The organism is Clostridiales bacterium FE2011 (assembly GCA_017569305.1).
Lineage (GTDB): Bacteria > Bacillota > Clostridia > Christensenellales > Aristaeellaceae > Aristaeella.
This window is the reverse complement of the sequence record CP069418.1, coordinates 2304508-2362178: the sequence shown is the minus strand read 5'-3', so window position 1 is coordinate 2362178 and position 57671 is coordinate 2304508. Positions and strand designations below refer to the sequence as shown.

The following is a 57671-nucleotide window of genomic DNA, read 5'->3' as shown; positions in this document are numbered from 1 at the left end:
GCTCTGCTCTTTTTTTGATTAACGACACGATCATGACCCCCTGATATAGTTTTTTACAATTCACCCAGACTACACTTGCATTTTACCTTGTCACCGTGGTAGTGTCAATGTAGAAAAAAGCCGGAAAAATTTACGGAACTTTTTGATGAGTGCATACGTCATACTTAGTGAAACCACTTTGAAGGAGGATTTCTTTTATGCGTAAACTGACTGCAATCATCCTGGCCCTTGTGCTGGCCCTGTCCCTGTCCGCCGCCCTGGCGGATTCCACCATCTCCGTCTCCGGCACCGGCGAGGTGCTGGTCCCCGCCGACGTGGCGGTTGTGTCCCTGGGCGTGAATGCCCGGAACGCCGAGGCGCCCCGTGCCCAGGCGGAAGCCAACGAGATCATCGCCCGGATCCGGGAAGCCCTGACGGCTGCCGGTTTTGCCGAGGATGATATCAACACCGGGTATATCAACCTCTACGGTATATACGACTACAGCAGCTACGGTGGCAGCGAAAAAATCACCGGCTACAACGCCTCTTCCAGCCTGGCTGTCCGGGTCACGGACATGAGCCGCGTGGGCGAGGTGATTGACCTGGCCTTCGGTGCCGGCGCCAACATGCTGGACGGCGTTTCCTTCTCCGTGCAGGATGAAACCGCTGCCCGGGCGGACGCCCTGAGGATGGCTGTGGAAGACGCAAAGGCCAAGGCCGCCGTGCTGGCGGAAGCCGCCGGATTCACCAACCTGGAAATTGAAAACATCCAGGAAAACGGCGTGTACGCCTATGACAGCGGCGCCAACAACTTTGCCGTAAAGGCCGCCGGAATGGCAGAGTCCGCCGCCGACGCCGCCACCATCATCCACGCGGCGAAGATCAGCGTGAATGCGAACATCATTATTACGTTTGAAGTGAAGTAACTGATAATTCTCTTTACTGAAGAAGTTCCTTACACGTTGAAGGTTAACATCCCCGGAGGAGATTCTTCGACGCGGCCGATGAACGGCCTTGCTCAGAATGACAATGTGAGCCTTTGGAATTATTCAAAGCGTAATGGAATAGCGGCAGGAGCGTGACTGAGGGACTGACTGTCTGTCACTGTTTTCGAAGAAAATGTGACTGAAAGTCTGTCCCTTCTGTCACTGTTCCTGCCGCTGTTTGCTTTCTGCTCACAAACAGGTAGAATTCTGCCTGTTTTTCTAGTATCATGGTGCCAATCCCAATTCTTGTTTCATCTCAAGGAGTACTATGTCCATTAATTTTGATCTTTTGATTGCCGGGTGCAATACCCGCTGCAGGCACTGCTATGTGAACGGCGGCCCGGGACCCATGATGCCCGCGGAGCTGGCGCTTTTGTGCATTGAAAAGCTGGACACCCTGGCAGCCCTCCTGCCCTGTGAAACCAGCTTCACCATGGACAATGAACCCATGAACCATCCGGAGATTGAAACCATCATCCGGAGCGCTGCTTCGACCCAGCACATTCCCCACTACCACCACGGCATGACCAGCGGCATTGCCCTGCTGAACCGGAAAGACCGGGACGCCGTGCTGCAGGCTTATATGGACTGCGGCTACCGTGACTTCGGCATCACCATCCACGGAAACGCCGCGCACCATGATGAGATCGTCCGGCGGGACGGCGCTTACCAGGCCTCGGTTGACGTTGCGGAATATATCAAGTCCCGCGGAGCAACAGTCGGCCTGTCCCTGATGTTCAACCGGTTCTTCCCGGAGGATGCGGATGGGATCGACAGCCTGATCACCAGGCTTCAGCCAAGCTGGATCTTTTTCGCCGTTCCCAATTTCACGCCCCATGTGCACATGGCGGAGTTTGAACCTTACCGCGGCACCCTGGAGATGCTCAATCAGCTTCGCCCGCAGCTGGATCGCTGGCGCTGGCCGGAAGAAATGCGGCAGGAAGTCTGCACCCCCGGCATGCTCCGGGAGCGGATCGAAGGCGGGCTTGAGATCGCGGAGCTGTTCCGGCAGCCCCAGGACGAACTGTACCTGACCGTGCATCCGGACGGAAACCTGTATGTGGGAAACACCGGTGCGGAAACGGAATGCCTGGGTAATATGCGGACGCTGGATATCCGGGAGACGGCCCTGCGCATCAGTGAGCTGCCGGGAAACCGGGACTATACCGCGTTCTATGACATTGACCGCCTGCCCGGCCGGGAGGAACTGCTCCGGGCGCTGGAGCAGCTGCCTCAGGACCTGGCGTACAGTGATACCGCCAGCGCCATTTACAGAATTCTGGCAGCGATGGACGTTCCGACAAAGATCATCCGTTAATTAATTGAAAGTGGACACTGGGGACTGTCCCGGGTGTCCAAAATAAAGTGGACACTGGGGACTGTCCCGGGTGTCCATGCAGTGCTTCCGCAACCTCAGTCAGATTCATGTCCTGATAATAGTAAAGGAGAATCACGTCTTTATACCGGACAGGCAGCTTCAGCAGCGCCTGGCCAAGTTCTTCCGCCTCTTCATCCTTTTCGCTTTCTTCAGCGGCCAGCTGGAGGTCGTCCGGGTTCACGCTCATTTTCCTGTGGCGAAGCCAGGCGGAACGAAGCATGTCACGGCAGGTGTTGACCCCGATCTTCATGATCCAGGTTTTCATGCTGCAGCCTTCCCTGAACTGATCCATGTTCTTGTATACCTTCAGGAATGTATCCTGCACGGCATCCTCAGCCAGGGTCATGTCACGCAGATACATAAAGCACAGGCGCTTCAGCGGCATCTGGTATTCCAGTACCAGGTTGTCAAACAATTCTTCCGTGTTGCAGGACGGGCCCTTTTCCGCAATCATCCGGTGACCAACCTCCTTTCACATATACTGACGATGCCGGTTCGTGTTTTTTGCATCATTTCTGAAAAAGTTTTGTGTTGGATACAATCATAGCAAAAAAGAGCCAAGACGGCTACAAAAAAACGGCAGAAGCAGTGACAGAGGGACAGACTTTCAGTCACATTCTTTTCAAGAACAGTGACAGACAGTCAGTCCCTGCAGTCACACTTCTGCCGCCTGGACACTGTACGTCATGGTGTTCCGGTAAAAATGGACACTGACTGTCCCAGTGTCCATCCATTTGCCGCAGACTATTAATTCTGAATTCTGCATTCTGAATTCTGCATTGCAGAAAAATGATTAATCATTTTTCTGCAGGTCCCCCATTACTTTTTTCTCATCATACGCCGCAAGGAGCACCGCGCCCAGGACGCAGAAGCATACAGCCACCACCGCGACAATCCGCAATCCCACGGGAGACGCGGTCAGGTCGTTGCTGGTCAGGTCCTGTGTGGTGCCCAGCACCGCCAGGGAGGTGAATACCAGCATGGCCACGGACTGGCCGAACTTCATGGCGAAGGTCCGGGCAGCGAAGAACATGCCTTCCCGCTTTTCCCCGGTCAGCAGCGCGTCCTGCTCCGCCACATCCGCCACGATGGCCTGGGGAATGATGCCCAGCAGCGCCATGGGGAAAGCGGCGATGATCACGATAAGCGCGCCGGGAACAATGCCCGTCAGACCCGGCACCACGCCGATCAGAGCCGTGATGACGTAAGCCACCGCCAGGCCGAGGAAGCCGATGATGACCAGCTTCTTCTTGCCCTGCTTGGCTACCAGCTTGGAAACAAAGGGATAGAAGCAGGCGGAGAGCACCGTCATGGCGCCCAGGAATACGGTCGTGTAGAACTCATCCAGCTGCATGGATACCTTCACAAAGAAGGGCAGGCCGGTCTGGAACAGCGTCAGGCCGATCCAGTAGGCCACGTCCGACGCGGCAAAGCGGCGGAAGTTCCTGTTCCGGAAGGTTTTCGCCAGGCTCTTCATGGCGTTGCTGTCGCTGGGCTCCGCGTCCACGAAGTCCTTTTCCTTCAGCTTGAAGCAGGGCACCAGCATGCAGGCCAGCGCCACCGCCGCCAGCACGATGAACAGGATGCGGTAGCTCCAGGCATAGCTGACAGCGGACTGGAGGAAGGATGCGAACACAAAGGGCAGGTAAGCAATCAGGGTACCGAAGAAGAAGGTCAGGGAAATGGCCGTGGATATGTACATCCGGTCTTCCTGGGTTTTGCCGAATTCGGAAATCAGCGCGTTATACGGCGTACAGTACATGGTCATGAACAGATAGAAGAGAATCAGGAAAACAAAGATCCAGACGATGTTCACCGTGCTGATCGCTTCCACAGGGGCGAAGAACACAAGGATTGTAATCACGGCAAAGGGAATGGCCGCTTTCTGCATAAAGGGAATGCGCCGGCCCTTCGGGTTCCGGCTCCGGTCGGAGAGCGACGCGATCCAGGGATCCGTCACCGCGTCAAAGATCCGGCAAAAAAAGGTGATCAGGCCGAGCACCGTCAGCACGCCGAAGATCACCAGGCCCGTCGGCACATAGAACTTCGCGCCCGCGTCCACCGAGCTCTGCGTCGGCAGGTAGAAGGTCACAAGCCAGGTGTTGATGATGCCGCTGAGGATGGACCAGCCCAGCTGGCCAACCGCAAAAATCCACATTTCCTTTTTTGTCAGACGTCTGGTTTTCATACTGTCTTCCTGCTTTCTATATGGTTTTGAACTGTTGATAACAGTATAGCATAAAGACAGGATGACAGGACGGAAGCGGCACGAAAAATACTGGATACAGGGAGAACCGCAAAAGTGGACACTGGGGACAGTCCCCAGTGTCCGTTGTTCACTATATAAATACCTTCCTGAAACCAAGATCGCCGAAATCATTCTGGTGATCAACAATCAGCCAGGTCGCGTCTGATGCTTTTACTGTATCGATAAGATATGCGATGGCGTCCGCATCCAGATTGGATGTGGCTTCATCAAAAATGAACATGTCCCTGTTGAGCAGCAAAGCCCTGGCAATACAGATTTTCTGGATTTCTCCTCCGGAAAGGCGGGAGCCGTTTTCTCCAATGCGTTCATCGCCTTCCGAAGCCAGGCGGTCTATGACTGTGTCGAGCCCCAGCCCCTCTATGATCTGACGGTAACGGGAATCTGTGCGCGGTGCTTCCACGCCATAGAAAATGTTCTTCTCCACACTTTCGTTGAAAACATAACTATGCTGGGAAACATACGAAACGCAGCTGATGAGGGAAGAATGCTCGATATCATCCAGTGAAACGCCGTTGATCGACACCGTGCCTTCATTTGGCTTAACCAGCTGAAGCAGCATCCTGATCAGGGTGCTTTTCCCTGAGCCGTTGCGCCCGACAAGCTGAACCCGCTCTCCTTTCCCTATCCGCATATTAAAACCATGAATCAGATCCGTCTGATCGCTGTATGAAAAAGCAATATTGCTGTACTCTATCTGCTGAATACTGCCCAGGTTTTTCTTTACACCCGCCGCCGGATGTTTCGAATCGCTGAAGAAGAAATCGGAAACACGCTTTAAGGCTGTGATTGCCGGCTGAAGGATAACCGCGGTGCCTGCATAGGACAGGATCGGCGCATACAGTTTGCCCGCATAGTTCGAGAGCGCGACAAATGAACCCATTGTCACCTCTCCTTTTATAAAATAGATGCCGCCGATGAGATAAATGATCACCGTAAGAATGGAACTGACAGATCCCATCCCCACCGAGAAACCGTTGATGGTATTGGACTGCTTTTTCTGGCTGTCCAGGGCGGTTCGGTTATAATTGTCGATCTTTTCTTTCTCAACATCCTCAAGGCCCTGGGATTTTACGGTTTCCATTCCCCGAAGCGTATCCTGCACCTTGCCTGCGTATTCCGCAGAATGATTCAGGGCCTCCTTAACCTGCTTGTTGAGTTTGCCGGAAACAAGAACCACTGCAAAAATAAGGATCGGGACAGGAATCAGCAGCATCAGCAGAATCTTCCAGCTGAGCGACAGCAGGATCACCAGGGCAAAAATGAATTCCAGCAGCGCTGACACAAGGGAAAGGCTTTGCGTGGAAAAGAGTGCGTCAATGGCACTCACTTCTTCCACACGGGCATTGATGTATCCCACGTCGTTCCCGGTATAGAAGGAAAGGTCCATCGTCATCAGCTGGTCATAGATGCCCGCTTTCACTTCCTTAAGAAGGCCATTCCCCAGGTAAATAAGGAGTTTGTTTGAAAAGTACGTAAATGCGTATTTGAAAAGATAGGTAAACGCCAATGCCAGGATCAGTTTGATGAGCATCGGCATATCTTTCTTCAGGAAGCCATCGTCAATAATCAGCTGGATCAGCTTTGCGGGAAGCATTGCAAGCAGCGCGGCAAAGACGCAAAGAAAGATGGAACCGGTGAACGAAAACAGGTTCCTTCGCAAATAGCTTTTAACAATCCTTCGGAAATGTTTCATAGTCCCCATCCTTTTATCGCAGGCACCGGGAACTGTCCCCGGTGTCTCCCCGGTATCCATGCTCACTGCAGGAACTTCAGATACCGGCTCATGACATAACCGGTCTTTTTGTTATGGCGGATCATCGTCCAGCATTCCCCGCGCAAAAGCACTTCCACCCTGGCGCCCTTGGGGAGACTCTGAATCTTCTTGCCGTTCTTGTTCGGCTTTTCCCTGAAGATCAGCTCTGTGGTTATCTTTGCCTGATACCCGGCCGGATCGAGAGGCTCCAGGATTCCATTCTCGTTGTACAACGCAAACAGTTCACCGGCTTCGGTCATCACCAGGAGCTGGTCTACAATCCCTGCTGTAGGAGGCACTTCGCACCCAACCACCGTCAGAACAGTACCGGCGGAGTTCGCATAGTCACCCCAGTTATCCGCATAATTCTCCGTCAGGGCAACCCTGGTGCAGCCGTTTTTTACTTTCTCCCCGTCCTCTCCAAAGGCGAGGTATTTCTTCTGGACCGTTCCGGTAACGCGTTCGCTTTTATTGGCTCCTTTCAGGCTGATCAGCGCATTCTGACCGTTTATCTCCAGCACCTCCACCCGCACGCCGGAGCAAAGCTTCTTTTCCCAGTCATTGATATAGAGTGATTTTACCCGCAGGCGGTTGAGCGGACTGTCCGTCTTCACCACGGCATAAACATTGTTTGTGCTGTGATCTCCTTCCGGATCCAGGAACCGGCCTTCAATAAAACCGTAATCCAGCAGCTGGACCTGTCCGTTTCCGGTATATGCCCTGACGCGGACCTTATCGCCGTTTTCCAGAAAGTATCCATCGCCGATATGGATATGCCCGCCGTCAGTGATTACTGTCTTCTCCTCAAAGCGTTCCTCGTATCCGTCCTTATACGGCGCTTTGTTCGCGTCCCAGAAGCTGAGATCCGCGATCTTTGACAGGTGCTTTTTGTCAATAAACCCGGTGATTCCATAGTCATCCACAAAATACCGGCCGCCGAATTCTCCCCAGACGACCGTGCGGGTTCCCCTGTAACAGGTCATGGAGGTCTTCTTCCCCTCCGGCTTCAGGTACAGCGGCGTTTTCTCCACGCATACTTCCGCCTCAAAGGCGTTGCACAGCATGGATTTATAGACTTCTTCGTAACCATCTCCGCCAAAAGGATTATAGATTTCCGGAATCAGTTCCTCCGCCTGCTCAAAAACGAGATACGCTTCGTATTCGCCGTTCAGGCTGAATGCGCTCCGGTTGTTTTTATAATTGGGATAGGTTGTGGACATATAGCCGTTATACAGAATTCCTGACGGTTTCTTTGCGGTGTAAGAAGAATAAACCTCCACCCCTTTCCCCGGCGCCTGAACGGTTACCGTCTCCTCGCCCGCATAGGCAGCGGGCACACAGAGCACCAGCGTCAGCAGCATGCAGGCCGCAAGCCCGCTCAGCAGCCTTTTCACATTCATCCTGCGCATCTCCTTTTTCTGTTTTCCTTTTCCGGTCTCCATTTATCAGAACGAAAGAGGCCGGAGGACTGTTCCTTCTGCCTGAAAATGGACACCGGGGACTGTCCCCGGTGTCCGTTTTGATCATGGACGCAGTTGCCCCAGACGTAGAGGCTGTTTTTCCAATAGCCTTCCCAGTCCCCTTCAGGGTTGCAGGCAGTCGGAATCCCGGGCAGGGCGACCGTCACGTTGCCGATCCGCGTCTGCCAGCTTTCAAAGGACGCAAGGCGCTCATCCTCTTCCGCCGCGTCCGCCATAGCCTCCGCCGCAGCTTCCGCCGCGCCTGTTCCAGCATCCGCGTCCGCCGCCTCTCCCAGGCAGACGGAACAAACCATGATCAGCGCCATGAAAAGTATCAGCATTCTGCGCATCATTCTCCTGTCCCCCTTTTATTTGCTCAGCAGGCTCCGGATGTTTTTCCGGAGTTCTCCGATCTTTTCCGTTTCCCCGTTCATCATCTCCAGGGTTCTGTGCTTGCGGATATACTCGTCCGCATTCCTGTATTTATCGCTCAGCTTATACTTCCGCCAGAGGATCCAGATGCTCACGGCGTTCTTTTCCTTTTCCATTTCCTCCAGGAAGGAACGGACAGACTCCCATCGCTCGTCATCCGGATCCTCCGTGGCCGCAAAGGCCTTCTCCTGGGCGGCAGCCAACGGATTCAGGTCCGCGCAGATTTCCTTCACGCCCGCCTCAACGCTCGTCAGCCGGTCCGACAGATCCCCGAAGACATACAGGAGCAGGCCCGTGATCCAGCTGAAAACCGGGCCCATTATGAGAGCCGCAACGCCCCAAATAATCGCACTGTACCCGGTGGCCTGGGTTTCGTAATAATCTGTCATCTCAATTCCCTTGATAATCATATAGACCCCATAGATGATCGAGAGAATAATCCCGGCCCAGCAGACGAACCTGGCCGTCTTTTTCAGTTTGGTGCCGATGTTTGCAAACATATCCAACCTACCCCTTTTTTCAGTTATACCGGTTCCTCCCGGACAAAAAGCTTCTCTGCTTATACAAACGTTTCAAGGCGGCCAAATGCCGTAGTTTGAAATGTTTTTGCTGTGTTTTTCGCGCGCAGAACAGAAAAAAGCAGAACTGAGAAACGATTTCTTCTGCAAGCAGGATACAAAATTATCCGTACATTTGCAACCTTTTCTCACTTTTGTTATAGTATTGTTAAATATGCAACGGCAGGAAACAACAACCTAAAGCCATAACCCCGGAGGCATAACCATGAAAAACACAAACCCTAAAAATGAAAAAATCGGCAGACTCATCGTGGCCGGTTTCGGCGTCCTCTGGACCACGGCTGCTTTCAGTATTACGGCAGATTCCCCCTGGCCGGTAGCCAGGATCGTGTTACCGGCCTTTGGCATACTGTTTACCATCGGTGCTTTGCTGGGGCATAGTTCCGAAAGCAGCAACCCCGGCGATGAAGAAGAAAACACCACCATGGAGTCTCCGGTGGAACAGTTTAATCCCAAAGAGATGGACGCCCCCGGACAAACAGGCAGGAAAGAGTCTCCGATTCAGGCGCCGGCTCCGCAGCCCCGGCAGAAGAAATATGTGTTCTGCCCCTACTGCGGCACCGCACAGGAAGAGGATTACAAAATCTGCGAAAGCTGCGGCGCGGGAAGAAAAGAAAAGTAAAATGAATGCGGACACTGAAGACATCTTTCGGCGTCCGCTTTGCTTATCACATTTTTTGTGACTTTCAGGCGTGTTTTTATGTCATTTTTTGTGACTGTTTGCTATACTTCTATGCCGTTTTTCCCGTTCATCTGTAACTCTTTCTCCCCGCTTCATTAAAGTGAAGTACGGAGAAAGAACGAAAGCAAATGAATGCAATCCTTTTCAGTTGCACGGTTGTATGGTATATTATACACAATTAAACCGGTACATAAAGGACCGGCGTTCTGCAACTGTCTTTTGTGGAGGATCGTCAGCATGACCATGTTGAGAGATTATTTCGTCCAGAACTGGGCTCTCATCCTGGTTTCGCTTGCCTTTTTGGTGTCCCTGCGATCCACGGCCTTCATGGATAAAACCTTTGCCAAACGCATGACCCTGCTGATCTTCGAAGTGGTGTTCCTTTCCATTTCCGTGTATATCGAGTTCGCACTGGATGACCGGGGCATTGTCTGGAAAGGCCGGCCGTACCTGATGTTTATCCGGTACAGCGCCACCCCGTTTATCGACGCGCAGGTGCTCTATACCCTGGTGAAAAAGCTCCGGAAAACCATCTTTATTCCCGCCATTGTCACAATGGCGATCTGCTTCATTTCCATCTTCACCGGCACCATCACCCGGATACTGCCGGACGGCACGATCCAGTACGGTCCCCTGAGGCTGCTGCCCTACGTTATCCCGGGAATCTACGGCTCGCTCATCATTTATATCCTGTACAAGCGCAGCAGCAAGCAGTTCAATGATCTGATCCCCGTCTTCTTCTTCGCCTTCGCGATGGGCAGCGGGGTTTTCCTGCCCTTCATTTTCGGTCCCATCTTCTCCCATGTCTTCTGTGAGACCATCGCGATTGCGCTGTTTACCTACTATCTTTTTTCCATCCAAGGCCTGACAATCAACGATTCGCTGACCAAAGTGCTGAACCGCCAGGCCTGCTATGCTGACATGGAGACCGAGCCGGAGAAAATAACGGGCATTGTTTCCATCGACATGAACGGCCTGAAGGTCATCAACGACACCCATGGCCATGCCGCCGGGGATGAAGCATTGGCCACCCTCGCGCTGTGTTTCACCCAGGCAGCCAAAGTCCACCAGTCCGTCTATCGTATCGGCGGAGACGAGTTCCTGATCATCTGCCGGAAATGTACCTTGGATGACGTTCTCCAGCTGGTCAGGCGCATCCGGAAGAACGTCTCCGAAACAAAATACAGCTGCGCAATCGGATACAGCTGCACAGAGGGCAGCCGGAAGTCCGTCAACGAAATGATGAAGGAATCCGACGAAATGATGTACGTGGAAAAAGCCAGCTATTACAAAGTATTCGGCAAGGACAGGAGAAGAAACTGAGAACCGCAAAGCGGTGCTCAGTTTCAATTCAGAATTAAGAATTCAGAATTCAGAATTATAGATACTGTTTACTTCTCCGCAGCGCTGTGGAGAATGTGACAGCCTTATACCTCCTACCTCCTACATCCTACCTCCTACCTGATTAAATCCACTTCGGAGAAAGAATGAAAGCAGATATTTGCAAACCTTTTCTGTTCCAGGGTTGTGTGATATAATCCACGCAGCTGAGAGGAATATGAAAAGCATCTTTTGCGGGGGATCGTCAACGTGTTAATGCTAAGGGATTATTTAGTCCAGAACTGGGCCCTGATCCTGGTGTCTCTGGCTTTTTTGATATCTCTCCGCACAACAGCCTTCCTGGATAAATCCTTTGCCCGCCGCATGTTTTTGCTGATCTTTGAAGTCCTGATCCTTTCCATTATTGTGTTTATCGAATTTGAGCAGAAAGACCTGGGGATCATATGGAAAGGCAGGCCTTACCTGATATTCATCCGGTACAGCGCAGGGGCTCTTCTTGAGGCACAGGTTCTTTATTCCCTGGTAAAGAAGTATCCGCGGATCATCTTTATCCCCGCTATCATTACAGCGGTGATCTGCTTCATCAGCATTTACACCGGCATCATCACCCGGGTGCTGCCGGACGGCTCGATCCAGAACGGCCCACTGAGGCTGCTCCCTTTCATTGTTCCGGGAATCTATGGCTGTTTCATCGTTTATTTCCTGTACAAGCGCACCAACAAGCAGATCAACGATCTTTTTCCGGTTGCCTTCTTCTCCCTCGCGCTGGGCAGCATGGTGATCCTTCCCTTCTTCATCAGGCAGGCCTACTCCCAGATTTTCTGCAAGACCATCTCGATCGCACTGTTTGCCTACTACCTGTTTTCCATCCAGAACCTGACCAGAATAGATTCGCTGACCGGCGTCCTGAACCGCCAGGCCTGCTACGCTGAGCTGGAAACCGATCCGGAAGGAATTACCGCCCTTGTTTCCATCGACATGAACGGCCTGAAGGAAATCAACGACACCCACGGCCATGCTGCAGGAGATGAAGCGCTGACCACCCTGGCGCTGTGCTTCACCCAGTCAGCCAAAGCCCACCAGTCCGTCTACCGCATCGGCGGGGACGAGTTCCTGGTCATCTGCCGGCAGGGCAGCCCGGAAGAGGTTCTCCAGCTGGTTGAGCGGATCCGGAAGAACGTTTCCGCAACGAAATACAGCTGCGCAATCGGCTACAGCTGTGCCGGGGAAAGCCGGAAATCCGTCAGCGAGATGATGAAGGAATCCGATGAGATGATGTACGCCGAAAAAGCCAGCTACTACCAGGAGATTGGTGTAGACAGGAGAAGGAACTGAGGACCGCAAAGCGGTTCTCAGTTCCAATTCATAATTCACAATTCATAATTCATAATTGGTGTGGATTCTTTGCTGAAGATGTTCCGTATATGCTGAAGGTTTACATCCCCGGAGGAGATCCTTCCACGCGGCCTTCGGCCTTGGTCAGGATGACAACGTGAGCGCATCGATTTTATCCATACGTCCTGAATTTCCAGTATATATAATTATGAATTATGAATTGTGAATTATGAATTTCAAAAGGCATAACGCTTTTGCGTTATGCCTTTTGATTTCTCGCTTGTACTGCTTTCTTAACCTGATCCAGAATATACCTTCCGCCGACTTCTCCACTCTTTCCGAAGTTGGCGATGGTCTTTTCCCGGATCTCCCGGATCCGGTCGCTGTAGCTTTCGTCCTCCAACAAGTTACGGATCTTATCCGCCAGGCCTTCCAGTGCCTCCGGTTTCACCCGGATGCCCACCTGGTCCCGCAGGGTCATTTCCAGCGGCGGCACGGTGATCTTTTCATAGTCCGGGTTATTGATCTTCGGCGGCGTGTCCACAAACACGCAGGGCCGTTCGGTCACCATCACAAACTCATAGGCTGTGCCGGACCAGTCGCTGATCACGATATCCGAATCGAAGATCGAGGTGTTCCCGGTAAAGTCCAGCTCGAAGAACAGGTCTCCGCCCTGGTAGTCCTCATACCGCTTCACAATGGCGTTCATCCGGTCGCCGTAGCGCTTCACATACTCCGGATGGGGCCGCACCGTCACGTCAAAGCCCTTGCCCAGCAGTTCCGACAGCAGATCGTCAATGCAGCTGTCCAGGATATTGTCCGCCTGCCAGGAGGGGGCAATCAGCACCTTCGGCCGCTCCCGCTTTGTCCGGGGCGTGGCCTGGTACGCGTCATACAGTTTCTCCAGCTGGCCGTAGCCGCAGGCGACCAGCTCCTGCTCCGGATCGCCGAAGAGCTTCTCCGTCTGGCGGATCTCCTCAAACTGGAAATCGCCCACGCAGAGGATCGAGTCATAATGCCGCAGAGCGCCGGTGTGCAGCACCATATGGGTGCTCAGCGGGTAATGGAACACATAGACGTATTTAATGTCCTTGCTGTAGTAGCTCCGCTTGTACTGGTAGTTGCCCAGGTCGGACATGGTCATGACCATCACATCCGCTTCCAGCTTCATAAACAGCGTGATCAGCTTTTTCTGCCCGATGTAGTAGGGCGCAATCCGGGGCTGGCTCTTCGCGATCTCAAAGATCTGGTCGTTGGGATCGCTGGTCACATAGTGGATGGTCAGCTTGCTGTTTTCCAGGATCCAGTTCATGATCCGCTCAAAATACTTATAGAAGCCGCTGCCCTCGGAGTAGAACACCAGGTGCTTGTTGCCCACGGAGAAGAAGCGCTTGTAGTCTTCCTTCTCCCGATGCTTTTCCTCCCGGCTGCGCACGGTTTCGCTGCCGGTATCGGCGTAGGCTGCCAGCTCCTTCCGGGAGGCCTCCAGCTCCGCCCAGTCAATCTCCTTTTCCGGCGGCCGAAGCTTGTTCAGCAGCAGCTGCTGGGCAATGGTGAACAGGTTGCTCCAGATCCAGTAAAAGCCCACTCCCGCGGGTACTGTAAAGCCCAGCACCAGGCTGATGCCCACGGAAACCGCCATGGAGGAGAACTGGGCCGCCTTTCCCTGGCTGGCCTGCAGCGGGTTCAGCTTGTTCTGGCACAGGCTCAGGATCAGGGCCGCAAGACCTGCCAGCAGCGGAATCAGCAGGTGAATGCCGCCTGCGGCGGTGGGCGTCGCGGACAGGTCAAAGCCTAAAAAGCGGGTATTCAGATCCGGCTGCCGGAGCCATACGTCCGGATGGTAGATGATCTGAACCAGGCCGATCAGCAGCAGCACCTGAACCGCCACCGGAATCACGGTGGCGAAAGGGCTGTAATGTGCTTTTTTATACAGCAGTGCCTGTTCATCGGCCACCTTGTCCGGGTCGCCGAAATACTTAACCTTCAGCCGGTTCACGGCCGGCTCCAGCCGGACCATCTTGATGCCGTTTGCATGCACCCAGAGGCTGACGGGCAGCAGGACCAGCTTCGTCATGAGGGTGAACACAATCACAGCCAGGCCGTAATTGCCGGTCAGGCTGTAAGCCACCCGCATCAGCCACCCCAGCGGTGCGCAGATTATTTGCATACTTCTTCTCTCTTATCCGATATCAAAGATCTTCCAGGTCGTCACTCTCATCCTTCGTGACCTCTTCCCGTCCGACCGCCTTGTTGATCTTTTTCTTGGCCTTTCTCCAGTAGATGGAGAAGCCAGCAGCAATCGCCACCACCAGGCCGACAGCCGCCTGAATGATGAAGGTGGTCGTGCTCGGATCAATGTACGCGCTGGCCTGGGTGGGCGTCATCACCATGCAGAACACGCAGTACAGCGTCAGCAGGAATAAAGGAAGGCCTTTTTTCATCGTCAATTTCTCCTTCGGGTTCATCTCGGAAACAATAACCTTATATATTTTACACGTTTTTTCTGCTGATGACCATGTTTTTCTGTTTTTTGTTTTCACCCTGCCAGACTTTGGCACTATCGTTCCAGGGAGGAGGTAGGAAGTAGGAGGGAGGAGGTACTGCCATTCCCGGACATGCTTGTTCCGATTGCGTTCCCGAACGTGTGCGGGCTGGGAGATCTTTCGACGCGTTCGCCTCGCTCACTTGCTCAAGATGACAACGTAGGCGCTACGGATCATTCATTCAAAGGATGACGGAGTCATCCCTCCACCATTTTTAAGTTTTAAGTTTTAAGTTTTAAGTATTCATTAATTCAAAAATCTTTGCCAGTTTCTTTCAGGGTATTCTGCCTTTTCCTCCCTTACGCTGTCACTGTAAAGGAGGAATCGCCATGGATTACTACAACGCTGAACACTATCCCGACCGCACAGCCGCCGAGGCCATGCAGCATGTGATGTCCCACCGGGAGGAGGAAGTCTTCGTCCTCAGCGAGGAGGGCTGCCTCCAGCTGATCGAAGCCCTGGTCCGCCTGGCGGTGGAGGATTATCTCCGTGCCCACCGGTGCCTGCCCTGCCGCTCTGCCCGGCAGCGGCTGCTGGAGATCGAAGCCTTTTTCCTGTCAGATCACTTCCACAGCCTCACCGGCCTGGACGGAAGCGCCATCCTGCGGATTGTCCGAAGGGAGGCGAAGAAGGAATGATCGCACCGGACATTCTCCTGAAGCCCCGGCAAATCCGGCGGGAAATCGAACGCAAACAAATGCGGATTGAAACCCTGCGCCGCTTCGCGGAGCACCTGACCTCCCCGCTCCGGGAGGTCAGGGTCAAAAGCACACCCGATCCCACCCGCATGCAGGCACTCCTCGCGGAAGCCGCGGACGAGGAAAAACAGCTGCCCCTGCTGGAAGCAGAGCTGGAGCAGGCGCTGGCGGCAGCCGCCATCATGGTTTCCACCCTGCCGGATGAGCGGCTGGTTCACCTGATGGAACTCCGCTACCTGGAAAGCTACAGCTGGGAGGAGGTCGCCGCTGCGCTTGGCTACAGTCCCAGCCAAACGTTTAAGCTTCATCGCGCAGCGATGCAGCAATTCACAATTCATAATTCATAATTCATAATTAGTTTTATCTTTTTACTAAAGAAGTTCCGTATAGGTCGAAGGTTTACATCTCCGGAGGAGATTCCTCGACTTTGCTCGGAATGATAACGTAAACGCATTGAATTATCCGTAACGCAACGAAACCGAAGCCGCAGCAGGAGCGTGACAGCATTCTTCCGTTCCCTTCCCGCGCATTTTCGGTTATAATGAGGTGACTGATAAAGCAATAACTGACAAGATACAGAAAGGATTTGCCTATGACAGAGCCATTCAGACCCAATCCGCTTCGCCTGGCTTTCGGCCTGATGCGGCTGCCGAAGAATCCGGACGGCAGTATTGATATCCCCCAGGTCTGCGAAATGACAGATCATTTCATCGCCGCGGGCGGAACCTATTTCGACACCGCCTTTGTGTATGACGGCGGTGACAGTGAGAAAGCCTTCAAGGCCGCCGTGGCAGACCGCTATCCCCGGGACGCCTATACCGTGGCCACCAAGCTCCACGCGGCCATCGGCGCTGTGGACGAGGCAAGCGCCAAGGCGGAGTTTGCCACCAGCCTGGAGCGCACCGGCGCCGGGTATTTCGATTACTACCTGCTCCATGCTCTGCAGCGTTCCATGTACAAAAAGTATGACGAGTACGGCCTGTGGGATTTCGTGAAGGAGCAGAAGGCCAAGGGGCTTATCCGCCACTGGGGCTTCTCCTTCCACGCGGATCCGGACCTGCTGGAGGAACTGCTGGAGGCCCATCCGGACGCGGAATTCGTCCAGCTGCAGATCAACTACGCCGACTGGGAAAACCCGGGCGTCGCCTCCCGCAAAAACTGGGAGATCTGCCGGAAGCACGGCAAGCCCGTCATGATCATGGAACCGGTAAAGGGCGGCATCCTGGCCGACCCGATCCCGGAGGTAAAGGCCGTCTTTGACGGAAGTGGCGCGGACGTGTCCTACTCCAGCTGGGCCCTGCGCTTCGCCGCGGGGCTGGAAGGCGTCCATGCCGTACTCAGCGGCATGAGCAACCTGGCCCAGATGGACGACAACCTGAAGACCTTCAAGGACTTCCGTCCCCTGGACGAAAAGGAAATGGAACTGATCCACAAGGCCCAGCAGGCGCTGGACGCGGACAAGTCCATTCCCTGTACCGCCTGCCATTACTGCACCAAGGGCTGTCCCATGGAGATCCCGATTCCGGAAATCTTCAACGTCATCAATCGCCGCAAGGGCAGTCCCGAGTTCCGCACCATCCGGGAATACGGCATCGTGACCGCCGGACGGGGCACCGCCGGGGACTGCGTCTCCTGCGGCCAGTGCGAGCGGGCCTGTCCCCAGGGACTTCCCATCATTACGCTGCTGCGCAAATGCAAGGCGGAACTGGAGAAATAACCGATGAAAAAGAAACTCAGACTGTCCTTTAACGCCCCGGCTGTCCTGACCTTCACCGCCCTGTGCGTGATTGCGCAGCTGATCAGCATGCTGACCCGCGGGGAGAGCAACCGCGTCCTTTTCAGCGTGTACCGGGCTTCCCTCCTGGATCCCCTTACCTGGGTCCGGTGCTTCACCCATGTGCTGGGCCATGCCGGCTGGGAACACCTGCTGGGCAACATCATGTATATCCTGATCCTCGGCCCGATGATTGAGGAGAAATACGGCACCGCCACCACGGCCTTCATCATGGCGGCCACCGCCCTGGTCATCGGCGTCATCAACATGGTGTTCTTCCCCGGCGTCATGCTGCTGGGCGCCAGCGGCATCGTCTTCGCCTTTATCCTGATTGCTTCCATCACCATCCGGGAGGACAACACCATCCCGGTCACCTTCATCCTGGTGGCGGTGCTCTACCTCGGCCAGCAGATCTGGCAGGGTCTCTTCAGCCAGGATAACATCTCCCAGATGGCGCACATCGTCGGCGGCGCAGTCGGCGCGGTGCTGGGATTCTTGCTTGGCAGAGCCAAGCAAAAACGCAGTCCCTATTAAGGAACTGCGTTTCTAATGAATACTTAAAACTTAAGACTTAAAACTTAAAAATGATACGGCTGCGGCCGTAAGGGAGATTCTTCGACTCCGCCTGCGGCTGCGCTCAGGATGACATTCCAGCTTGTTCTCGTCTTCATTATTTATATTTTACCAAACAATCAATTCAAAGAAACCAGCTCTATTCAGAGCTGGTTTCTTCCACCATTATTCATTTTTCAGTTTTAAGTTTTCAGTATTCATTATCGCTTGCGGCGTTTACCGCTGTAAGCGAATCCTTCTTCTCTCTTCCGCCGCGGCGTACTCCTGCTTTTCTTCCGTGGTTTCCGGAATAAACATGGGAATAGCCACGGGATGATCCTCTTCATCAATGGCGACGAACACCGCGTAAGCCCGGTTGATCAGTTCCCGGCTGCCGTCCAGGCGTTCCACCATGCTGTCCACCCGAACCTCCAGGGACGTGCGGCCTGTCCAGGTGACCACCGCTTCCTGCACCACGGTATCATTCAGGTAGGCAGGCTTCAGGAAGGTCAGGTTGTCAATGCACACTGTAGTCACTGCCTGTCCGGTATACCGGCGGGCCGCCACAGCGCCCACCACGTCGATCCATGCCATAATCTGTCCGCCGAAAAGCCTGGGCTTGGCATAGCCGTTGCAGTGCTGGGGCATCACGATCTGTACGGTAGTGGTTTTCTCTGCCATGTTCCTGAACCTCCCAAACAGTGAATACAATTCATAATTCATAATTATTATATACTCGAAAACCATAGGTTTTCCTTCAAAGCACAGAAAAACAAATTCACCCGTTTCTGAAAAATCTTTTTGTTCGCTTTTCTTCAATTATCCCTTCCCGTATAATAAAACCGAATATACTTGATGTTCCGATTGCGTTCCCGAACGTTAACAGGCTGGGAGATCTTTCGACGCGTTCGCTACGCTCACTCCGCTTTGCTACCCCGGGGCTGATACCCGCAACTTCAATCGTCGCGACTGTCCCCCGGACAGATCGCTCGTTTCAGTTGACCTCAGAACCGATGAGATTCCCTCCACTGGAGGCCATCGGTTCTTCGCCCCGTTCTCCACTGAAATCGATTGGAATCGCGCGCGCACCGCGGAACCGTAGTCACGGTTCTCACGCACCACGCACGAGAGGCACCTGGCTCGATTTCCGGGCGTTTCGAACCCCAAGATGACAACGTGGGCGCTACGGATCATTCATTCAAAGGATGACGGAGTCATCCCTCCACCATTTTTAAGTTTTAAGTCTTAAATTTTCAGTATTCATTATTTCTTAAGGGGCATTGTATGACCGACATCTACGCCGAGAGATACCGAAACCTCTCTCGTGAAGAACAGACCTGCTGCCTGACGGGGCACCGCAAAATCCCTCCGGGAGAGGAGCGGAAAATCATGGTCCGCGCCCGCAACATCCTGCTCCGGCTGATCCGGGATCACAACGTCCGGTATTTCGGAGTAGGCGGCGCGGTCGGCTTTGACATGCTCGCCGCGGAATACCTGCTGAACCTGAAAGCCCATGAGGAGCAGCAGATCAAGATCATCTCCGTCCTGCCCTATCCCGCCTGGCGCGAAAGGGAGGACTGGACGGATGAGCTCCGCGCCCGGGAGGAAAAGATCCTCCAGGCCTGCGACAAAGTGGTCTATGTCCGGCAGGAATATGAAAAAGGCGTATTCCTCCTGCGGGACCGGAAGCTGGTGGATGGTTCAGCCTACTGTGTCAGTTACTGCAACCAGCCCCAGACCGGCACCGCCTATACGGTGAAATACGCCCTGAATCACGGGGTAAAAGTATTCAACGCCAGCAGTTTCAACGTGATGACGCTGAAATAATCACGGCCGGAAATCGTCCGGCGCCGGGCCTTCGTCATCCTTGTCCCGGCCGCTGCGGATCACCAGGATAATGCCGCCCACACAGGCCGCGGCAATAGCCAGGCGCTTCAGCCCTTCCCAGAAGATGGGGTAAAAGAACATGGTCACGGCGCAGTAAAACACGCCCGCGCCCAGGCCGAGAAGCAGGATAAAGCGGAGAATCAGTCCCATTGCCCCGCCAAACACAGACAGTATATCCTTCAGCATCTGTTCTTCCCCCGGTATCCTTTGATTGCGAAGACAATGTTACCATAAACCCACCAGCCACACAACGAAAAACCGCCGCAAACCGCGGCGGTTTTCACATTCCCGGGCATTTTCAGCCGTTAGCGTCGAACTCGTTATATCCAACATAATCCGGGTTTTCCAGCAGTTCCGGGTCAGCGGGAACATATCCACCGCCGCCCTCACCGCCGGTCAGGCCGAAGCCTTCTCCGTCAAAGGACAGACCGTTGAGGCTGACGCGCCCATGATTCCCGACGCAGAGCAGCGCATATCCCGGTTCATCCCAGAACAGGTTCCACCGGGGTCTGTAGGCAATCACCTTCCAGGTGCCGCTGATATTATAACTGTCCAGCTCTTTTCCCTTCAGGTCATGTACCCGATCCACCAGGTTCGAGGTAAAGGTGCCGTCCTCCGCAAAGCTGATCACATCCGGGCCGAAGGATCCACCCGCATCAAAAGACCATGTACCAATCAGCTTCTTCATAACCTCCGGCTGTTCCTCTCCGGGATCCATGATCTCCAGGTCCCGCAGGGGTACAAATCCCCAGACAATGGCTCCGCCGTCCGTGAACTTGCCTTTTTTATTGACTTCCGCCTCCACATAGGCATATCCCTTGTATGTTCCCAGGCAGGTGAAACAGGTTTCCTTCGGTACCTCGAACTGCCTGAACTGGCTCACATCCGGATCATCGGTCAGGTAGGTATCCGCAATCGCCCACACATCCACCTGGCAGAAATCATACAGGGGATCGTGCTCCTGCTGTTGTTTTTCCTCCCGTCCCAGTTCACGGCTCAGGACCCAGCCGACCCGCTGGGTACGCTCACTGACGTCGTACCGAACCAGGGTATAGGTCTCGCCGTCATTATTCCTCCAGTCCATCAGGGACAGGATTTCTCCCTTCAGGCCCACAGCGGCTTTGCCCTTGGCGGCACGCCAGGCGCTCTTGCCGAAAGGCGCGGCATACACCGGAGCCGTTCCCTTTTTACCCGGATTGATCGGATAACCGGAAGACAGTTCGTGGGTATCCCCCATGTAGGCAGTCAGCAGGTTGATCCGCCGGATCTCTGCTGTCGAGCGGGGAAACAGGCGGATGTTGAATTCGGATAACGGATTCCAGCCATTGAAGACTACCCGGCCGTCCTTGTCCTCCGCGTAATAGCTGTAGCCCTTGTCATCCCGCCAGACCCGGAAGTCCCCGATCTTCGCTTCCAGCAGATCCAGATCCTCGTCCCCATTCCCGTCGGAGAAGCGGTAGACCTCAGCATCGCCATAGGAGAGGGTCAGGATTCCGTTCTTCATGGTAAGCTTCAAGCCCTTCGCCTTATCCTCCGGCTGGTAAACCGCCTTTGTGTACACATGAAGCTGTTTTTCACTGTCCGCAAAAAACAGCGCGTTATGGTACCGGGCGTGCAGCACGGCATAATCCCCGGCCTGGACTCCGCCTCCGGTAGTGGAATAATCATCCCAGGTGTGATCCGCCGAAACGGCGTTCAGCAGTCTGCCCTTACTCAGTCCCCAGTTGTTGGCGGAAGCGGAGGAGCAGGCAAAAACCAGTATGGCAAGCAGAAGCAGGACAGTGATCATGCGGCGGAAAAGAACGGTGCGTAACATGGCGCAAATCTCCTTTTCAATTCATGTTCTGTCTTTTATCCATTATGTTCTCACTATAGAAACGAAAGCAAGCGGTTTTTTCTTGCAAGCAAGACAGAAGGAAAGAAAAAAGGGAACGATCAGGCCTGTTTCCATCGTTCCCATGTTCCTGCTGCTTGAAGCTATACATCTCCGGAGGAGATTCCTCCACAACGGTCGGAATGACAACGTGAGCGCTGCGATTTACTCACTACACCATATATCCGGAGTATATATAATTATGAATTGTGAATTATGAATTATGAATTGATTCTCGCAATGATACTCTGCCCTTCGTTCTTCAGCCACTTCAGCGGCTGCTTGTAGTCCGGCAGGATCCGCGCCACCTCTGTCCAGAACCTGACGGAGTGGTTCAGTTCCTTCCGGTGGCACAGCTCATGCACAATCACATAATCCAGCACGTCCTCCGGGCAGAGCATCAGCAGGCAGTTGAAGTTCAGGTTTCCCTTTGCAGAGCAGCTGCCCCAGAGGCTTTTCTGTTTCCTGATCGCAATCCGCCCGTAGGTCACGCCGATCTGCCTGGCCCGTTCCGCCACCCGGGGAGGGATCACTTTTTTCGCCTGTTTCACCAGCGCGGACAGTTCTTCCTCCGTCAGCTTCGGTTCCTGTGCCCGGGCTTTGATCTTCTGCAGCGTTTTCTCAATCCAGCTCCGCTTGCTTTCCAGTACCTTCCGGATTTCCGTCTCCGGCATGCGCAGCGGCGCACGGACGATGATCTCCCCCGTCCCCTCAATCCGGATCCCCACAGACCTCCGCCTGCACCGGATCAGCTGCACATTCCACGTTGTTTCCATGTTTACTCCTCCGTTACTGGAGATAACTTCTTCGCTTTGCAGTATTTCGATCAGTCAAGAAAAATATGGCCAGCAGAATCACTATAAATTCTGAATTCTGAATTCTGAATTATGAATTATTTACATACGCCGGTAATGAATATTTCCAAGCCGATCAGAATCAGGATAATCCCGCCGAAGATGGAAGCCTTTCCGGCCAGTTTCATACCGACCGTCTTGCCCAGCTTGACCCCCGCAATGCATATGCCGAAGGTCACCAGGCCGATAATCACCGATTCAATCAAGGCAAACACCCAGGTATATTCCGCAATGGTAAAACCGACGGACAGCGCGTCAATGGAAGTGGCAATTCCCTGCACCAGCAGGGCGCCGCCGTGAAGCAGTCTGGTCTCTTCCTCTTCAGCCTTGTCCGTTTCTTCCTTCCGGCCCTCCAGGATCATCTTGATGCCGATAAACAGCAGCAGTGCCAGCGCAATCCAGGGAATAAAGGGCTGAAAGGCCTGGAAAGCTTCAGCAATGGAATGCACGCACAGCCAGCCCGCCAGGGGCATTACCGTCTGGAAGAGGCCGAAGGTTCCGGCAATCAGCAGCACCCGCTTCGCCGGCATTTTCGGCTCGTTCAGCCCGTTGGCAATGGAGACTGAAAACGCGTCCATCGCCAGGCCGACGCCGAACAGGATACTGTTGAGCACGAATAAGAAATTGAACTGCAATTCCGTTCCCCCCAATAAAACAGTCAGGTACGGCGAATCCATACCTGACTGTCTTCGAGACAACACATGTATAGCTTCGCAGTTATACATGAGTCTCGCATATTAAAGCAAGCCAGGCCTGAAGGCCAGTATGTTGACTTGCTGCGCATTCACGCTTGCTACTCCCTCATGGGTCGTAACCCATTGTAGGAGCGGGATTTGCGGTTAGTCAATTCTAATGTTTGAAACGTTTATATGCAACGCAATATCATGCTTTTTTGTTTTTTGGATCAATTGATATTAGTCGTTTCTAACAATCGGCATTCATCCTCATTTTTCTCCCAGTTCCCGATCCCATTCCTGAAGGAACTGCTCCATGAAGGCGTGGCGTTCCTCCGCCAGCTCCTTTGCCTTCTGCGTGTTCATCAGGTCCCTGAGCAGGAGGAGTTTCTCGTGGAAGTGGGATATGGAGCCTTCCGGCGTCCGGCCGTGCTTGCCGCCGTAGGCAAAGGTGCGGGCGATGCCCACCGCGCCGATGGCGTCCAGCCGGTCCGCGTCCTGGATGATCTGTCCCTCAATTGTCCCGGGGCGTTTTCCCTTATTCTGGCTGAAGGACACCGCGTTGATGGCCTCGCAGATCCGGTCCGCGGTTTCCTGCCCCACGCCCTGTGCCTCCAGGAAGCGCCGGGCATTGGCATTATTCTCCGTATGGAACAGCTTATGGTCATCCGCGTCATGGAGCAGAGCGCCCAGCGCCACAATCTGTTTATCCGCCCCCGGCTCCGTTTCGGCGATCAGGATGGCATTGCGGTAAACCCGCAAGGCATGCTCCAGCCCGTGACCGTCCGCGTTCTCCGCGAACAGTTCCCGGATATATTCTTTGGCCGCGTCAATCATCTGCTGCATTTCCCGCAATCCTCACCGTTTTTTGATTGTGTTCATCATATCACGGAACCGGAGGAACAACAAGAAAACCGGGGAGAAGCCCTCCCCGGTTCCGGGATAAGTGTTCTGTTTACTCTTTGGGTGCGGCGTTCGACCAGGTCTGTCCGGCTTCGTCCCCGACCCAGATGGAGGAGAAGGGTATTTTAACCGCCAGCATGTTATCCCGGATATCCATGTTCCTGCTCTGCTGGATCTCTGTCTCCAGGCACACCCGGTCCACGTCGTCCGGAGCAAAGGAGTCAATCACATATTCCGTCCACCATCCCCCGTTCACGTCTTCCCAATGATACCAAATGCTATTGAGGTACCACGTATAAACATCCTTTTCTCCGGGTATATATTGTTCAAATCCCAGGAAACTGATGTACTTATCAATATCCCGTTGATAGAACTGAACATGCAGTTTCCCGTCAATCCAGCCGATACCCGTCAGGGTCAGCGGTTCACACACAGGAATATTCAGCGGCTGGGAATAATCCAGCACCTTCAATCCTGACATGTCCTCCGATGTTTTGCTCATAAAGTTGATCGTATTCTCCGGCGCAGCGATTCCTTCCACTGTCTGCCCGTACTGTCTGATCAGGGCATTCATATCCAGCCAGACCCTGTCTTCCTCGGCGTTCGCGCCTGTCATTCTCAGCAGGACATCACGATCCACGGTGCTGACCGGATAGGAATAGTGGGGACAGAGAACAAAGTAATTCTTATGTTCTACCTGGTTGCTGTACAGCAAATTGCTGTACAGATAAGTCGACTGCGAACCGGTGTTCTCGCTGACTGTCGCATAGGTGATCCCGTACGGATACCTGTTTTCCGTATCCTCCACAGAGAAGATAAACCATGCGTCCTGTTTCTGCACCAGGGCGGAAACAGCCTCCAGCCGGATTCCCTGTTTTTCCGCGCTGATATTCAGCGGCTTCAGCTGCTCCGTGATGCCCGGGAAGCTTCTTTCCATTTTACGGCTGATAATCGACTCGTCCGAAAGGGAGATCATCTCTGCTTCCGGGTCTTTCTCAGCGGGCTCACGGCTTCCCAGGCTGCCGGAGTCGATGTAATATACTCCCCGTTTTTCACGCTTGATGATCAGGTTATACTTCGCGTATTCCTCCGTACCGTCCCGGTCCGTCTGTACTGTACAAACTGCCGTCCGTTCAGAATCCGCACTGGTTCCCGATATACTGTCGATCCGGATGCCCTTGGGCAGTCCGTTCTCCAGCATCCCAGACAGGTAGGCCTTGGGATCTTCCGTATTTCTTTTCCATTCGGAAGTGCTGTAGGTCAGCATCCCGTTCACGTCGCCGCCGGCCCAGCTGTAAATATACCCCCACAGCTGATTATCCAGATAGTACTGTTCCGCGTCAAAGGCCGGTTTGTTTTCTGCCGCCGGTTCAGCCTGTGTCTCAGAAGCAGGCTCAACTGTTTTCTCTTCTTCCTGAGCTGCCGGTTCCGCACCGGTTTCCGGCAGGAGCATATCAATCGGGACCTGGACTTCCCAGTTGTCGTCCACAACGCCCTTGGTTTCCCGGACTTCAGCAGTGAGCCATCGCTGTTCAACATCCTCCGGCTTTATATCGAGCCCATAATCATACCAATCGTTGAACCAGTCACCGTTCTCATCCCATTCCACCACCTGACCCGATTGGCTGGAGAAGGGGTCATAAACTTGTACGCTTGTTGCCGGAAATGAGGTGCCGCCTTCTGTATGGATATTTTCCGTGGCAGTATGCAGCTGGATATGCAGCTGATTGTCTATCCAGCCGATTCCGGCCAGCTTTGCGGTTTCCGTAAGGGGGACATCCAGCGGATTAGTATAGTCCAGAACCTTCAGGTCTTCTGCGGATTCCTTGTCTCCTAACGTCCTGGCATTTTCAGGTGCATTTACTCCCTCTGTTTCCTTTCCGTACTTCTCCAGGAAAGGCAGCATGTCAAAGCTTTCGTCTTTTTCAAATCTAACCATATCTATTCCAAACGGAATGGTGCCGTCCTCAGCCTGATACTGGGCAAACTCTTCTGTATGGAAGAGCCAGAAGCTTTTGTTTTCAGCATAATTGCTGTATGGCCTTGAATACCCCATACGAAGAACGTCAGGTTTGAACAGCTGCTCGATCTCCATATCAAGTCCGTCATATCTTCCCTCAAGGTCCTGAAGTGAGCAGAGAATATAGAGATCCTGTCCCTTTACACAGCCGGAAATGACCTCCATCCGGATTCCCTGCTTTTCCATGCTCAGGTTGATCGGAATCAGATCATCGTAGGAAAATTCCTGATAACTGATTTCTTTCCGGATAATCTCCTCCTCTGTCAGGAGAACCAGTTCATTTTCCGGTACTGGTTCAGCAGCCGTTCCGTTTCCAAAGCCCTCCGGATCAACGCGGTAGGCTTCCATCGCCGGAGTAATCTGCTGCAGTCTGAAAGGTATTTCATGCCTGCTGTATGTACCCGCATCCCACTGTACAGTCAAATCAACCGTACGGACTGGATCGTTATCCTTTCCGGAAATACTGTTGATGATATACCCGTCCGGTTTACGGGATGCCATGAGTTCCCTTGCGGCCTGTTCCGGATCGGATTGACGATCCTTCCACTCATCCGCGCACACCAGCAGCATGTAATTTGTATTCTGCCCAACCCAGTCCGTAAAGAATGCCCACAGGGTTGCCTTAATTTGTACGTCTGATTCGTTCTCAACAACTGCGTTTACAGTAGCCGCCGGGTTTTCGGTTTCCGCCAGAATGGAATCAGCCGGAATCTGAACCTCCCACACATCCCTTGTTACATCCACAGTGTCATCAGCCCAGGCCGCGAGCTCCATCTTATCCACTTCATCCGGACGAACATCGAATATATACTCTTTCAGATCCTTGCGTTCATCGCCGGCAGAGCTCCACTCCACCTGATCCATTTCACACTGCTTGCCTGTCTCAGAGAAGTATCCCGCAGCAGAAAGGAACACAGGATAAACTGACATAGAGCCGATTGTGATTTTCTCCTGCTGACGGTCCTGAATCCGCACATGCAGCTGGTCATCAATCCAGCCGATTCCGGTCAGATAAATATCTTTATACAGGCTCACATTCAGCGGATCGGTATCCTCCAGAACCTTCACGCTCCATGCATATTTGACATCCCCCTGAGTGCTGTAAACAGAGGCATCTTCAGGCGCTTTTACACCTTCTGATGTTTTTGCGTATTGTTTCAGGAAAGGAAGGATATCGATCTTTACAACCTGCTCTCTGCCTATATCTTCAACCTTGAAGGCAAAATGATTGTCCACAGGATGATATGGTTCATCATATTCTTCATAATGCACACAGGTAACCTTGTGATCCTCCTGTTTATATTCCAGATAGCAGTAATATCCCGGAACATCCCCGACGAAGCCCAGAAGATCAACATCCATACCAGCAAACCGGGAAATCCGATCTCCTTCCAGATCCTGGAGGGAATAGACAACCCAGGATTTATCATCTTCCACCAGGGCGGAGATCACATTCATCCGGATTCCCTGCTTTTCACAGCTGAGATTCACCGGTTTCAGCTTGTCAGCCACTCCCGGGAAATTCACTTCCAGTGCCTCTATCGCTTCCTGCGATAATCCCTCACCCTCTGTTACCTCTCCATGGCCTTCGGACAGCACCGTCACCAGGGGCGTAGCGGTTTCCCGCGCCCGGATGGCGTCCGGCCGGATAATCAGATCCCGGGAAGCCGCGGTCACGAAGCACAGCACCAGCGCTGCTGCCACCGCAAGCACAGGCAGGCGGTACCTGGATCTTCCCTTATTCACATTCTGGTTTTGTCTCTTCTGCATCAGGCTGATCGCCTTGTTGTCCATTCTTTCCGCAAAACCTTCCGGCGGTTCAGGACAATGTGCCTGCAGCGTTTTTTCAATATCATTCTTCAGATCATTCTTCAGCATGATTCAGGCCCTCCTTTGTCATCTGATCCTTCAGTATCTTCAATGCGTGCTTGATGCGGGAAGAAACCGTTCCCCGGGGAATCCGCAGCACGGAGGCAATATCCTGTTCCGTCATCCGCTCCTGCATTTTGAGTATCAGCGGAATCCGGTATTTATCCTCCAGTCCGCAGATATACTCAAACAGCCGGTCCCCGTTTTTCTCCACAGTCAGATTCTCCGGGACGGCTTCCAGCGGGACAAGCCGCTTTCTTCTCCGCAGCTCGTTCTTCGCGCTGTTGATGACGCAGCGAACCAGATAGGTCCCCAGTACCTCCGGGTTCCGGATCTGTCCCAGGTGATTCCATGCCGATTCAATCGCGGCTGAAACCGCATCCTCGGCGTCCGCCTCGGCATGCAGGTAGCTCATCGCGACCCGGTACATCCTGTTCCTGGTTTTCCGAACCGTCTCCAGGAAATGTCCTTCCCGATCCATCCACGCATCCTCCGTTTTCGATCGATCTGATATACAGACACACAAAAGAGGTCTTTTTGCTTTTGGGAAATGAAAAAAAACGATCCGGCTATGTATAACACAGCCGGATCACGACGTCAATTCTTCCTCTTATTTAACAACATACGGGATCCCGTTACCTTCACAGTAATCCTTTGCGTAGGAACCGTCTTTCACAACACATGTCAGGTTGATGCAGCCCCTGAACGCATGGAGTTCAATGGTAGTCACGCTCTCCGGAATCACAATCTCTTCCAGGCCTGTACAGTTCATGAACGCAGTCCTTCCGATGAAGGTCAGTCCATCCGGCAGGACAAGCTGCTTCATGCTGCCGCATTCCCGGAACGCACGGTCTCCGATGGTAAGAAGGCTTGCAGGCAGCTCAACCGTATCCAGTGCTCCGCATCCCGAGAAGGCATCCTCGCCGATCTCGGCAATGCCCTCCTTCAGCCGTACAGCCTTCAGGCCAGTGCAATCCTTGAATGATCCCTTTTCGACAGATGTCACACCGCCTGGGATCTCAACGGATTCCAGCCCGTTGCATCTGCTAAAGGTGTATGCTCCCAGGATTTCCAGGGTATCTGGCAGCGTGATGGACGTCAGTCCGTCACAACCCAGGAAGGCGTAGCTGCCGATGGAAACCGTTCTTTCAGGAATTCCGGCCGCCGTCAGGCTTCGGCAATTGTAGAACGCTTCGCTGCCGATTTCGGTCACGCTGTCCGGGATAATTACGTCTGTCATGCTTACGCAGTCATAGAACACCTCATCCTCAATGGAAGATACCCCATCCGGAATCCTGAAATACACCAGATTGGTACAGTCACTGAATGCTCCCTTACTGATTGTTTTCACGGTATCGGGGAGAGTAAGGGACTTTACATCATATCCGTCAAAAGTCCTGGTACCTATAGCCGTCACTATGTAGTCCCTTACTCTTTCCGGAATAATGATCTCATCCCGGGAAGGCATGCAAGTGCTTGTCTTCACGGATTCAGCGGTTCCATCTTCCATGAGGGCATAACCGATCCCGTTTTTCGTATAGACATCTGTATTCGCGTACACGTCAAAGGTGATCTTGCCTTCACGTTCTTCAAGGGAGATGTTTCCGAAGTCTTCCTCCAGTCTCTCCACCGGGACAGCTTCATCTTCCGCTTCCGGATTCTTCTCATCCTTCACGTCCGGGCAGATCATGCCCAGCGGGAACCGGAACTCCCACGGTCCTATAACACGTTCCTGTGCGCTGTTCAAATCGACAGCCAGGGTTGTCTCCTTTTCATCCCCGGGCTTGTAATCAAAGACGTATTCCTTGTAGTTTTTCTCGTCTTCAAACCATTCTACGGGGCTGTACGAAACCTCCCTGCTTTTTCCAATTTCGCCATTTCCCTCCGCCGTCTCGTTGAAGAAGATGCTGTGTGATAGCATACCATTAATACAGATCTGCACATGCAGCTGGTCATCAATCCAGCTGATGCCGGTAATGGCAGCGTTGGGAAGCAGCTGAATATCCAGCGGATTATGATAATCCAGGACTTTAAACCCTTCCGGTATATCTGAATTGATACTCCACGCATTTTCCGGCGCCTGTATGCCTTCCGCGTTTTCCCCGTACTGTTCCAGCAGTTCCGTCACGTTGAGCCGGTTCTGCAGATTACCGTCCAGATAGTTCAGCTTCAGGCTGATATCCCGGGCCGTGGTATCAACCGGACTGCCGTAGTGGGGATTCCAAAGGAAGTAATCCTTATGTTCCGCCTTGTCCCGGTATACCGGCGAAGACGAGAAACTATTCAGGATTCCGGTATCTTCCTCCAGCCGGGAACCATCCAGCTGGTAGTTATCATACTTCTTTTCAATATCTTCCACGGAATAGAAAACCCACTCTTCAGTACCGTCTACCAGGCCGGAGATCAGTTCCATCCGGATACCATTATTTTCACAGCTCAGGCCGATCGGCTGCAGCCTTTCCCTGACGCCGGGATCGAAATAATCCAGATAGTCATTGATGATTGCTTCCCGGGCAAGGGAAACCGTCTGCAGGTCCGGATTTTTCTCTCCGGGCTGCCGCTCTTTCAGGCTGGTAAGATCAATACCGTTCTCCCCTGCCTGTCCCTTCATGTGGATGTCAAAGCGCTCATACCTGGGGGCTTCTCCGTTGCCCGGATCCATCTCCACTGTGCATACGTAGATTGATCCACCGATCTCTGTTCTCCGGCTGTTAATCTGGTAGCTCAGCGGTGTGCCGCCTTCCATCAGTTCCCGCAGCTGTGCCAGGGTTTCTTTTCCGCCGTCACGCTGTTCAGGTTCAAGTTCATAGATCATATAATCCGCGTCACCCTGAGCCCAGTACTGGAAGAAACTCCACAACTGCATCTGGTTATAGTCTTCCAGCCGGTCCAGCCGGACAGGTTCTTCCGCTTCGGCGGTCTCCGCCGGTTCTGCTTCATCGGACTCCGCCCAGATCTGGTTCAACGGAACCTCAACTTGCCAGCTGCCCGTCAGGATCTCTTTCAACACGGTTATACACGCGACCAGTTCCAGGTCTTCCGCTTCCTCCGGCTTCACGTTGATGACGTATTCAGTCCACTCAGGAAAACTGTCTGAGTTTTCATCCCAATCCAGCTTACTGTATCCAATTTCTGTCCAATTCTGACCGTCAATCCATGTACTCCACGCGTTATACCAGGTTTCTCCTGCGGTTACTCCGCAGCGGCCTGTGTTGTGGAACTGAACATGCAGCTGGTCATCAATCCAGCCGATGCCGGACAGCTTGACGTCTTTAAATAGCGGGATATCCAGCGGCTTGTTATAATCCAGGACCTTCAGGTCCTTCGGCAGCTCGGACTGATCGGGATAGGAGTAGAGAATTCTCGGCATTCTCACGCCATCTTCCGTTTTTCCATGCTCCCGCAGCAACGGAATCAGACTGATTTCAGCTTCCTCTTCAAGCCTGATATTCGGTGCCTTTACAGTAACCGTCTGCTCCCCGTTCCGGACAGGCTCAGTGAATTCCTGCATATGCTGATATGTGATCCTGTGCTCCGTCTCACTGCCGTTCAGGGGATAACTGGAACAACTCGGACTGTACACGTCCGGAATTTCCACCTCAAAGCTCTGGCTCCACGTATAGTCAGCGTACTTGCCTTCCAGGTCTTCCAGCGTGATTTTAAAGCTGGCTTCCTTACCACTGACCTTGCCGGAGATTACTTCCATTCGGAAACCATTGTCTTCACAGCTGAGGTTGATCGGGAACATTTCATGTTCACTCTTCAACACATTCCCGCAAATCTGTTCCAGTGGGATTTCGACCATCCATCCATCGTCGAGGACGTCTGCCAGCACCGACACAGATACAGTCAGTTCCAGGCCGTCACATTCTTCGGGCCCGACGTCATAGATATATTCTTCCCATTCCTCTTTGCCGTCGTAGTTTGCATCCCATTGTACCGAGCTGTAATTCACTTCTTCAGCATTGCAGTAAGGCCATACGCTCCATACACCGCCGTAGCTTCTGCCGTTCTTCCTGTATTCTTCTATACCCGTATTATGGAACTGCACATGCAGCTGGCCATCGATCCAGCCGATGCCGGACAGGCAGACATCTTTGAACAGCGGAATATCCAGCGGCTGGGTATAATCCAGAACCTTCAGGTCCTTTGGTACTGCAGCCTGCGTTGAGCTCCTGCGCAGAACCTGCGCAGGTCTTTGTATCCCTTCCACGGTTTTTCCGTACCGCTGCAGCAGCGGAAGCAGGGCAGTCCCCTCTTGCTGTTCAATCGTGATCGTCTCAACTCCGACCGTGAAGGTCTCGTTCATGTCCTGAACAGGATTGCTGTATTTGGGATGGTAGAGATAGAAATGCCTGTGCTCCGCTTCATTTTCACCAAGAGAATGCCATCCGGTTCCGGCAGTCGTTGTAATACTGTTTTCAAACCATGGAGATAAACCATAGCCTGAATATTTACCTTCCGGATCCTCCAGGGAAATCACAAAATAGCCGTCTTTTTCACTGACATAGCCGGAAATCACTTCAGCCCGCAGTCCGTTTTTCTCACTGCTGAGGTTGACCGGAACCAGTTTTTCGCTCAGGCCGGGATATTCCAGATCCAGTCTGGCGCTGATGAGCCCTTCTTCTGACAAGACAACTGTTTTTGCGAAAGAATTCGCCTCCACTGGATCCCCGCTCTTCAGACCTTCGGGATCCACATCGTAGCTTTCATACTCATCCTTTATGAGAGCAATGGTAAACCGTTCAAACCGCCCCTTTTCCATTTCCACCGTGCAGACAGCTTCCCGAGTCGGATCACCTTCCTGCCCGGAAACGCCGTTAATCTGGTAGCTCAGCGGCGTCCGGTCTGCCAGGATAGCCCGTAATGTTTCTTCGCGGTCTGTGGATTCCCGCCATTCAGGCGTGCAGTACCATTTTACATTTTCCGGATCCTGTGCCCAGCTTTCAAAAAACCACAGCAGGCTGCGTTGAACCGATTCGTCAATGTTCGCAGCGGAGTACTTGCCACCATCTGTGATGCCGGATTCAGCGCCGTCTCCGTCGCCTTCCTCCTGTCCGGCGCCCATGGACAGCACAGTCGTGATCGGCTGCGCCGTGTACAGGCTTTCTTCCTCGGAACGGATCCTGTCCTGCCGGTTGAAGGGATTCAGCGTGCCGCTGACGGCCACAAAGCCGACGAACAGCACCAGCGCCATGGCCATGGCAAACACAGGCCTGCGCCAGCGCCGCCATTCCTTCACCACAGGCTTGATCTCCTGCGCCCGCAGTTCCTTGATCGTTTTCTTTACAACTGTTTCAAATCCCGGAGTTGCCGGCCCGAAGGCCTTCCGGAAATCTTCCGCTTTCTTCACGTCTCAAACACTTCCTCTCTGCAGATGCTCTTCAGCTGTCTGCGTCCCCGGTTCAGCCTGGACTTCACGGTCCCCTGCGGAATTCGCAGGATGGACGCGATCTGTCCAACGTCATATCCTTCAAGGTAGTACAGCAGAATCGGAGTTCGTTCCCGCTCATCCAGCCGGAGCAGGCATTCCCTGAGGTCAATGTCACTGTTCACAGAGCCAGGCAGCGGCTCCGGAACCGTATCCGTCGGTATCATCCGCTGCCTCTCCCGCTGAATGTCATGACACACGTTCAGCAGGATCCGGATGATCCAGGTACGGAAAAAAGATTCATTTCTCAGGGAATTCCGTTTTTCCCATGCCCGCCTCAGGGTTTCCTGAATGGCGTCCTCCCGGTCCGCTTCAATGGACAGCTGGCTGCACGTAACCCTGTACAGCGTCTGTACCATATCCGTAACGGATCGTTCGAAGGCTTCGCCGGTCATCTTGGTTCCTCCAATCTGCTTTTACGCATATTAGACGGGCTTATGGGGGCATCGGTTCACGAAGTGTCAGAAAAATAAAACTTTTTCTTGTTGATGGGTCTATTATAATGCCCGATCGCCCAAAAACAAACACCCGCGGGACTTTTTCCCGCGGGTGTCAATCTATATCAACACACATGAAGTGTTATTTTTTCCAGGGTCTTACTTTCCCCAGCCAGCCGTTCTCCTGCCAGTACTGGTAATCCCGGCTGTCCGGATGGGTTTTGCCAACCGTCTTCTGCATGATTCGAGAGGCGTAGAACTTGAGCTTCACCCCGAGCCTCGTTCTCGTCGGCACGCTGTAATCCACATGGCTGAGCACCCGGGCAGCCCACTCCAGCTTCCCGGTCATGCTGCGCCGCTTCTTCTCCGGCAGCTTGTCCCACATGACTTCTCCCATCAGGCGGAACCGGAAAACCTTCACGCTGCTCACGCCCCACCAGGACAGGCTGTCCTTCAGGTCCTTCACGGCAGACTTCGTCCCGCTGCCCAGGCTCTGGGTGATGATCACCGCCCGCTTGCCGAACATGGCCTTTGCCGGGCGGTGCACCATCCACCGGTAGGCGAAATGGTCCAGCATATTCTTCAGGGCGCCCGGCACGTGGTAAACATATACCGGGAAGGTGAACACCAGCAGGTCCGCGTCCAGCATGGCCTGCTCCAGGCGCTCCACATACTCCCGATCCTTGCAGTACTGCTCATCCCTTTTGACGCAGTTCATGCAGCCGGCGCAAAGGTTCGGGCAGTCCTTCGGCAGGAAAAACTCCGTAATCTCCCCGCAGTCCCTGAGTTCATTCAGGAAAGCTTCCTTCAGTCTGTATGTCACTCCGTGTTTTTCAGTCCCGTTGATTACCGTGATCTTCATCCGGTTACGCCCCCGTTAATCTCTGTTCTCGCCGGGCGTCTTACCCGCCCGACGTTTACAGATGATACCACGCGGTTTCCGGACTTGAATTAAAATCACCTGAGATTCATATTATATTTTCCTGTTCCGGTCAGGCGGACAATTCCTTCAGGATTTCGATATACCGGACCGTCAGCGGTGAAGGGCGCAGGGAACCCGGCAGGATGTAGCCGATCTCCATATAATCGTCCACATCCAGGGGCTTGGCAATGATGTTCGGCCCGTTCAGCTCCTCGCTGATCACGCCGCTGCAGATTGTATAGCCGTTCAGGCCGATCAGCATATTGAACAGCGTGGCCCGGTCGCAGACCACCAGTTCCCGGTCGCTGTCCGCGGTGCTCAGGATCTCCTCGGAAAAATAGAAGGAATTGTGGCTCCCTTGCTCATAGGAAAGTCGGGGATAAGGCTTCAGGTCCTCCAGGGTCAGGCTCTTCTTCCCGGCCAGCGGATTTCCCTTGCCGATGAACACATGGGGTTTTACGGTGAACAGGGAAAAGAAGGACAGGTTGTTGTCCCGCAGGGTTTTCCGGATTACGGTTTCATTGAACCGGTTCAGATACAGGATCCCGATCTCGCTGCGAAGCCGCGCCACGTCCTCGATGATGTCATAGGTCTGGGTTTCCCGCATATGGAATTCATACTTGTCCCCGCCCAGCTCCTTCAGCAGCTGCACAAAGGCCTCCACCGCGAAGGAATAATGCTGGGAGGAAACGCAGAAGCGCTGCTTGCCCATGCCCTTGCCCGCGTACCGCTCATCGATCAGGTTGGCCTGCTCCAGCACCTGCCGGGCATAGCCCAGGAACTCCTCCCCGTCGGACGTGAGCTCAATGCCCTTGTTGGAGCGGGAGAACAGGATAATGCCGTATTCCTTTTCCAGCTCATGCACCGCCGCCGTCAGGCTGGGCTGGGCAATGAACAGTTTCTTCGCCGCCTCGGTGATGTTCCCGGTTTCGGCCACCGTGACCACATACTGGAGCTGTTTCAGGGTCATACTGCTTCTCCCCTTTAAATAGAATTTTTTGCAAGTATATCATTAATCATAGATTTTATCTATGGTCAGCCCCTGAAAAGATATATTTTACCTATTGTCGTGGTAGGTATAAAATCCGCTCAGACTATCGCATTGAGAGGAGACCGGGATTATGAGTAAATTACAGACACCCTTCCGGTATGATTTTGTGGGAAGCTTCCTGCGGCCGCAGGCCCTGAAGGACGCGAAGGCCGCCCTGCGCGCCGGGAAGATTGACCAGGCCGCGTTTGATAAAGTCGTCAATGAGGAAATCACCAAGGTGGTGGCCAAGCAGAAGGAGCTGGGCTATCACGTGATCACCGACGGCGAGTTCAGGAGAACCTTCTGGCACCTGGATTTCATGTGGGGCTTTGAAGGCGTGGATCACCAGGCCACCGGCAACGGCGTGCCCTTCCATGACGAGCTGGCCGTGCTGGACGACACCTACCTGGTGGGTAAAGTCCGGGCCAAGGCCCATCCCTTTGTGGAGTACTTCAAATTCCTCAAGCAGTTTGAAGACGAGAACACCGTGGCGAAATACACCATCCCCGCCCCGGCCCAGATGTTCCAGCAGATGATCATCCCCGCCAATTACGAAACCACCCGGAAGTTCTATCCGGAAAACGAGGAACTGATCCAGGATATCGGCAAGGCCTACCAGGAGGTTATCCGCCAGTTCTATGACGCGGGCTGCCGTAACCTCCAGCTGGACGACTGCACCTGGGGCGCCCTGGTGGGTGACGCGGCGCAGCAGCGGTATAAGGCGCTGGGCATCGACCTGGACGAGGTCAAGTCCCAGCTGCTTCAGGTCAACAACCTGGCCCTGGAAGACAAGCCGGAGGATATGATCATCAACTCCCATATCTGCCGCGGCAACTACCACTCCACCTATTTCACCAGCGGCCCCTATGATTCCGTGGCGGACTACGTCTTCGCTCGGGAGAACGTAAACGCCCTCTTCCTGGAATACGACGACGAGCGCTCCGGCGGTTTTATCCCGCTGGCCAAGGTGTCCGATGACAAGAAGGTGGTCCTCGGCCTGATCACCACCAAGTCCCCCGTCCTGGAGGACAAGCAGCAGATCATCAAGCGGATCCACGCAGCCGCCCAGTATATTCCGCTCAGCCGCCTGTGCCTGAGTCCTCAGTGCGGTTTCGCCTCCTGCGAAATCGGCAATAAGCTGACCGAGGAAGAACAGTGGGCCAAGCTGAAGCTGGTCAAGGAAATCGCTGACGAAGTCTGGGGGGAATGACCCCTGTTTGCAAAAGAGGAGCCCCTCCGGTTGATCCGGAGGGGCTCCTTGATGTCTTTATGATCTTTATTTCAGGCTGTCGTTGCCGACGTGCAGCACCCACTCGCCATAAGCGTCTCCGGTGTACAGTTCAAAGTTCTTGTTAAAGCTGTAGCCTTCCGGCGCCTTGAGAATCTGCACATGGTAGTTGGCCTTTTCGCCTTCAAAGGTGATCACGCCGTTTTCGTCGCTCTGCTGCATGGTGCAGGCCGCGTCCGTGCAGAAGTTCACCGCCACGCCCGGCACGGGATTGCCGTCCTGGTCCTCCACGTGCAGCACGTAGGCCTTCTGCTCCGTCTTCTCCGCCGGGGTGTCTTCGACGAATTCCCAGCTCACCTCATATTCCATGGTGCGCAGGTAATCCGCCAGCTCCTCCAGGTATTCCTCTTTCTGTAACAGGAAGAACTCCATCAGGTCCGGATCGCCTTCCATGCCCACGTTATAGTACAGGCCGTACAGGTAGTGGGTGCCTTCCGGGCTTTCCATGGCCTGGTCGTAGGTAAAGACGTTGCGCTCCGCGTCCAGGATATCCGGCAGGTCCACCCGTTCCACCTTCGCGTCGTCATAGTACATCATGTCCGCAGCGTCATCCGCGGCAGTGATGTCAAAGCGCAGGTGTGCCGTATCCTCGCTGACCACATAGGCCATCAGATAATCATCTGACATGGCATTGGTAAGATGGAATCTGGCCTTCTTCACGTTCTCGTTGTCTATATGCATTGCCCGGGCAGGAGACACCGGATAGGCGCGGGTGACTCCCTTCTTCGGAATCCTGGTCAGCACAGCCGTTTCCGTGTAGTCGTCTCCCAGGAACCTGTCCAGCACATTGCCGACTTCCTCGGCGGTGTTGAAGCTGCCCAGCCGCAGGAAGCCCGCGTTGCCGAAGCGGTCAATCACGACCGTAGTGGGCACGCCGTACTGGGCGACGTAGTTATACAGGGCTGAGCCTTCGTCCCGTCCCATGGGGAAGGTCAGCTGGTACTCATCCCTGAAGGCCGCGATCTTTTCAATCGTGTCGTTGTCATCATAGGACAGGGCAATAAACGCCACCTTGTCCTTATACTTCTGGTAGGCTTTCTCCAGGTCCGGGAACTCGCCCTGGCAGGGTCCGCACCAGGTGGCCCAAATGTTCAGCAGCACCGCTTCATGATCCTTCAGGGCTTCGGACAGGGTGAAGGTGTTGCCTTCCGTATCCGTGGCCGTGAAGTCCATAAAGGGTTCGCCCAGCGTCATGCCGGTATCCGCAGACGCCGTGCCGAGGCACAGCACAAGTATTGTCAGGATCAGTATGATTAATTTCTTCATCGTTCTTTTCTCCTTGGTTTTCTTTGCTTATTTCGCCGCTTCCTGGTAGAGGGCTTCCAGCTTCTCCGGCGTCACGGAGCTGACGCTGTTGTAGATGACCTCTCCCCGCCGGTTTAATACGATCGTCTGGGGCAGGGTGGCTGTTCCGCCCACGATCTCCTTCACGGGATCGCCTGCTTCGTCCGTCGCGCAGGGCATGGAGTAGCCGAACTGCGCCAGGTATTCCGCCGGATCCTCCACCGTCATTTCCGGGTGGATCACGATCATGGCGATATCGTCCCGGTGGGCTTCATACAGGTCGTTGAAGTACGGGAGTTCCGCGATGCACGGCGTGCACCAGGTGGCCCAGCGGTTGATGAATACCACCTTCCCCCGGGTGTCCGCCAGATGGAACTCGCTGCCGTCGTAGCAGGCCAGGGTAAAGTCCGCCAGCTGCTCGCCGACCTCGTATCCCACAGCCGCGGCGCTTTCCGTCGGGGTGCTTTCTTTCTGCCGGATGGAGGGATCCAGGAAGTTGAACCACACCAGCACCAGGCACAGCACCGCGATGGCGATGGCCCGGAAGGCGATCTTCCGGCTCTTTGCGGGTTTCTTTTCCGCGCCGGTTTCCGGTCCCTTAAGCGTGATCTTTCCCGCCTTCAGGGAGATGGCTCCCTGGCTGCAGACGTCAATGCACTTTCCGCACTGGATGCACTCGTGGTCACCCACGTGCTTCACGTCCATCTCACAGTGGCGCACACAGGCGCCGCAGCCGTTGCAGCGGTCCGCGTCCGTTTTCACCCCGACGATACTGAAGCGGTTGAACAGCCCGTAGATCGCCCCGAGGGGACAGAGGAAACGGCAGAAGCTGCGGTAGCAGAACACGCAGGCCAGGCCGATGGCCAGCATAATCACCCACTTGCGGGTAAAGATCAGGCCCAGCATCTCATACATGGACGCATTGGCGGGATTCACCAGGTGGCCGCCTGCGCCCTCAAGGGTACCGGCCGGGCAGATATACTTGCAGAAGGCCGGCAGCGGCAGGTCTTTGGCAAGGCCGAAGTACAGGGGAACGGCAATCACAAACACCGCCAGGATCCCGTATTTCAGCCAGGAAAGCGCCCGGGTGATCCGGCTTTTGCGGATCTTCGGCACCGGGATCTTATGGAGCAGTTCCTGGATCAGGCCTATAGGGCACAGCCAGCCGCAGATCGTGCGGCCCAGCACCACGCCGAAGAGCATGATCATCCCCAGCACATACCAGCCTGCCCGGTGTCCCGTGGCAGCCAGCGCGTTCTGGATGGATCCCAGCGGGCAGGCGCCTGCCGCGCCGGGACAGGAATAGCAGTTCAGGCCGGGCACGCACAGTGCCTTGGCCTTTCCTTCATAGATCTTCCCTTCAATAAATCCCCTGAGGTACGCGTTATGCAAAAGCGCCACGTACAGCTGGACAAGCCTTCTCTTTGTCGGACGGAAGGCCTGCCATACATTCTTCTTATCCAAGGCCCACACACTCCGTACAGATATTGATGGCTTTCACCAGCACGTCCAGGGCTCCGCCGTTCAGGATTCCCGCGATGATCAGCAGCACTGCCGCGATCACAACGACTGCCCGGAGGGTATTCACATGCTTCGGTTCCGCCTGCGGCTTCATCCGGACAACGTTCTTCGACGCTTTCCCGGTTTTCGGTTTAACCCCCGATACAATGGAGACCGCCAGTGCGCAGAGGAGCACCAGGAATACCGGTAAAGCTGCCTTCATCACCTGACCGGCCTTCTCCGCCGTATAGATGCTTTCCAGCGGGTTTTCCGCCCTGCGGGCCGCTCCGTCCACATAAAGGATAATGGCTCCCGCAGCAAGAATCACCGCCAGCGCGATACAGCAGACTGCCAGCAGAATCGGCAGGATCTTTCCCTTATCCGTAAGGTTCACCTCCGCATAGAATCATCCGCGCCCTCAAGGCGTCGGATATGTATTTAACGAAACATACTTGCAATTCGTTCCGAATTGCAAGAGGTAGGAGTTAGGAAGTAGGAAGTAGGAGAGAAATATCTTTTGCTGCGCAAAAGAATGATATGTTGCTTCGCAACATGATATATTCGCTTAATGCGAATATGATAGATTCGTCTTCGACGAATATGATATGTTTGCCATGCGGCAAACGTTCTGGTTACTTTTACCAATGTGCCTGCCACTTCTCCGCAGCGCCCACGTTGTCATCTCGACCGACCGAAGGGAGTGGAGAGATCTCCCGGCCTGTTCGCATTCGGGAACGCCAACGGAACATCGCTGCCTGGAAACAGCAGTACTTCCTACTTCCTACCTCCTACTTCCTACCTAAGAACAGAGCCGGATCTTCCGTTCCGGCTCTGTTCTCAAAGGTTCTGCAACGCCATTATCCCCATGCAAATCAAAAACGTTCCCAGCACCATACCGGCAAACGCAACCGGCCATTTCCCCTGCTTGTTGAAACCATAAAAATCATCCCAGCGTTTTTCCGGCAGGGCAAACAGGATCTTGTACAGGTATACCGGCCCGTACAGCACCACCGGCAGCATTCCCCACAGGCTCTGGCAGAAGGTCATCCCCCGCTTTTCAAACACGCAGAAGGAAACCAGGGCCAGCAGCGGGGTAATCAGGTGCATGAACAGGTCCGTGCCGGACAGCAGCACCTTCAGTGCACCCTTCCCGAAGCTGGGCGCCAGGAAAAAGAGCACCGTCAGCATGGTCACCGTTACCGCCGCCGTGCCGATATACTTCAGCATCCAGATCCATTCCGGGATCCCGCCGGCATTGATGGCCAGCGCCGTCAGCAGGCACGCCGCAGCGCACAGCAAATTGCTCAGCGTGGTAAAAAACCGGAGCGCGAACTTTCCCCTCTCCGGCGCCCACTGCCCGTCCTTGCGGAAAAATGAAACCACAATAATCAGGGTAATCAGCGCAATCAGGATATTCAGAAACCAGTCCGCTGTCATCATGTCCAGCTCACCCGCTCCTCAATCGTCTTCACCAGTGCTTCCAGTCCCTCCCGGTCTTCCGGGCTGAACCGGTTTTTCACCGGGCTGTCGATGTCCAGTACCGCTTTCACTTCGCCGTCTCCGTGAATCGGAATCACGATCTCCGATTCAGACGCTCCGTCGCAGGCAATGTGTCCCGGAAATTCGTGCACGTCCGGCACCACGGTAGTCTCATCCTTCGCGGCTGCCGTGCCGCACACGCCCCTGCCGGGAGCAATATGAATGCATGCCGGTTTGCCCTGGAACGGGCCCACCGTCAGCTTTCCATTCCTCATCAGGTAAAATCCGGCCCAGTTCAGGTTTTCCATCATGGTCATGATCAGTGCGGAGATATTGCTGAATGAGGACGCATACCAGGGTTCCGCCTCCAGCATTTCCTTCGCCTGACCAACCAGCAGTTTATAATCCGTCATTGCTTTCATCCTCTTCTTCAGGGTATTCCTTTCATAATTTCGCCGGAAGCAAATAAAAGACCTTCCGTTTCAGGCGGCATATAGCGCCTGAAACAATTCATAATTCACAATTCATAATTCATAATTTTATATACTTATCCAAGAAACACAGCGTCATGGAACAGTCCATAGCGCTGCCATTGTCATTTCGACCGTAGGCGTAGCCGTAGTGGAGAAATCTCCTCCGGAGAAGTGAACCTTCAAGCAATAGGGAATCTCTTGCGTGAAGAAAAAATAATTCTGAATTATGAATTATGAATTGTGAATTGAAAAAGCGGCAGCATTCACTGTCGCTTTATGCTGTCGTTTTTTCTCACGCGCTTTTAAGCGCGACAATCTTTCCCTTTTCCTGATTATCCGTGGGCTCCACACCCGGCAGCAGCCGTCCATGCAGTGACTTCACCAGCTTGAAGTAGCAGGGGAACAGGAACAGGTCTGCCATCACCCAGGCTGCGGGGTTCGCGAAGCAGGCGCCCACAAACCCGGCTGCCGGCACCAGGAACAATGCCACCACAGTCCTCGCCAGCATCTCCGCCAGGCCCGCGAACATAGCGATCCGGGTATAACCCATCCCCTGGATGCACAGCCGCAGGATATTCACATACAGCAGCGGAATATAGAATGCCGCGTTGATCTTCAGGAAACGGAAAGCCAGTTCCATAACCTCGGCGTTCTCGCCGCTGTCAATGAACAGGCCCAGCATCTTATCGCCAAACAGCAGCACAATGCCAAAGGCCAGGCCGCAGTAGATCAGCCCCACCGCGGATGCTGCCCGCATACCCTGCCGTACCCGGTCCAGTTTCCTGGCGCCGATGTTCTGCCCGGCAAAGGTTGCCATGGTGGAAGCCAGGGCGTCAAACACACAGCAGAAGAACATACTCAGCTTGAAGGCCGCGCTCACAGCCGCCACGGAGTTCACACCCAGGCCGTTCACGGACCACTGCACCATCACGGAACCGATGGCAGTGATGGAAAACTGCAGGCCCATGGGCAGGCCGATGCCCAGCATGGAGCGTCCACGCCGCATGGAGAACCGCCGGTCTTCCTTCGTCAGCTTCAGGATCGGGAACCGCTTGATAATCACCAGCAGGCAGCCGATGCCGGAAATCAGCTGGCTGACAGCTGTAGCCACCGCCGCGCCGGCCACGTCCATCCCGGCATAAATGATCAGCACCAGGTCCAGCACGATGTTCACCAGGGACGCCAGCACCAGGAAGACCACCGGCGTTTTGCTGTCCCCCAGGGAACGAAGAATGCCGCTGGCCATGTTATACAGCACGCAGCAGGGAATCGCCGCGAAAATGATCCGGATATAGGAAGCGGATGAATCCAGGATTTCCTCCGGGGTGTTCATCAGCCGCAGCAGCGGTTTGCACAGCAGCGTGGCCGCCAGGCCGAACAGCAGGCTCAGTCCCGCGCACAGCACAGCCGAATGCCATACGCACCGGCGCACCTCATGCTCGTTCTTCGCTCCGAAGGCCTGCGCGATCGGAATGGCGAAACCCGAGCAGAAGCCCAGGCACAGGCCGATCACCAGGAAGTTCACCGAACCGGTGGCACCGACCGCCGCCAGTTTCTCCGCCCCGAGGTACCGGCCAACAATTGCCGTATCCACAAAGCTGTAGAACTGCTGGAACAGCATTCCGAACAGCAGCGGGGCTGCAAAGGAAAGAACCAGCTTCAGCGGTCTCCCTTCCGTAAGATCTTTTGTCATGGTACGTGCCATGCATTCATGCTCCTTCTGCAAACATTTAGTTTGCTGCGATGTTATAGCACTTTTCCCCTCCCCCTGCAATCAGTCTTTTGGTTGGTTTATGCTCCATTTCGGGCATGAAAAAGGCAGACGGAGCATTTTCCGGCTGCCTTTCCCTGTTCCAAGGGCATTTTTATCTGATCTTTACATCAATCCGTTCCGGTTCGCCCGTATCCTCCAGATCATCGTTTCCCCAGTCGGGATTCCAGTAGAAGACCAGTTTCTCCACCTTCTCCGGTTCAATCAGCCGATCCAGATTCAGTGCCTGACCGTAAACGTCATTCTCCGGGTCCAGGCCGTCTTCATATCCTTCACTTCCGCCTGCACCCAACTCTGTCAGGACTGTTCCATCTTCATAAACAACGCCGGAGAAGAAGGGAACCGCGTCATCCATCACGCTGTGCTCATTCAGTTTCTTGGGAACAAGCATCCTGAGATTGATGCTGACCGGCGTCAGATGCACCTCCGTCAGGAAGCATCCGTCCTTGCCGATCGCTTCATGCAGTCCCGTCATATCCACCTGCTGGTCTGTTCCCTTCAGCGTCCATTCAAACTCCCACGGGCCTTCCACCTGCCGGATAATGTCCCCCGCTTTGCCTTCACAAACGCCCAGCCCGCCCAGTACCACTTTCAGGTCCAGGCCGACCAGCGACACCTGCTCATCCGACGGTGAGGCTGTGAACACATACAGCAGATCACCATTCTCATCCGTATAGGAGAGCTTACTGTAATCATAGGGTTCGTCATCCGGCACTGCAGCCGATCCGTTATAAAAGGACGAATCCGTGTTAATAAAGGTTTCTGCATGCGCGGCCTCACAGGAAACCAGGTCAAACCCCGGTTCCTCTCCGGGCTGCAGCGGATATCCCTTTATCCGGAACGCGATATAGGCGGTCTGCGGCACGACCACGCACTGATCCAGTGTTACGGTAATGCCGTCCTTCGTCACACTCAGCCCCGGTTCGTCAAACAGGCCTGTTCCCTCATGCTTTTCTTTCAGTTCATCCGTCACCTGCAGGCGTTCCTCCAGGCCCCTGGTCCAGCCGGCAATGTGCGCGGCAATCGCTGTGGCCATTGTCAAAACCAGTATAACGGCAATCACAATTGCCAAACGTGGAATCTTCTTCACTTTTTCTTCTTCCTTTCCGGAAGCGATGATGCGCCCGGCCATCAGGCGATCCGGCTGAAGGGAAGAGAGGCTGCGGTCAAGAGATTCCTGAAACTCAGCATTGCTGTAAAGCTTATTCTTCATACAGGCCACCCCCTTCCAGCAGTTCCTTCAGTTTCTGCCTGCCCCGCTTCAGCCTGCCCGATGCGGAGGCCTGCGATATTCCAAGCGCATTCGCTGTCTCACTGACATTCAGTCCCTGGTAATGATGCAGCAGGATGGCTTCCCGCAGTTTCCGCGGCAGCGAAAGCACCGCAGTCATCAGTTCGGCGTCGCTCTCATCCACTTCTTCCGCGGCCTGTTCGGTAAGCATTTCCGGCGTCACCCGGTGGTTCATAAAGCGGAACCAGCCGGAGCGGTTCATGTCATAGCACGTCCGCACGGCGATCTTCATGATCCAGGTTTTCTCGCTGCATTCCCCGCGGAACGAATCCATCGTGCGATATACCTTCAGGAAAGTATCCTGTGTCGCGTCTTCCGCCAGTGTCTTATCACAAAGGGTGAGGTAACACAGCCTGAGAACCGCTCCCTGATATGCCTCCGCCAGCTGTTCAAATCTCTGTTCGCGATCCGGAGCAGTGTCAGGGCCCGTAACATTGCTCATCTGTCGTTCACCTCCTGCACTTATACAGACGAATGAAAAACCAAATCCATCGCATTTTATATTTTCTTTTTCAAAAAACAAAAAAGCCGCCCGAAGGCGGCTATGTGTATCAACGGATTAATCATCCGCGGATTCGTATTTCCGGGCGGAGAAGTATTTGTCGTCCTCTTCCGGGAACTCCATCGTCGGAACATTTGCGGCCATGGCTGCTGTACGGGCCGCATCCTTTTCCAGATCACGCACTATGATCCGGTTCATCAACGCTTCGTCGACCGGGATCACCGGCTCCGCTTGCTCCTCTTCGATCGTTCCTGATTTCATCTGTTCCCGGATAGCTTTCCGGGCTTCAATTCCATCTTTCAGCGCTCTCACGCCTTCTTCCGTCTTCCGCGCGCATTTCTCCCCCAGCGCTCCAATTCCTGTCATCACAGCATCAAACCGTTCCGCGGCTTTCTCTAACCGTGCTTCACGCGCTTCCCAGCGGGCTTCCTGCATCGCTTCCTTGAATTCCCGTCTGTCTTCCCGGAACTCCCGGATTTCTTTCATCACAAGTTTCGCAGTTTTCTTTATACTCTTTCCGCTTTTCCTGGTTTTCCCGTACAACGTGACATCCCGGAGGGAGAGCCAAACAATCAGTCTCATGACCAGAAACAATACAACCATCAAAATCGGTCCGAGCATTCGTTCTCCCTCCTTTCAAACAGGAATGCTTTACGGTATGGAAGCAGTATAACACCTCAGGTGCTGTCAAAAAAGGATTCTGTTCGTAAAATATCCAGCTATATTTTTCCAACAGAGAAAACATACCGGTGGCCCCGCCGGCTGTTCAAATTTCTGAGCGCAATCCGGAGCAGTGTCATAGCCTGTAACATTGCTCATCTGTCGTTCACCTCCTGCATTTGTACAGGCGATTTAAAACCACATTCATCGCATTTTATCTTTTCTTTTTTCAAAAAAGCCGCCCGAAGGCGACTATGATGTACGGCTCGATTCTTCCGTCAGCCGAAGATCCCCATGGAAAGATCCACCAGGCCGTGCAGCAGAGCGCAGCCGAAGATATTCCCGTACCGGCGATACAGCCAGGTGCAGACCAGATGCCAGACAAACTGCATGGGAGCGTTCGCAATAAAGGTAGGCCAGTATTCCGCAATCCCCATGCCCCGCCTGGCCATCTGGAAGGGCATATGCATCAGCACAAACAGGATGCCGCCCGCAAGGATCGTCAGCCATTCCTTCTTCAGGGCAGGAAACAGCCGGGGCTGGATAAACCCGCGGAAGGCAATCTCCTCGCACAGGCCGATGATAATGAAATACTGGTACACATTGTACAGGATCTCACCCGCCGGCAGCAGCGCCGCGCCGGAAATAATCCCGGGAATAACGGTCCAGGCTGCCAGGAATACCAGTCCGATCGCCGATCCCATGAGCAGGGACGGTTTCAGGTTGCGCAAGGTAATGCCCACATGGGACAGGTGTTTCACACACAGCAGCACCGGTATCAGGGCAAGAATCAGGTTGCCGGCCTCGATCAGGTAACGTCCTGTCCGGGCCTGCTCCCGGCCCATCCAGAAATATGCCGCCATAAACAGCGCATAGTAAATCAGCGCCGCTGCCATATCTTTCAGGGTATAGTGCTCCATCTGTTCGCGGTATACCGGATCAATTGCCAGAAAACTCTTCTTCATATTCCTGTCTCCCAATCCTGTCTTTTTCGTCTCTCCGAGATCAGCATCAGGAGGCATTATATCACAAACAGCGCCGGCAGACTCATTATTTACACCATTGTTACATCACCTTGGATACTTTAGCGCATCCGGAACGTTATCATTTATGTGATGCAGACTATCGACCCGTGAACAGGAGAATGAATATGAAAAAATCTTTGGGACTGCTGCTGGTTCTTTTACTGGCTTGTATGTTTTCCTTCGCCGCATGCGCGGGAGAAGGCGATGTAAAGATTGACGAGGAGCATTTCCCCGATCCCGTTTTCCGTAAGGAAGTAGAACAATACGATCTGGATCATGACGGAATGCTCAGCCCGGAAGAAGCGGATAATGCCATAAAGATCCGTGTGAACGGAGAAGGAGTCCTTTCCCTTGAGGGGATTGAATACCTGTCAGGACTGGAAGATCTTTTTTGCAACGACAACGACCTGACAAAACTGGATATAAGCCGGAATACGGCGCTGAAAACCCTGAACTGCTCCAATACCGATCTGACCGAACTGGATGTAAGCCAGAACTCAGGTTTAGTATTTCTTTACTGCGACTCCAATCATCTGGCGGCACTGGATGTAAGCGGAAACCCTAAACTGCAAATGCTGTCATGCTCTGATAACCCGATTAAGGGACTCGATATCAGCAATCTTTCCCAGTTGGTATTTCTGGTGGTTACTGATTGTGAACTGACCAAACTGGACCTCAGCAACAATCCCGATCTGGTGGGACTTTACTGCAGAGGAAACCAGTTAACAAAACTGGATCTGAGCAACAACCCGTTTATGAAGAGTTTGCCTTGTGACGGAAACAAACTGACCGCGCTTGACATCAGCAACTGCCCCTATCTGCTCGCTTTGGTGGAAACGGTCGACCCCAGCGAGGATACGGACAGATTGATTTGGGAAATCAACAGAGATCCATCTGAATCTTATTTATATGACGCTTGTCTTGTCACAAACAAAAACGTAATACTGTTTACAGGAAAAAATGCAGACCCGGGTGTACCGATTGATGCACAGCACTTTCCGGAAGAAGCTTTTCGGGAAAAAGTAAAGAAGTATGATCTGAATGACAATGGATTCCTCAGTTCGAATGAAGCAAAAACAGCCATCTCTATCAATGTATCAGAAAAGAACATCTCTTCCCTGGCCGGAATTGAATATCTGACCGGGCTGAGACAACTGTATTGTGATCAAAACAATCTGACAGAACTGGATTTGAGAAACAATACAAAGCTGACGTTGGTTTTCTGTAATTTTAACAATCTAACCTCTCTGAACATAAGCAGAAACCCCAAAATTGAAATACTTGTTTGCAATGTAAATCAACTTTCAGAGCTGGATATCAGTCATTGCCCTTTCCTGCTTGATTTAGTGCAGAACTACAAGTCCGAAATAACAGACCATGATTTGTTTTTGCAGAACGTTGAAAACATTCGCGACACCCATTATTTTCCCAGCACCCTGCTTATTGATAAAAACGTGCAGCTTTACACAGGCATAGAATCTGTACAATAAAAAAGAGCCTCCGGTTAGCCGAAGGCTTTTCCCATGTCTGTTCAATGGTTCATTGCATCATCCCAGGGCTCCTCGTGAGAACAATCTCTTATTTCTTCCGTCCTATTCCCGCCAGACCAAGAACGGCAAAAATAATCAGGGCAATGGAACCCACCAGCAGGAAATAATAACCCATACTGTTCTGGATTAACGATCTTGCCAGCGCGTCTATTTCTTTTCCCAGATTCGTCGTAATGCTGTTGTTCTCAATGAAGAACATTGCTAAAGACGCCATACCCAGAAACACAACCGGCAGATATTTCCCTAAAACGGAGAAAATGAAAGCAGCGCCGGCGATGATTAGAATATAAATCCAGTCGTTACTGTCTTTCAGGCTTTTGGATACCGTTATTCCCAGCCCGGAAACAGAAAAATAAGGGAGGAAAGCGCTGACGCCAATTACCAGGCATGCAATAATGCAAAGGATCTTTATTTTCATCTGAATCATCTCCTCAATGCTTCAATATATAATAAACAATACCATCAAAATATCATCCACACAACAAAAAAAGGCTGCCGCCCTAAGGCAGCAGCCAGACATATATCAATTCAATTGTTCACAGCATCATATCCGCAATCTCAGTCGGCGCAGCAGGCATCGCTGACGCTTCAACCCGCTGCTTGCTTCGATTGACTCGTTCACTTCATTTCGGCTTCGCCGACAGCCCACAGGGCTGACATTCAGCTCGCTCTCCGCACCCTCAATCGGCGCGACTGTCTCCCAGACAGATCGCTTGTTTCGGGTGAGACGACGACCGATGAGATTTCAGCCACTGGCTGTCATCGGTTGTCGTCCCACGGATCTTCATACCCCATGGCCCGGTCGCTGTCTTCCAGTCCAGCGGTAGTGGGATCCACGATCACGCCGATCAGTCCCAGGAAGGTCAGCACCTGGTTCAGCAGCTGCACCACCAGGTTCTGGGTCACCGCCGGGAACACGTCAAACAGCGCCAGCAGGCTGTAGACGAAGCCCACCACCAGGCTGAAGAAGCTTCCCAGCCACACCTTGTTCTTAAAGCGCACTTTCCAATTGATTTTCATAGACATTCCTCCTTACAGATGTTTGATTTCCTTCAGTTCGTCCTGCAGGTTTTTGACGGTTTCCTCCAGGCGGAACATCCGCTCCACCACGCTGTTGTGCTTATCCACTTTCTCCTCCAGCTTCTCCAGCCGGTAGGACACCAGCGCCGTCTGCTTCCGGTTGCTCACATAGACGCCCAGGAACGCGAACCCCGCCGTGATCAGTGCAACAACTATTGTTTCAAGATTCATGATTCATCACCACCTCTCCCCTCTGTCAGCGCCGCCCAGGTCTTCGGGCCGACAATCCCGTCCACTTTCAGTCCACGATCCTGCTGGAATGCCTTCACCGCCGCCAGGGTGTCTTTTCCAAAGTCCCCGTCAATCCCATATGTACCGACACTGTATCCTGCCTGTTCCAGCAAAGTCTGGCACTCCCTGACCGAGGCTCCTCTTGAACCTTTCCGGATCGTTTTGCGTTCTCGCACGCCATTTAATTCTGAATTATGAATTCTGAATTCTGAATTGTATTCAACGCCGGTGAGTTCCCCCCAGTGCGTCCACTTCCCGGCGCTGACCTTCGTCGTAGTCACGCCCTTGATCGTACCCATGGCTTCAATCACAATCCCGTCGCCCACATACAAGCCCACATGGCTGTAGCTGCTGCCGTTCCAGACGAAAACCGCAGTGCCGGGCTTCAGGGTTCCCTGATCCGTCCGCTTGCCCTTGTTCAGTTCTCCCTTGTTGACACAGTACTTCCGGTACATGGTGTCGGAGCCGTGGTACATCGTGCCGCCCAGCTTCTTAAAAGCCCACGAAAAAAGGCCGCTGCAGTCAGCGACCGTGTGCCCGATCCATTTGCTCCCGTACTTCCGTCCCTGGGCACGGCTGGAATCCGTTGTCTTTTCCAGTTCCTTCTGTTTTGCCTCCGTCCAGGCTTCCCCGGCCGTGCCCCAGATGTAGCCCCAGTGCTCGTCCAGCGCCTGCCGGAATTTCCCGATCAATGCTTCCGGTGTAATCATTCAATTCCCCCTTAAAAATAATTCATAATTCACAATTCATAATTCATAATTTTGTTTTCATGCCTGTACTATGATGATGTTCCTGTCACCTTCCTGAACGTGTAGTGAAAAAGAGATCTGCCGCTCATTGATCCTGATTTCTGAATTCATTTTGCCTTCGAGGCAAAAAAGCAATGTCTATTTTTCTCTTTTAGCCCTGTTTCCCGATTCCCGGTTGTCATATGCTGTATGCAGTAAAAAAGCGGCTTTCGCCGCACTTGGAGGAAGATATCATGAAGAAACAGCTGTTTATCGTAAGCTTCTGCTACCGTGGTTTGCTTGGCGGCGAGATCATCGCGGATGATCAGGCCATCACCTACAAGACCGGCAAACTGACAATCCCTTCCGAATACCGGAACCTGGAAATGAAGTATACAGATATCGCCTACGTCTATCGCGACAAAGCCACGATCCTTCCGGCGATTTCCGTTCATATGAAAGACGGCAGCAACTACAAGTTTGTCTTTTTCTTCGGCCGGAAAAAATTCTATGAGCTGATGAAAAGCAATGGAATCGCGGTTAATGCTTAACCAGGTAGGAGGTAGGAAGTAGGAGTTAGGAAGTAATTAGAGTATTAATTCTGAATTCTTAATTGTTGAGGAGGCATCCGTGCTTCAGCCAGATCTGTCAGCGCTTTAGCGCTGGTAACACCGAGCCATTCACGGCTAATGCCTATCCGCAAGCTCAATGGTCGTGACTCCCCACTGGGGAGCTCACTCCCTTTCGCTTGACCTCAGCTCTGACAAAATATCTGCCACTGGCAGTTGTCAGAGCTTCGCCCATGCTACAGCCGTCCATTTGCTGCAAGCTATTAGCGAAGCAGCAATGGATTACGGCGATCGCAAAATTATCTTGATTCCCGCCGGTACCGGGTATACCCTTTCTGTCATCATTGCACCTGATATGGAAACCGTTCCGTCCCCGTTGTCTGTCTGCGTACTGCCCGGCAGGGCAATGCCCAGCACCTCGGGGACGGTTCTGTTTGTCCCGTCCCAGGTCCACAGCGCCAGCTTCGCCAGCAGGTACTGCCGGAAGGTTTCATCCGGCACATCCGTTCCAATATCGGAACGGTTCAGCCCAATAGCTGCCGCGATCTGATCCAGCTGCATTCCCTCCGCCCGGGCAAAAGAAAACCCCGCCTGCATTTGCGCAGTCAGGGCCGCCAGGTCTGAGACCTGCCGGAGTACTGCCTCCGCAAGCGCCATAAAGCGGGGCCGGTCCCGGGAGGCGCCCGGAAAAAGTGAAAGCCATTCCATCATTTCCCCCCTTTACACAAAATGAATCGTAATGCCCGTACCCGACGTCGCGGAGATTTTCTCATTCCACGCGCAGGGAACCAGGTCCCGGATCACACCGGAAATCCCCGGTATTGTCACCTGGACATCCGTGACCACAAAGGTTTTTGCGATGGCCGGATCCGCGGCGTAGGCAGCTCCGTACAGTTGCGGCACGTTCAGCGGAACCGCCAGGCTGAGGCTGTCCAGGTACTCCGTTACCGCGGGAATCACCGCGTTCTGGATTGTCTCCTGGTTTCCGCCTTCCACCACCCGGATATACAGATGGAGATAGATTTTCTTTTCCGTAGACCTTGTGAACGCAATTGTATGTTCCCGTCCATCCGCATCCACCGCGATGCCGGAATTGCCGCCCCAGGTTCCGATTCCCGGTGCCTTCTTGTCATAGATAGCCTGGGCTATCGCGTTTGCCACGCCGGCCCGGGTGACCACGGCGATGCTGTGGGCCGGAATGCCGATGCTGTCAGTGCTGTCCGTTTCGTTGATATATACCACCGCGTCCCGGACTCCCCTGGCGGCTTTCACCGCCGCAAGCAGGGCGTCCGCGGAACCTGAACTCCGGCCTGCCAGGGAATGCCGGATACGGGCACGGACAGAAGCATCCGTCTCCCCGGCCTCCCGGGTAATCCCGTACTGGGGCAGCAGCAAATCCAGCGCCTGGCCTGTGGCATAGGCCGGATTCCGGCTGTTATAGGCCTGCAGCACCAGGGCGGATACGTCATCCAGCGCCTTGGCGAAAACGGAAAGCAGCTGGTAATCCGGCACAGAAGCGGAGAGTTCCGATTCAATACCGAAGATACTCCTGTATGCCCCCGTCAGTTCCTCCAGCCGTTCCTCATAGGTTGGAAGGTGGAAGCCGGAAGCATCGATATACGGTGCGAAATATGACATGCAAGTCACTCCTCCGGATGCATAATGCACAATGCATAATTAATTCCTTATACCCATACAAAAAGTTTTTGCTAAAATGAAACCTGTTTTCCGGCTTCTCCGTCTAACGGATGGAATCAAACCCGGACAGATGATCTTCAGGAGGAACCAAAGTGACCAACCAAGCCTTTACCGAGGCCGTTATCCGGATGACGCCCACGCTCTACCGGATCGCCCGCGGCCAGCTGCTGATCGAAGCGGATCAGCAGGATGCCGTACAGGAGGCCATCCGCCGCAGCTGGGAAAAGCGAAACAGTCTGAAGAATGAGCGCTATCTGCAGACCTGGGTCATTCGTATTCTCCTGAACGTGTGCCACGATATCCAGCGGCATGGAAAAAGGGAGTTCCCGATAGAAGAACTCCCCGAACGGCAGCTGGAGGCACCGGATTATATCGACCTGCGGGACGCCCTGTTCCGGCTGAAGGAAAAGGAACGCGTCCCCGTCATCCTGCATTATGTTGAAGGATATGACGTGAAGCATGTCGCTGAGATCCTGAAGATTCCTGTCAGTTCTGTCAAAACCCGGCTCATGCGTGCCCGGGCCCATCTGCGGGACATTCTGAACGAGGAGGCACTGGAAGACAATGAAACGAAATGAAGATTTCAGAAAAGCATTGGGACAGCCGGATGAGTACTTCCGGCAGTCCGTCATTGATACACTTGACCAACTGAACAGACAGGCAGAAAAGGAAAGCCGCCCGCAAAGGAGATACACCACCCGGATTATTGCCTCCTTCGCGGCGGTGGTGCTGCTCGTCGCCGGCGTTATCCTGAACCGGCAGTATTTCCCGGGCACCTCCCCGGACGGGCATGTTGATACCATCAACCCCACACCAACTGTTGCAACCCAGGTTGCAGAATCGTCTTACATTGTGGATACAGCTTATGCCACCATGGTGTTCAAAGATGCTGTGAGAGACGGCGACAACATCCGTTTTACGCTGGAAATTCAGCCTAAGCAGGAAAAAAACCTGATCCTTTCCGCGAATCATCTTCTCACATCCGCCTGTAAATACACTGCGGACTTTTACGGAATTCAGCCGAAAGACCCGGAGCAGTCCATGTACAGCTGGGTTGTGGATCATGGATATCAGGAAGCCCTGGCTGTCAGCCTGAATTCTCCGTGGGACGGAACAGAGGGACCTTTCTACGGCTCCTACCAGGAGGAAAAATGCCAGCTCCGGGACGACGGCTCCGCGGTGATGACCCTTGTCGGTCCTGCTGCTGACGATAATGTATATGAACTGGAATGGCATATAGTTCCCTGGAATATGGAAGACAAGGGCAATTCGTTCCATCCTGATCTTCACAACCACGGAACCATCCGACTTGTAGTTGAGGAAACGCAGATTTTCGCTGTCGCCATCACACCTTCCACCATGCCCGATTTAGAATCAGGCGACGGATATAATAACGCCTCGCAGAAGAACGATTCTTCCGTTATGGAATCGGACCTGGCCACCGTGACCTTCCTGGATGCGGTGATACAGAATTACGAAATCCATCTGTCCTTTGATGTCCGTCCGAAGCATGAGAAATGCTTTGTTGTGGATTTACAGCATCAATTGATCAGCCCCTGCAAATATGTTTCGGACTTCTACGGAATACAGGCGGATGATCCGGAACAAACCCTTTCACAATGGTTGAAAGAGCATTGTTATGAGGAGATGATGCATGTTTCGATTGCTCCTCCGAACAACGGAGAATACGGTTCCTTCCGCACTGAAAGCTACCAGCAGATGGATGACGGTTCAGTCCGGATGACCATTGTCGGCCCGGCACTTTCCGACAGCCTGGTCTATGACATAGAATGGGATGCCACAGACTATCAAACAGGCCACACACACTATCAGTCTGAAAGCCAGATCATGCATCTCGATCTTTCCGAAACCGGCGTCACCACCCTGCCTTCTGCAGAAACTCCTTCTGTGCAGACTGAACTGGCCGATCTGACAATCCAAAAGGCTGTCTATGGCGGCCACAGCGTTTATGTGAATGTGGAAGTCGCACCCAAACACGAAGACTGCCTTATCCTGAATTCAAGCATCGATCCTTATGCGGATTCCCCGGAAAGAATCGGAAAAACATCGGATTATGAAGGCCAGTCCATCATGAAGTGGGCTGCTGAGCATGGCCAGAAAGTCATACGACTCCGGATCTCTACCGCATTTGACAAGGAAACTCCCATGGAGCCCAATGTGATCTACACTGTCCCCGCTCCCGCTTTTTCTGCCAATATAGAAGAACATGTGGAATACAGGGACGACGGCACAAGCGTCATCAGGGCCATCGGCACTGCCGTTCCGAATCTGCAGGTATACAGGTTACAGTTCATTATGCATGAGATGGATATGTCAAAAGCATACAGTTTCACATCAGATGCTAACGGCAATTTCACGATGATCGAAGATTCACAGACCATAGCAACCCTTGCCTTCACCGTCTCTGAACTGGATGAGGAACCACAGATCCTTGCCGAATACAAATCCCAGCCTGATCCGGATCAGGCAGAGCCGGAACCTGAAATCACCGTCACCCTCCTGCGCACTTCCTTTTATGACTGCTATGACGTCAGGCTTCCCAATGAAGTTCAGGCCCTGTCCACTGACATCTACGGCAAAGAGCACAATTTTTTCCCGTTTCTGAAAAAAACTGACTCCATACACGTTTTCGGTGAACAGGGAGCTATTTCTGCCAACCAGGCCGTTACAAAAGAAGACGGCGCCTACATCTATCGCTGTACCTGGATCTTCCCCGACGAACTGCCGGATGCGCTGATAGTGGATAACGGAGTTTTCCGGCGGGAGGTCGTCAGGGTAAAGTAATCACTGATCTGCTATTCATACTGAATCCTCGCGGTTCCGTTCTCTGTCACGATCTCGCAGGAGTAACGGAACCGCCTGCCCTCAACAGAAACCTTTACCTCCCGGACGTCCAGCACGCCGGGAGTTTTCCGTATGTACCCGGAAATGTAATTGGCCAGTACCTGCTGATCCGCTTCCGTCAGCCTGGATTCCTTCAGCATTTCCAGGATGCCATTTCCCCATTCCGGGTTTTCCCACCATTCTCCCGTCAGCAGCTTCAGCCGGTTCCGGACAAGCTCCGCCTCCGCCCGGGCGCCCGTCAGCAGGTCGAAAGCAGAAAGCACCGGCAGGATGTCACCGGCTTCATCCACAGGTCGGAAAATCATATGAACCCCCCTCTTTGAATTCAGAATTAAGAATTCAGAATTCAGAATTAATACTCTGATTACTTCCTAACTTCTATCTGCAGCCTCAATCGTCGCTCCTTACCTCCTACTTCCTACCTGTTTTAAATCCTACGAAGGCAAACGCGTCCGACAGGGAATGCTGCCTGCCGGATAACGGAACCTCCGCCCTGCCGGACTCAAACCAGGCGTCAATGTCGCAGTCGGCAATAACCAGCAGGCAGGCATCCCCCGGATTTACCTCAAATGGCACGGGCATAAAGACCGGCACGTCCTGAAGCAGCGGCATTTCGCAGGGTTCTCCGTTTTTCCGTTTCCGTTTCAGTGCCGGGCGGACGGAAGCCGTTCCGCTTTCCGGATCAAAGGTTTCCACCGTCCCCGGCAGGGCGCAGTGAAGGGAGGAGAGAATCTCTGTCTTCAGCGCCTGGATGCCGGAAGGAAACCCCTCCGTTTCAGTCGAATTATTCATTCTGTCACCTCGATAAAAGAAATGTGTAAGGAGAAACCTTCTTTGAAACTGCTGATTGCTTCGGATATCCATGGTTCCGTCCTGTACTGCGGAGAACTGCTGAAAGCTTATGACCGGGAAAAAGCGGACCGGATGCTCCTGCTGGGAGACGTCCTTTATCACGGTCCCCGCAACGACCTGCCCGACGGCTATGCGCCGAAGGAAGTCATTCCCGCCCTGAACGCACGGAAAAACGATATCCTCTGCATCCGGGGAAACTGCGACACGGAAGTGGACCAGATGGTACTGGATTTCCCCCTGATGGCGGATTATGCCCTGCTGTGCATTGACGGTCTCCGGATTTATGCCACCCACGGCCATGTTTTCAACCCGGATCATATGCCGCCGCTCCAGCCCGGCGATATCCTGCTCTACGGCCATACCCATATCCCCGCCTGGGATCAACGGGACGACGTCCTGTGCCTGAATCCCGGCTCCGTCTCCATTCCCAAAGCCGGCTCCGAAAGAAGCTACATGGTGCTGGAAAACGGAGTGTTCAGCTGGAAGAAACTCAATGGAGAAGAATACCACACTCTCTAATTCACAATTCATAATTCATAATTCACAATTAATTGTTTTCTTTACGTAATGGTGTTCCTATGAGTTGAAGATTTACGTCTCCGGAGGAGATTCCTCCACGCGCTTCGCTTGGTCGGAATGACAACGTGAACGTTGTGTAGAAGTGGTAAGCACATTGGTTGAAAGTAACTAAAACGTTTGCCGCATGGCAAACATATCATGTTCGACGCAGTCGAACCTATCATATTCGCATTAAGCGAATATATCATGTTGCGAAGCAACATATCATTCTTTTGCGAAGCAAAAGACATTTCTCTCCTACCTCCTCCCTCCTACCTCCTACCTCATTTCAATAATCAGCGTGCTCTCCCACTTCCCGTTCATCGTATTTGCATCTACCCGTTTCTCTGTGACGAGTCCCTCCGCGGACCCGTTTTTCCATTTTACGGAGACTTTTTCCCCTACCGGCCAGCCGGTCACGGTAGTTCGCAGGATCATCTGCCCGTCGGTGAAGGAAGGCACGTCGATCAGGTCCCTTTCGGAAAGATACAGGCTTACCGGCAGTCCCTCCCGGGGAATGACCCGCAGTCCTGCGGGGCTGAGACAGGCCCGGGCATCTGCCGCGGAAAGTGCTTCATTCACACATTCCGCCGCCCGGCCATAA

The 57671-nt window shown here is 53.5% G+C and carries 56 protein-coding genes (2 of these 56 only partly in view); 16 read left to right on the top strand and 40 right to left on the bottom strand.

Going from position 1 to position 57671, the window contains the following annotated elements; translation table 11 throughout:
- On the bottom strand, positions 1 to 28 hold the start of the coding sequence (locus tag JRC49_10725) for a GGDEF domain-containing protein (GenBank protein QTE70273.1). Its footprint begins 1352 nt before the window's first position; 28 of the gene's 1380 nt are visible here — the first part of the coding sequence; its start codon is at positions 26 to 28; its stop codon lies beyond the left edge, outside the window.
- Between the two features lie 169 nt (positions 29 to 197).
- On the opposite strand from JRC49_10725, the gene JRC49_10720 reads away from it, so the two are divergent.
- Positions 198 to 905, top strand: a complete 708-nt coding sequence (locus JRC49_10720; protein QTE70272.1) for an SIMPL domain-containing protein — start codon at positions 198 to 200, stop codon at positions 903 to 905.
- 328 nt (positions 906 to 1233) lie between these two features.
- The gene (locus JRC49_10715; GenBank protein ID QTE70271.1) at positions 1234 to 2283 is read left to right on the top strand and encodes a radical SAM protein; all 1050 of its coding nucleotides are present in this window, start codon (positions 1234 to 1236) and stop codon (positions 2281 to 2283) included.
- Here JRC49_10715 and JRC49_10710 read toward each other — a convergent pair.
- From JRC49_10710 to JRC49_10685, 6 genes are all read right to left on the bottom strand, one after another.
- Complete coding sequence (locus JRC49_10710; protein ID QTE70270.1) at positions 2273 to 2797, bottom strand: sigma-70 family RNA polymerase sigma factor; 525 nt, start codon at positions 2795 to 2797, stop codon at positions 2273 to 2275. The two genes, JRC49_10715 and JRC49_10710, sit on opposite strands and share 11 nt — an antisense overlap.
- Before the next feature lie 339 nt (positions 2798 to 3136).
- Positions 3137 to 4531, bottom strand: coding sequence for an MFS transporter (locus tag JRC49_10705; protein QTE70269.1), 1395 nt, complete (start codon positions 4529 to 4531; stop codon positions 3137 to 3139).
- Positions 4532 to 4682: 151 nt separating this feature from the next.
- A complete protein-coding gene (locus JRC49_10700; GenBank protein QTE70268.1) occupies positions 4683 to 6305 on the bottom strand; it encodes an ABC transporter ATP-binding protein in 1623 nt (540 codons plus the stop codon).
- Positions 6306 to 6367: 62 nt separating this feature from the next.
- Positions 6368 to 7765, bottom strand: coding sequence for an SH3 domain-containing protein (locus JRC49_10695; protein QTE70267.1), 1398 nt, complete (start codon positions 7763 to 7765; stop codon positions 6368 to 6370).
- Positions 7762 to 8178: a hypothetical protein gene (locus JRC49_10690; protein QTE70266.1), complete on the bottom strand. Its 417-nt coding sequence runs from the start codon at positions 8176 to 8178 to the stop codon at positions 7762 to 7764. Before JRC49_10690 ends, JRC49_10695 begins: the two co-directional genes overlap by 4 nt.
- A gap of 15 nt (positions 8179 to 8193) precedes the next feature.
- Positions 8194 to 8757, bottom strand: a complete 564-nt coding sequence (locus JRC49_10685) for a hypothetical protein (GenBank protein QTE70265.1) — start codon at positions 8755 to 8757, stop codon at positions 8194 to 8196.
- Positions 8758 to 9040: 283 nt separating this feature from the next.
- On the opposite strand from JRC49_10685, the gene JRC49_10680 reads away from it, so the two are divergent.
- The 3 genes from JRC49_10680 to JRC49_10670 all read left to right on the top strand — a co-directional run bounded on the left by JRC49_10680 (position 9041) and on the right by JRC49_10670 (position 12193).
- Positions 9041 to 9457 carry a zinc ribbon domain-containing protein gene (locus JRC49_10680; protein ID QTE70264.1) on the top strand — a complete coding sequence of 139 codons (417 nt, stop codon included), beginning with the start codon at positions 9041 to 9043 and terminating at the stop codon, positions 9455 to 9457.
- Between the two features lie 297 nt (positions 9458 to 9754).
- Positions 9755 to 10840, top strand: coding sequence for a GGDEF domain-containing protein (locus tag JRC49_10675; protein QTE70263.1), 1086 nt, complete (start codon positions 9755 to 9757; stop codon positions 10838 to 10840).
- A gap of 267 nt (positions 10841 to 11107) precedes the next feature.
- The gene (locus tag JRC49_10670) at positions 11108 to 12193 is read left to right on the top strand and encodes a GGDEF domain-containing protein (GenBank protein QTE70262.1); all 1086 of its coding nucleotides are present in this window, start codon (positions 11108 to 11110) and stop codon (positions 12191 to 12193) included.
- Between the two features lie 259 nt (positions 12194 to 12452).
- On the opposite strand, the gene yidC is transcribed toward JRC49_10670, so the two are convergent.
- Positions 12453 to 14363, bottom strand: coding sequence for a membrane protein insertase YidC (gene yidC / locus JRC49_10665; protein QTE70261.1), 1911 nt, complete (start codon positions 14361 to 14363; stop codon positions 12453 to 12455).
- A 22-nt stretch (positions 14364 to 14385) separates the two neighbouring features.
- Complete coding sequence (locus JRC49_10660) at positions 14386 to 14637, bottom strand: hypothetical protein (GenBank protein ID QTE70260.1); 252 nt, start codon at positions 14635 to 14637, stop codon at positions 14386 to 14388.
- A gap of 431 nt (positions 14638 to 15068) precedes the next feature.
- Between JRC49_10660 and JRC49_10655 the strand changes: the two genes are divergently transcribed.
- From JRC49_10655 to JRC49_10640, 4 genes are all read left to right on the top strand, one after another.
- Positions 15069 to 15377, top strand: a complete 309-nt coding sequence (locus JRC49_10655; GenBank protein ID QTE70259.1) for a hypothetical protein — start codon at positions 15069 to 15071, stop codon at positions 15375 to 15377.
- The gene (locus tag JRC49_10650; protein QTE70258.1) at positions 15374 to 15784 is read left to right on the top strand and encodes a hypothetical protein; all 411 of its coding nucleotides are present in this window, start codon (positions 15374 to 15376) and stop codon (positions 15782 to 15784) included. Before JRC49_10655 ends, JRC49_10650 begins: the two co-directional genes overlap by 4 nt.
- Positions 15785 to 16029: 245 nt before the next feature.
- Positions 16030 to 17154, top strand: a complete 1125-nt coding sequence (locus JRC49_10645; GenBank protein QTE70257.1) for an aldo/keto reductase — start codon at positions 16030 to 16032, stop codon at positions 17152 to 17154.
- 3 nt (positions 17155 to 17157) lie between these two features.
- Positions 17158 to 17745: a rhomboid family intramembrane serine protease gene (locus JRC49_10640; GenBank protein QTE70256.1), complete on the top strand. Its 588-nt coding sequence runs from the start codon at positions 17158 to 17160 to the stop codon at positions 17743 to 17745.
- A gap of 255 nt (positions 17746 to 18000) precedes the next feature.
- Here JRC49_10640 and JRC49_10635 read toward each other — a convergent pair whose 3' ends face one another.
- Positions 18001 to 18444 carry an acyl-CoA thioesterase gene (locus tag JRC49_10635; GenBank protein ID QTE70255.1) on the bottom strand — a complete coding sequence of 148 codons (444 nt, stop codon included), beginning with the start codon at positions 18442 to 18444 and terminating at the stop codon, positions 18001 to 18003.
- A gap of 603 nt (positions 18445 to 19047) precedes the next feature.
- On the opposite strand from JRC49_10635, the gene JRC49_10630 reads away from it, so the two are divergent.
- Positions 19048 to 19590, top strand: a complete 543-nt coding sequence (locus JRC49_10630) for a DUF1273 family protein (GenBank protein ID QTE70254.1) — start codon at positions 19048 to 19050, stop codon at positions 19588 to 19590.
- On the opposite strand, the gene JRC49_10625 is transcribed toward JRC49_10630, so the two are convergent.
- The 11 genes from JRC49_10625 to JRC49_10575 form a co-directional block, all read right to left on the bottom strand.
- A complete protein-coding gene (locus tag JRC49_10625; GenBank protein ID QTE70253.1) occupies positions 19591 to 19836 on the bottom strand; it encodes a hypothetical protein in 246 nt (81 codons plus the stop codon). It lies immediately after the preceding gene.
- A gap of 112 nt (positions 19837 to 19948) precedes the next feature.
- Complete coding sequence (locus JRC49_10620; GenBank protein ID QTE70252.1) at positions 19949 to 21466, bottom strand: hypothetical protein; 1518 nt, start codon at positions 21464 to 21466, stop codon at positions 19949 to 19951.
- A gap of 278 nt (positions 21467 to 21744) precedes the next feature.
- Positions 21745 to 22299, bottom strand: coding sequence for a M48 family metallopeptidase (locus JRC49_10615; GenBank protein QTE70251.1), 555 nt, complete (start codon positions 22297 to 22299; stop codon positions 21745 to 21747).
- A gap of 116 nt (positions 22300 to 22415) precedes the next feature.
- A complete protein-coding gene (locus tag JRC49_10610; protein QTE70250.1) occupies positions 22416 to 23012 on the bottom strand; it encodes a manganese efflux pump in 597 nt (198 codons plus the stop codon).
- A 309-nt stretch (positions 23013 to 23321) separates the two neighbouring features.
- On the bottom strand, positions 23322 to 23897 hold the full coding sequence (locus JRC49_10605; GenBank protein ID QTE70249.1) for an HD domain-containing protein: 576 nt from the start codon (positions 23895 to 23897) through the stop codon (positions 23322 to 23324).
- A gap of 109 nt (positions 23898 to 24006) precedes the next feature.
- On the bottom strand, positions 24007 to 27852 hold the full coding sequence (locus JRC49_10600; protein QTE70248.1) for a hypothetical protein: 3846 nt from the start codon (positions 27850 to 27852) through the stop codon (positions 24007 to 24009).
- Positions 27839 to 28324 carry a sigma-70 family RNA polymerase sigma factor gene (locus JRC49_10595; GenBank protein ID QTE70247.1) on the bottom strand — a complete coding sequence of 162 codons (486 nt, stop codon included), beginning with the start codon at positions 28322 to 28324 and terminating at the stop codon, positions 27839 to 27841. Before JRC49_10595 ends, JRC49_10600 begins: the two co-directional genes overlap by 14 nt.
- Positions 28325 to 28453: 129 nt before the next feature.
- Positions 28454 to 33196 (bottom strand): leucine-rich repeat domain-containing protein, encoded by a 4743-nt coding sequence (locus JRC49_10590; protein QTE70246.1) that lies wholly within the window; start codon positions 33194 to 33196, stop codon positions 28454 to 28456.
- On the bottom strand, positions 33193 to 33669 hold the full coding sequence (locus tag JRC49_10585; GenBank protein QTE70245.1) for a sigma-70 family RNA polymerase sigma factor: 477 nt from the start codon (positions 33667 to 33669) through the stop codon (positions 33193 to 33195). Before JRC49_10585 ends, JRC49_10590 begins: the two co-directional genes overlap by 4 nt.
- Positions 33670 to 33853: 184 nt before the next feature.
- Positions 33854 to 34573, bottom strand: coding sequence for an NAD(P)H-dependent oxidoreductase (locus JRC49_10580; GenBank protein ID QTE70244.1), 720 nt, complete (start codon positions 34571 to 34573; stop codon positions 33854 to 33856).
- A 130-nt stretch (positions 34574 to 34703) separates the two neighbouring features.
- Positions 34704 to 35603 (bottom strand): LysR family transcriptional regulator, encoded by a 900-nt coding sequence (locus JRC49_10575; GenBank protein ID QTE70243.1) that lies wholly within the window; start codon positions 35601 to 35603, stop codon positions 34704 to 34706.
- Between the two features lie 151 nt (positions 35604 to 35754).
- Here JRC49_10575 and JRC49_10570 point away from each other — a divergent pair, with 151 nt between their 5' ends.
- Positions 35755 to 36873 carry a 5-methyltetrahydropteroyltriglutamate--homocysteine S-methyltransferase gene (locus JRC49_10570; protein ID QTE70242.1) on the top strand — a complete coding sequence of 373 codons (1119 nt, stop codon included), beginning with the start codon at positions 35755 to 35757 and terminating at the stop codon, positions 36871 to 36873.
- Between the two features lie 66 nt (positions 36874 to 36939).
- Here the strand turns inward: JRC49_10570 and JRC49_10565 are convergent, their stop codons facing one another.
- The 10 genes from JRC49_10565 to JRC49_10520 form a co-directional block, all read right to left on the bottom strand.
- Complete coding sequence (locus JRC49_10565; protein QTE70241.1) at positions 36940 to 38217, bottom strand: redoxin domain-containing protein; 1278 nt, start codon at positions 38215 to 38217, stop codon at positions 36940 to 36942.
- A gap of 27 nt (positions 38218 to 38244) precedes the next feature.
- The gene (locus JRC49_10560) at positions 38245 to 39699 is read right to left on the bottom strand and encodes a redoxin family protein (GenBank protein QTE70240.1); all 1455 of its coding nucleotides are present in this window, start codon (positions 39697 to 39699) and stop codon (positions 38245 to 38247) included.
- Positions 39692 to 40129, bottom strand: coding sequence for a hypothetical protein (locus tag JRC49_10555; GenBank protein QTE72906.1), 438 nt, complete (start codon positions 40127 to 40129; stop codon positions 39692 to 39694). The genes JRC49_10560 and JRC49_10555 overlap by 8 nt, the downstream gene beginning before the upstream one ends.
- A gap of 443 nt (positions 40130 to 40572) precedes the next feature.
- Positions 40573 to 41175: a hypothetical protein gene (locus JRC49_10550; GenBank protein QTE70239.1), complete on the bottom strand. Its 603-nt coding sequence runs from the start codon at positions 41173 to 41175 to the stop codon at positions 40573 to 40575.
- Entirely contained in the window at positions 41172 to 41627 is a 456-nt protein-coding gene (locus tag JRC49_10545) for a GAF domain-containing protein (protein ID QTE70238.1), read from the bottom strand. Before JRC49_10545 ends, JRC49_10550 begins: the two co-directional genes overlap by 4 nt.
- A gap of 352 nt (positions 41628 to 41979) precedes the next feature.
- Positions 41980 to 43392, bottom strand: a complete 1413-nt coding sequence (locus JRC49_10540) for an MATE family efflux transporter (GenBank protein ID QTE70237.1) — start codon at positions 43390 to 43392, stop codon at positions 41980 to 41982.
- A 160-nt stretch (positions 43393 to 43552) separates the two neighbouring features.
- Positions 43553 to 44671, bottom strand: a complete 1119-nt coding sequence (locus JRC49_10535; GenBank protein QTE70236.1) for a DUF4179 domain-containing protein — start codon at positions 44669 to 44671, stop codon at positions 43553 to 43555.
- A complete protein-coding gene (locus JRC49_10530; GenBank protein QTE70235.1) occupies positions 44661 to 45191 on the bottom strand; it encodes a sigma-70 family RNA polymerase sigma factor in 531 nt (176 codons plus the stop codon). The genes JRC49_10535 and JRC49_10530 overlap by 11 nt, the downstream gene beginning before the upstream one ends.
- A 117-nt stretch (positions 45192 to 45308) precedes the next feature.
- A complete protein-coding gene (locus JRC49_10525; GenBank protein ID QTE70234.1) occupies positions 45309 to 45833 on the bottom strand; it encodes a hypothetical protein in 525 nt (174 codons plus the stop codon).
- Between the two features lie 356 nt (positions 45834 to 46189).
- Complete coding sequence (locus tag JRC49_10520; protein QTE70233.1) at positions 46190 to 46876, bottom strand: CPBP family intramembrane metalloprotease; 687 nt, start codon at positions 46874 to 46876, stop codon at positions 46190 to 46192.
- Between the two features lie 185 nt (positions 46877 to 47061).
- Between JRC49_10520 and JRC49_10515 the strand changes: the two genes are divergently transcribed.
- The gene (locus JRC49_10515; GenBank protein QTE70232.1) at positions 47062 to 48426 is read left to right on the top strand and encodes a hypothetical protein; all 1365 of its coding nucleotides are present in this window, start codon (positions 47062 to 47064) and stop codon (positions 48424 to 48426) included.
- Between the two features lie 88 nt (positions 48427 to 48514).
- Here the strand turns inward: JRC49_10515 and JRC49_10510 are convergent, their stop codons facing one another.
- The 4 genes from JRC49_10510 to JRC49_10495 all read right to left on the bottom strand — a co-directional run bounded on the left by JRC49_10510 (position 48515) and on the right by JRC49_10495 (position 50096).
- Entirely contained in the window at positions 48515 to 48904 is a 390-nt protein-coding gene (locus JRC49_10510; GenBank protein ID QTE70231.1) for a hypothetical protein, read from the bottom strand.
- 341 nt (positions 48905 to 49245) lie between these two features.
- Entirely contained in the window at positions 49246 to 49506 is a 261-nt protein-coding gene (locus JRC49_10505; GenBank protein ID QTE70230.1) for a phage holin, read from the bottom strand.
- Positions 49507 to 49518: 12 nt separating this feature from the next.
- On the bottom strand, positions 49519 to 49737 hold the full coding sequence (locus JRC49_10500) for a hypothetical protein (protein ID QTE70229.1): 219 nt from the start codon (positions 49735 to 49737) through the stop codon (positions 49519 to 49521).
- On the bottom strand, positions 49734 to 50096 hold the full coding sequence (locus tag JRC49_10495) for a peptidoglycan-binding protein (protein ID QTE72864.1): 363 nt from the start codon (positions 50094 to 50096) through the stop codon (positions 49734 to 49736). Before JRC49_10495 ends, JRC49_10500 begins: the two co-directional genes overlap by 4 nt.
- Positions 50097 to 50779: 683 nt before the next feature.
- Between JRC49_10495 and JRC49_10490 the strand changes: the two genes are divergently transcribed.
- On the top strand, positions 50780 to 51076 hold the full coding sequence (locus JRC49_10490; GenBank protein QTE70228.1) for a hypothetical protein: 297 nt from the start codon (positions 50780 to 50782) through the stop codon (positions 51074 to 51076).
- Positions 51077 to 51376: 300 nt separating this feature from the next.
- On the opposite strand, the gene JRC49_10485 is transcribed toward JRC49_10490, so the two are convergent.
- Together JRC49_10485 and JRC49_10480 are read right to left on the bottom strand one after the other, a co-directional pair.
- Positions 51377 to 51802, bottom strand: coding sequence for a DUF2612 domain-containing protein (locus tag JRC49_10485; protein QTE70227.1), 426 nt, complete (start codon positions 51800 to 51802; stop codon positions 51377 to 51379).
- Positions 51803 to 51814: 12 nt separating this feature from the next.
- Positions 51815 to 52732: a hypothetical protein gene (locus tag JRC49_10480; GenBank protein ID QTE70226.1), complete on the bottom strand. Its 918-nt coding sequence runs from the start codon at positions 52730 to 52732 to the stop codon at positions 51815 to 51817.
- Between the two features lie 152 nt (positions 52733 to 52884).
- Here JRC49_10480 and JRC49_10475 point away from each other — a divergent pair, with 152 nt between their 5' ends.
- Positions 52885 to 53370 (top strand): sigma-70 family RNA polymerase sigma factor, encoded by a 486-nt coding sequence (locus tag JRC49_10475; GenBank protein QTE70225.1) that lies wholly within the window; start codon positions 52885 to 52887, stop codon positions 53368 to 53370.
- Positions 53357 to 55597, top strand: coding sequence for a hypothetical protein (locus tag JRC49_10470; protein ID QTE70224.1), 2241 nt, complete (start codon positions 53357 to 53359; stop codon positions 55595 to 55597). Before JRC49_10475 ends, JRC49_10470 begins: the two co-directional genes overlap by 14 nt.
- 11 nt (positions 55598 to 55608) lie before the next feature.
- Here the strand turns inward: JRC49_10470 and JRC49_10465 are convergent, their stop codons facing one another.
- Both JRC49_10465 and JRC49_10460 read right to left on the bottom strand, forming a co-directional pair.
- Positions 55609 to 55962, bottom strand: coding sequence for a hypothetical protein (locus JRC49_10465; protein QTE70223.1), 354 nt, complete (start codon positions 55960 to 55962; stop codon positions 55609 to 55611).
- A 106-nt stretch (positions 55963 to 56068) separates the two neighbouring features.
- Positions 56069 to 56449: a hypothetical protein gene (locus JRC49_10460; protein ID QTE70222.1), complete on the bottom strand. Its 381-nt coding sequence runs from the start codon at positions 56447 to 56449 to the stop codon at positions 56069 to 56071.
- Between the two features lie 42 nt (positions 56450 to 56491).
- On the opposite strand from JRC49_10460, the gene yfcE reads away from it, so the two are divergent.
- The gene (yfcE, locus tag JRC49_10455) at positions 56492 to 57028 is read left to right on the top strand and encodes a phosphodiesterase (GenBank protein QTE70221.1); all 537 of its coding nucleotides are present in this window, start codon (positions 56492 to 56494) and stop codon (positions 57026 to 57028) included.
- Between the two features lie 318 nt (positions 57029 to 57346).
- Here the strand turns inward: yfcE and JRC49_10450 are convergent, their stop codons facing one another.
- Positions 57347 to 57671: the 3' end of a hypothetical protein gene (locus JRC49_10450; GenBank protein ID QTE70220.1), read on the bottom strand. The gene runs 437 nt beyond the window's last position; 325 of the gene's 762 nt are visible here — the last part of the coding sequence; the start codon falls outside the window, past its right edge; the stop codon is at positions 57347 to 57349.

Bases quoted from the DNA above. Each gene is read 5' to 3' on its own strand.
- JRC49_10490 (QTE70228.1), top strand. From the start codon at position 50,780: ATGAAGAAACAGCTGTTTATCGTAAGCTTCTGCTACCGTGGTTTGCTT.
- JRC49_10575 (QTE70243.1), bottom strand. From the start codon at position 35,603: ATGACCCTGAAACAGCTCCAGTATGTGGTCACGGTGGCCGAAACCGGG.
- JRC49_10530 (QTE70235.1), bottom strand. From the start codon at position 45,191: ATGAGCAATGTTACGGGCCCTGACACTGCTCCGGATCGCGAACAGAGA.
- JRC49_10630 (QTE70254.1), top strand. From the start codon at position 19,048: ATGACCGACATCTACGCCGAGAGATACCGAAACCTCTCTCGTGAAGAA.
- JRC49_10660 (QTE70260.1), bottom strand. From the start codon at position 14,637: ATGAAAAAAGGCCTTCCTTTATTCCTGCTGACGCTGTACTGCGTGTTC.
- JRC49_10495 (QTE72864.1), bottom strand. From the start codon at position 50,096: ATGGGTACGATCAAGGGCGTGACTACGACGAAGGTCAGCGCCGGGAAG.
- JRC49_10600 (QTE70248.1), bottom strand. From the start codon at position 27,852: ATGCTGAAGAATGATCTGAAGAATGATATTGAAAAAACGCTGCAGGCA.
- JRC49_10620 (QTE70252.1), bottom strand. From the start codon at position 21,466: ATGTTACGCACCGTTCTTTTCCGCCGCATGATCACTGTCCTGCTTCTG.
- JRC49_10580 (QTE70244.1), bottom strand. From the start codon at position 34,573: ATGAAGATCACGGTAATCAACGGGACTGAAAAACACGGAGTGACATAC.
- JRC49_10635 (QTE70255.1), bottom strand. From the start codon at position 18,444: ATGGCAGAGAAAACCACTACCGTACAGATCGTGATGCCCCAGCACTGC.
- JRC49_10515 (QTE70232.1), top strand. From the start codon at position 47,062: ATGAAAAAATCTTTGGGACTGCTGCTGGTTCTTTTACTGGCTTGTATG.
- JRC49_10550 (QTE70239.1), bottom strand. From the start codon at position 41,175: ATGATGACAGCGGACTGGTTTCTGAATATCCTGATTGCGCTGATTACC.
- JRC49_10570 (QTE70242.1), top strand. From the start codon at position 35,755: ATGAGTAAATTACAGACACCCTTCCGGTATGATTTTGTGGGAAGCTTC.
- JRC49_10540 (QTE70237.1), bottom strand. From the start codon at position 43,392: ATGGCACGTACCATGACAAAAGATCTTACGGAAGGGAGACCGCTGAAG.
- JRC49_10520 (QTE70233.1), bottom strand. From the start codon at position 46,876: ATGAAGAAGAGTTTTCTGGCAATTGATCCGGTATACCGCGAACAGATG.
- JRC49_10485 (QTE70227.1), bottom strand. From the start codon at position 51,802: ATGGAATGGCTTTCACTTTTTCCGGGCGCCTCCCGGGACCGGCCCCGC.
- JRC49_10650 (QTE70258.1), top strand. From the start codon at position 15,374: ATGATCGCACCGGACATTCTCCTGAAGCCCCGGCAAATCCGGCGGGAA.
- JRC49_10595 (QTE70247.1), bottom strand. From the start codon at position 28,324: ATGGATCGGGAAGGACATTTCCTGGAGACGGTTCGGAAAACCAGGAAC.
- JRC49_10605 (QTE70249.1), bottom strand. From the start codon at position 23,897: ATGCAGCAGATGATTGACGCGGCCAAAGAATATATCCGGGAACTGTTC.
- JRC49_10460 (QTE70222.1), bottom strand. From the start codon at position 56,449: ATGAATAATTCGACTGAAACGGAGGGGTTTCCTTCCGGCATCCAGGCG.
- JRC49_10585 (QTE70245.1), bottom strand. From the start codon at position 33,669: ATGACCGGCGAAGCCTTCGAACGATCCGTTACGGATATGGTACAGACG.
- JRC49_10710 (QTE70270.1), bottom strand. From the start codon at position 2,797: ATGATTGCGGAAAAGGGCCCGTCCTGCAACACGGAAGAATTGTTTGAC.
- JRC49_10690 (QTE70266.1), bottom strand. From the start codon at position 8,178: ATGATGCGCAGAATGCTGATACTTTTCATGGCGCTGATCATGGTTTGT.
- JRC49_10715 (QTE70271.1), top strand. From the start codon at position 1,234: ATGTCCATTAATTTTGATCTTTTGATTGCCGGGTGCAATACCCGCTGC.
- JRC49_10695 (QTE70267.1), bottom strand. From the start codon at position 7,765: ATGAATGTGAAAAGGCTGCTGAGCGGGCTTGCGGCCTGCATGCTGCTG.
- JRC49_10655 (QTE70259.1), top strand. From the start codon at position 15,069: ATGGATTACTACAACGCTGAACACTATCCCGACCGCACAGCCGCCGAG.
- JRC49_10675 (QTE70263.1), top strand. From the start codon at position 9,755: ATGACCATGTTGAGAGATTATTTCGTCCAGAACTGGGCTCTCATCCTG.
- JRC49_10640 (QTE70256.1), top strand. From the start codon at position 17,158: ATGAAAAAGAAACTCAGACTGTCCTTTAACGCCCCGGCTGTCCTGACC.
- JRC49_10680 (QTE70264.1), top strand. From the start codon at position 9,041: ATGAAAAACACAAACCCTAAAAATGAAAAAATCGGCAGACTCATCGTG.
- JRC49_10480 (QTE70226.1), bottom strand. From the start codon at position 52,732: ATGTCATATTTCGCACCGTATATCGATGCTTCCGGCTTCCACCTTCCA.
- JRC49_10500 (QTE70229.1), bottom strand. From the start codon at position 49,737: ATGAATCTTGAAACAATAGTTGTTGCACTGATCACGGCGGGGTTCGCG.
- JRC49_10525 (QTE70234.1), bottom strand. From the start codon at position 45,833: ATGAGACTGATTGTTTGGCTCTCCCTCCGGGATGTCACGTTGTACGGG.
- JRC49_10510 (QTE70231.1), bottom strand. From the start codon at position 48,904: ATGAAAATAAAGATCCTTTGCATTATTGCATGCCTGGTAATTGGCGTC.
- JRC49_10505 (QTE70230.1), bottom strand. From the start codon at position 49,506: ATGAAAATCAATTGGAAAGTGCGCTTTAAGAACAAGGTGTGGCTGGGA.
- JRC49_10535 (QTE70236.1), bottom strand. From the start codon at position 44,671: ATGAAGAATAAGCTTTACAGCAATGCTGAGTTTCAGGAATCTCTTGAC.
- JRC49_10545 (QTE70238.1), bottom strand. From the start codon at position 41,627: ATGACGGATTATAAACTGCTGGTTGGTCAGGCGAAGGAAATGCTGGAG.
- JRC49_10705 (QTE70269.1), bottom strand. From the start codon at position 4,531: ATGAAAACCAGACGTCTGACAAAAAAGGAAATGTGGATTTTTGCGGTT.
- JRC49_10645 (QTE70257.1), top strand. From the start codon at position 16,030: ATGACAGAGCCATTCAGACCCAATCCGCTTCGCCTGGCTTTCGGCCTG.
- JRC49_10470 (QTE70224.1), top strand. From the start codon at position 53,357: ATGAAACGAAATGAAGATTTCAGAAAAGCATTGGGACAGCCGGATGAG.
- JRC49_10685 (QTE70265.1), bottom strand. From the start codon at position 8,757: ATGTTTGCAAACATCGGCACCAAACTGAAAAAGACGGCCAGGTTCGTC.
- yidC (QTE70261.1), bottom strand. From the start codon at position 14,363: ATGCAAATAATCTGCGCACCGCTGGGGTGGCTGATGCGGGTGGCTTAC.
- JRC49_10465 (QTE70223.1), bottom strand. From the start codon at position 55,962: ATGATTTTCCGACCTGTGGATGAAGCCGGTGACATCCTGCCGGTGCTT.
- JRC49_10615 (QTE70251.1), bottom strand. From the start codon at position 22,299: ATGGAAACAACGTGGAATGTGCAGCTGATCCGGTGCAGGCGGAGGTCT.
- JRC49_10720 (QTE70272.1), top strand. From the start codon at position 198: ATGCGTAAACTGACTGCAATCATCCTGGCCCTTGTGCTGGCCCTGTCC.
- JRC49_10625 (QTE70253.1), bottom strand. From the start codon at position 19,836: ATGCTGAAGGATATACTGTCTGTGTTTGGCGGGGCAATGGGACTGATT.
- JRC49_10565 (QTE70241.1), bottom strand. From the start codon at position 38,217: ATGAAGAAATTAATCATACTGATCCTGACAATACTTGTGCTGTGCCTC.
- JRC49_10700 (QTE70268.1), bottom strand. From the start codon at position 6,305: ATGAAACATTTCCGAAGGATTGTTAAAAGCTATTTGCGAAGGAACCTG.